Origin of the sequence: Paenibacillus polymyxa, assembly GCF_018614975.1 — a bacterium.
Lineage (GTDB): Bacteria > Bacillota > Bacilli > Paenibacillales > Paenibacillaceae > Paenibacillus > Paenibacillus polymyxa_E.
Genome location: NZ_JAGGNR010000038.1, coordinates 1 through 57,671, shown reverse-complemented (window position 1 = coordinate 57,671; position 57,671 = coordinate 1). Strand labels below are relative to the sequence as shown.

Sequence of the window (57,671 nt, the reverse complement as noted above, 5' to 3'; positions counted from 1 at the left end):
CGATCTCCGGATTCAGTGAATTGTTGTGTATGATTCAGTGCATTCATATCGACAAGTGCACCTGCATAGAACTGCTGGTTGATTCGCACCGTTTTCACCAGCGCATTCCACGTCCCGCCACGCACAATGCTCCATTCCGGCTTCTGGATATCCCCTTCCAATTGTTGCATTTGGACTGGCATACTCTCCTGCACAACCGACTTTTTGACATCATAATTGCCTGAAGTGGCGAGCAGCAGATCATCATTCACGGCATCATATAGAAAAAAAGAATCGATTAGATTATAAAAACCGATATCTGTCATGAATTTGTTCATAATTCGTTGCTTGGCAATAATATAATCCCCGCTGCCGTATTTCAGAAAAAACAGAGAGATAATATCGGGGTCCCTCTCGCCCAGACTATATAAATACCGATTCGTTTCCTGTAGTACACGTTCATTCTGCTCCACACTCTTGGCGAGATGATTCATATTGGTGAGAGATACTTTGTCACGTACAACTTTCATGGCGTAGACGTTGTTATAATAGAGCAGCATGAATAATGGCAGCATGATCAATGTAAGACCCACTATAAATTTAAAACGAAGTGAACGGATCAAGCTCATGGATTCCCGCCCTTTTAGAGGTAGTTCAAAAAGTCCGCTTTTGATTACGAATTATGCCTAGCGGCATCATCAGCTTCGAATATGAAATTCAGCCGAAATGTCCGTTTCTCACGTAGTTTCCCTACGCTCCGCTACTCCATTTCTAACTTCATTCCATCTTCTCGGTACTGAAAACCAGACTTTTTGAACACACACTTTATTTCAACATAGTTTTTTTCTATTTTCTTCCTTATGATGGCATGTTTATTGTAATCACCCCTGCTTGCCATTGTCTATGGGGTCCCGTGACCTTCACATATCAATTCTGGTGACTTTCATCCGCTCCAATTTCAAGAGTAACACGCTTCATGTTGTAATAAATTCTCCAGTTGTAAAAAAAATCCTTCATTTATAGCTCAGATATAGCTCAGAAGCTTCTCCCTAAAAATAAATGCTGCGGCAAGCCCCGTACTCCACGAACGCCCGATCTTGACATGCATACGATATATCACTCCTCGGGTTAGTCACCAGGATGCAGGGAGGCCTGTTCAATGAATGTTCAACTCACTGCCTTACACTATGTCTATCTGGCATTTATCGTCTTAATCATCGCCGTAATGATCCGGCGCAGGGACACCACCATCATCTGCGTCGCGGGTATTATGACCATTGGACTTCTGGCAACCGAAACCTTAAGCGGGTCAGTTTCTGGGATCTTCAGCAGTTTTATCTATGCAACAAAAGAATTGCTGAGTACGATCTTCATCATCTCGATTATTGTGGCGATGAGCCGTGTTCTAATCAGAACCGGCATTAATGAGGTCATGGTAACACCCGTCACCCGGTTTATCCGTTCTCCTCAGGTCGCGTATTGGGGTATCGGATTGATCATGATGGTAGTATCGCTATTTTTCTGGCCATCCCCGGCCGTAGCACTCGTCGGTGCTGTACTGCTTCCTGTAGCCGTACGCGTAGGCCTTCCTCCGATTGGAGCTGCCATTGCCATGAACCTGTTCGGACATGGAATTGCACTGTCGGGAGATTACATTATTCAGGGGGCTCCCAAACTTACGGCCGATGCAGCCGGTCTACCTGTTACTTCCGTCATGACAGCCAGTATACCTCTGGTCATTGTCATGGGAATGGTATCTACGCTTACAGCCTTCTGGATGCTGCGCAAAGAGATGAAATCAGGCTCACCTGCTCATTCCCTAAAGGTTATATCAGGTACCGTGAGCACGGAACCTTCTTCCTCATCAGAGGCTGTGCCCACCACCCTACCCGCTGATCAGCCTGTTGAACGTCAAGCCATGTCACCCCGTTTGCAAAAAGTATTCGCTTTGCTTATCCCTCTGTTATTCGCAGTTGATGTGATTCTGATGTTTGTATTGAAATTGCAAGGCGGCGACGCAACAGCTCTGATTGGCGGAACTGCTGTGGTCATACTGATCGCTGTCACCCTTGCTGCACATCGACATGCCGGACCAGAGGAAACGACCAATTATTTAATAGAAGGGTTTCAGTTCGGTTTCAAGGTGTTTGGACCGGTTATTCCCATAGCCGCATTTTTTTATCTGGGAGATGCTGCAATTACGGAGTTGTTCATCAACCCTCTTCCTGAAGGTTCACACGGGATCGTGAATGATCTTGGGGTCGCGCTTGCTGGACTGGTGCCATTAAATGATACGGTGGGTGCGGTTACAATGACGGTGACCGGAGCGGTCACAGGAATGGATGGTTCGGGGTTTTCGGGGATATCCCTGGTTGGCTCGATTGCGTCCATGTTTGCAGGATCGGCAGATTCCGCACCTGTACTGACAGCACTCGGTCAGGTTGCAGCCATATGGGTAGGTGGTGGAACCTTGATTCCATGGGCGTTAATTCCTGCTGCATCAATCTGCGGAGTCAATCCCTTTGAACTTGCAAGACGCAACCTGAAGCCTGTATTGCTGGGACTCACGGTAACGACAATTGTAGCCATCTTTCTGATCTGACCAAAGGTTATTTACACTGACACTACGATGACAGAAGCACCTTCTAATCGCTGTTATTCCCAGATTTTTTGATCCCCTTTCTCAAGGGGAAATCCGGTAATAAAGGCGAACGCTTCGCTTTTTCAGGTTTTTTCTGTCCTCTCCGTTATCGTGTAAATGATTAGTTCATCTCAAATAGACATTTTAAAAAGACGTGCGTGAACGTGCCCAGTTCCAGAGATCTTCACGTTTCATCTCTGCCAGATGCAGCATGTCCACATAGGGATCTCCCTGTAATCCAAGTACAGAAGCAAAAGCAGGCTCCGTCTTCCACCCTGCCTGTTTCAGTCTACGGATCTCACGGTGTCCTGCGTCTCCCCACAGTTGCAACAATCTCCACTCTACGATCATATGTAGGTATGCATTCTGCCTGTAAACTGGCACGGATTGGGCAAAAATCTCCACAGGCCAATGTCCCACTTGCAAATTACAAGTCACATAAGGACGTTGGTCCGGAAGATCCCCACCACGTGCACATTGAAACTCAGCAACGGCTCCGATTCGATTGTATATCTCGGCTTCAAACACATCCAGATCCTCCGCATAACACAGCAGATCCAGATCACTGCCCGGAATATCAATATCAATCGGTACCGTTCCTGCTGGATATGGGTGATAGTCAGCTAATATATCAAGTAATCCACTGCTCTGTAACACATGATATGCGTCCTGCTGACGTGCATTACCCGAAGCCAGGTGTGCCATTACTTCTGCGGTAGTACTCATCTCCCCGCCTTGGGCCACAGTTAGTTCGAGCCTCCTGTAATGACCTGTTTCACACGTCCCACTTGACCGCTCGTCAGACGTACTTTGATTCCGTGTGGATGTGTCGGTGACTTGGTTAACAGATCCTTCACAATGCCACGTGTCAGCTTACCTGTAGCTTGATCCTGCTTCAGCACAATGTCCACTTCCAGACCTGGCTTAATATTTACACGTTGTTGTCCATTCATTATGTTCGCTCTCCTCTATGTCGTAATTCATACCATGTATACTATATAACCCTTACATACAAAGCTCCATCTATTGTAGACGTTTTGGTTTCAAAACAAAAGGCACACGGCAATAACCTCCTAAGGCTGGTTCCACGGTTGATATGAAGACCAAGATAAAGAAACCGCAGTTCTCGTTATATCGAGCCCTGCGGTTTCTTCATTATATTGCAATATTCAGGGCTCCACGTGCTTCAACGAAGAAGAAGGTGACGTCCCGTCTTTCGCTGCTTCGCGTGCCTTCACAGCAAGCAGCTCAGACACCGTTACGAATCGATATCCCTGCTGCTGTAACTTGGGCAGGATTGTTTTGAGTGCAGCTACCGTATGGGACTTGCCTTCCACCTTATCGTGGAAAAGTACAATATCCCCATTACGTGCGTTCTTCAACACTTTGTTAACGATAGCCGATACACCTGGAGAAGCCCAGTCCCGTGTATCCTGATGCCAAGACCAGAGTACAACGGTATACCCTTTTTGTTTGGCAGCCTGAATGACCATGTCATTATAATAGCCGCCCGGTGGCCTGAACAACAGTGGACGCTCCGCACCTGCTTCAATGATGGAACTTTCCGCTTCGTTCATATCCTTCATATACTTGTTCGCACTAGTTGATCGAACTGCATACGTATGCGCATACGTATGATTGGCGATTTCATGCCCTTCGAGCTGTTCCTGCTTAATCATTTCAGGAAATTTATCTGCCCATTTACCAAGTACAAAAAAAGTTCCTTTAGCATGATACTGCTGTAACAAAGCCAGGATCTGCGGAGTCTGAATCGGATCTGGTCCATCATCAAAGGTAAGGGCGATGAGTTTATCCTGTGTGGGAACTTCCCACACAATCTCTCCTCGTTCCTCATAATACTGACGGTTCTTCTGTATAGGCTTCGCATAGGCAGAACTGCTACCTAGCAAAATAATTAGCGTGAACATTCCGATGACTCGGGCTGCCTTCAGGTTCATGTGGTGTCCTCACTTTGTCTTCATACGTAAACTCCCTGTTAGCATTTCCCGATTCACCAGAACTCATTAACGAAAGCTCTGATCCACGACTGCAATTTCTTCAGCAGTTAATTCCACATTTAATGTATGCAGATTGTTAATGACCTGCTCTGGTCGCTTGGCACCCGGAATCAATAAGTACAATTTAGTTGGACGTCTTTCTTTATCCATATCTGTTTAGCATATTTAAAATATCGGATTTATCGGATTAAGTGTTTTTCAGCGCAGTTGCTTCCACGTCGTTAATAAACCGTCGCAGTTTGGCAGCCACATCACGGGTTATTTCGCCGTTTTCATACAGTTGCTGAACCGTATTGCGCTGTTCCTGAATCGCCACCATCTGTAACTCCAATTTCTCCTGATTAAACGGATCTTCCGTTTTACCCTGGTTCCATGTGCGCAATTTGGCAATTACACGCTCATACTTGGCAATGACCGACAGTGCGACGACTCGATTCCCATCATTCATATGAGCACGAATGGCCTTAATTGCTGCTTCAGAGGTGCGCAGCTTCACCTGACGGAACAGTTCTGCATTTTCAAGCATGAATGGTTGATTCGGCTTCTGGGACCGGTTGGTGAACAGATGTCCTAACACACGCCCGATCTCGCTGATCGAGGTCATGAACTGAGTGTTTGCGCGATTCGCCAGCATCATTTCCTTTCGATCCAGCCAGCTGTCACATTTGAAGGCCGCATCAGAAGCAATTGCATTTTCGTCCAGCATTACTTCGACCTCTTTACGCTCCGCGCGGGTGGCAATCAGGTTAATAGCCGTTTCTTGTTTCTGAATATCTTTGCGTTTACCGGCGGTGAGCTGACCTGCAGCCTGCCTGATATATTTGGACAGGTCTGAGACGACCGCAAGTGCCGCAGCTTTATTCTCATCATTCATTTCGGATTTGACAGCTCGGATTGCCGCATTCAGCATAATGTCATGTGCTTTTCGTTCTGACTTCTGAGGTGTTTCTTCTGTTGATTTACCGTCATCCTTGGCCAGAACTGGAAGAAAGACGCTCGCAGCAATCAGGGAGAAGAGGATAACTCCTGCCGCGAGGAAAATAATCAGATCCCGTTCAGGGAAAGGTGATCCATCCTGAAGCACATAAGGAATGGAGAACGCACCCGCCAATGTTACAGCCCCCCGCACCCCAGAGAGGGAAATGATCGTAATATCCTTGAATCTGGGCCGGCCAATAGAGGATTTGGTACGCAGCAATTCATTCCCTTGCCAGAACAGATAGATCCAGAGAAAGCGCAGAACTAGCAATAACACTGAGATTAGGCCCACATAGCCCAACACCTGCAGATTATTAAACGAAACATTTTCAAAAATGGTACTCAACACATCCGGGACCTGTACACCCAGAATAACAAACACCAGACCATTTAGTATAAATAAAATGACTGACCATGTGCTCGCAGATACCACCTGCATTTTCAACTGAACCGATTCAGCGCGGTCACGCTCAATGGCGTGGATAATCCCGCCTGCCACTACCGCAAGAATGCCTGACACCCCCATTTCTTCACTCACCAGATAGATGATAAATGGCGTCAGGATTTGCAGCAGCATGTGAATTGTCACATCTTCCATGCCCAGTCTACGGATCCATACCCCTAGCCTGATTAATAGAAAAGATAACAATGCCCCGACGAGAAGTCCGCCAATTGCAATCAGAATAAAACTGAAGGTTGCCTGTGCCAGGGAAAATACACCTGTAACTGTGGCTGCAATCGCGAATTTGAAGGCGACCAAGCCGGATGCATCATTCATTAATGCTTCACCTTCAAGAAGCCTATGTATGCCTTTGGGCAAACGTACTCGCCCTGCCATGGCACCAACGGCAACGGCATCTGTCGGGGACAGTATGGCTGCAAGAGCAAAAGCAGCAGGTAACGGAATCGTAGGAATCAGCCAATGAATGGCATATCCCGCCACGACTACTGTCACGAATACAAGCCCTAGTGCAAGCAGAAGTATCGGTGCACGCAGATTCCATAATTCGTTTCTCGGCGTTCGCTTACCATCGTTGTATAACAAAGGTGCGATGAACAGTACAAAGAACAATTCCGGATTCAACGGCAGGTGAACACCTGCGGGAAGTAAAGCTATAGCTACACCAAGCACAATTTGAATGAGCGGAATGGGAATAAAAGGTACAAACCGGTTCAGGATGTTTGATAAACCGATCAGGACCAGTAACACAAGTACGGCAATAAATATTTCCATGATGACAATCCCTTTCCGCTAATAGAAGTAGTGAAACCTTTGTTGTATAGGTTTATTTTAACATAACCCAGACTTTATTATAAAAATATTGTCATATTCATATACCCATTCAACTGGCTTCAGACTAGTCTGAATGAAAGAATTCTGATGGATTCTGTATATAAGATGTTACAATATGCTCAGGACAATACCCGTTTGGAAAGGAACTTGCATCTATGGCATTTGGAATTAAACGACAGGAGCTTGCTGCGTGGAAGGAACAAGTGTCTCGTGGTGAGATTGCCTACCTCACTCATTTCTGGATTGACAACCGATTCCCTGGCATCACCAGTGTCACTAAAGTTGGCTGTGCAGATCTGGAACGTCTTGAGCGTTGGTGTAACGATCATGAGCTAGACCCGCGATACATTCATCGGCGGCAGCCATTTCCCCACTTTGACCTGATGGGCAGCAAACAAAAAGAAGTTTTGATCCAGGAAGGCTTAACGGATCATGTGGTTCGCTTTCATTTGTAAACCAACTCAAAAACGCCAGTCCTCAAGGTTCATCCCTCCGCAACTAGGGACGAACTCATGAGGACTGACGTCTTCAAGGAATCAAGTCATATATGGACTACCGGTGGATCTGCTCAAACGACTTCATGTTCTCCAGCAGTTTCAGTTCAATTTTCTTCAGCATGCCAAACATCTGCTGTTGCTCCTCTTCGGAAAGTGCTTGCAACAATTCCCACGTCATTCGGCCGCGATTCGCATTAAGTGTCTTGGCAAGCTGCGCACCTTCATCCGTTAAGGACAGCCAAACAATTCTCCGATCTTCTTCACTGCGCACCCGCTGGATCAACCCTTCTGTCTCCAGTTGATTCAGTACAATAGTGGTTGCGCCGGAAGACAAACTGAGTTGTCTGGCCACATCAACCGCCATGCAGCGTTTTTCACGTAAAATCATGCCCAATATATGACTTTTTGTCGGATTCAGTTTACAGTTGGTTTCGGTCTTCTGCTGCTGATCCAATACTTTGTTTTTATATCTGAAGAAGGCCTCCAACAATTGATCTACATTTGCCAATTGAGAGTTTCGCTCCGTATCCGGGCTCATAAACGTTCCTCCTGCCTTTCATCATAACCTACCTTATATTGTAACATATTTACACTATGATGTTTGTGAAAAATGCGCTTGTATCCGACACTCTATAGTTGACTGCAACACTCTTGTTTTATTTCGGGTTTCACCTATTGCATTATGGCAACGGGTTTGTTTATAATAACCTATATCTTAAAAGTTACTTTTAGTTACTTAATGATTTTAATAAATCTGTTGTTATAAAGTAAATAAATCGTCACCATTATAATGCAAGGGACTTATGCACATGAAACAGAATATACAATCTCAACATAAAACAGATGTTTGCATCGTCGGCGCAGGTCCTGGCGGTGCTTTGCTTTCTTATTTACTGAATCAAAAAGGGATCTCCACGATGCTCATTGAGCGGCAGCCCCACCTGCACAAGTCGTTTCGCGGGGAGTTGCTCAATGTGGATGGCGAAGCCATTTTGAATAAACACGGCCTCTATTCACTCATCCAGGAACGCGGAGCGCTGCTCTTGGAACAGATTCAGTATTGGGAAAATGGGCAGATTATTCATACGGTATCACCGGGCAATGGAGAATCTCATGTTGGTATTCATGTACCCCAAGATCATCTCCTGGAAGCGATCGTGTCGCATGCTCAGCAGCATAGTTCATATGAACAAGTACACTTCAATACGATTATGACCGGTTTGTTACGAGACAAGAACGGCCAGGTCGTGGGTATTAACATTCGGAAGAACGGCGTTCCTGCCTCCATTGAAGCATCTGTTATTGTGGGTGCTGATGGCAGATACTCAGCTGTACGCAAACATTCCGGTATGACCCCGGAGATTCGAAAGCACGGGTATGACCTGCTCTGGGCGCGCATTCCGGCACCCGTAGGTTGGGAACCCGCTGTTCGGATGGCCAGCATGGATGGTCAACAGCTCGCACTGTTCTCACAGTTCGGCGGTTATGTTCAGATTGGATGGAACATTCCCGAGGGAGGATACTCCAAGCTGCGAGAGCAGCCGATTGCTCCTTTTGTAGATAAACTTGTATCTGCTTTTCCTTGCCTGTCTGATTCTGTAGCTACCAACATTCAGAGCTGGAGTGATTTTGTTCTGTTATCTGTCGAAAGCAGCTATTGCCAGTCGTGGGCACAGGACAATGTTGTACTCATCGGTGATGCCGCTCATACCATGACCCCAACCGGTGCGTTTGGACTTAATGCTGCGCTCGAAGATGCGGATGTGCTCTCGGAGCTACTCATTCGGATGGCCTCAGAACAATTCCGTTCCACTACACATCTTCAGGAACTTCAGACGATTCGCGGTGCAAAGGTACAGCAGCAACTTGCACGACAATTGGAGATGGAGTCCTCTTTCCAACAGCGTTATGAATCCTTTCTCTAAACCCAGTTAATACGGATAAAATGCCTGTATGCCCAAACAGCCGATCACTTCCTCATGGAGAAGAATCGGCTGTTTGGCTTGTTGGTTTATCTTTTTTATGTAATTCCGTACCCTTGTTCATTTTCGTTTGCGTGGAGCAAACGTGTCTTCTCTGGGTGCCCCTTCTTGTACAGTATCAACATCCTTCGGATAAGATGAAATGTTATCTTTTTCATATACTGCTTTCTCCAGATTGCTTAAGCGGCGCAAAACTTGTTTGCTTTTACGAACGATATATACAATACCAATAATCAGCAGGATCAACATTAGAATGAATATAACCATCTCCGGATAAAAGACAAATGACATGAATCCACCTCCTTTTGAGAACGATTTTTCTATATCATTCTAACCTTAATGATCCAAGATGTGAACCCGATTGGATATTTCGCTTGTGGACTAAGGACAAAACCACCTGACACAAAGACAAGATCTCACCTGCTGCAAAAGCAAAAAAAGGTGGCATCCCTGATCAGGATGACCACCTTGAACCTCGAATAAGATTCGAAGTCTATTATTATTATTTTATCCTTCTCTGCCGTTCATCGCACTAACTCGAAGCTCCGTCAGTGGCAGAGACGTTTGCTCTGGATGACGAAGTCTTACCGTCCGACTCTCACCAGGGAGCAGATCGAAATAATTGTCACTGAATCGGACACGCCCAAGAGGGAGCTCCAGCTTCACCAATCGTGCAATCGCTCCACTGGCCGTAACCGTTACAGACTGCTCCTCTTCGTTCACATGTACGCTCAATTGAGACTTCGGCAATGCCATATCCTTAGGATCACGCAAGAAGTATCGATTGTTCGGTGCCGCAAATCCTTCAGATACCAGCTCAACCATTACTTCCTCCGCACGTCTGCCCTGTAACACCTCTGCTTCAGTTAATTCAGCAATACACAGTGAGGTTTGAGATGTTACTTCAACAGCATGTGAGCTGGAGTAGATCTTCTCTCCATTCAATGCATAGACATTGAGCCGCATCTGGCCTTTCAAGACGTCCCGTGTATCATTCACAACCCACAACGCAAGCGGCTCGCCCGGTTCATGCTCCAGTGACAACAGGACAGGATGAAAGAATATTTTCCCGTAATAAAAAGATGCCTTCGGCAGCAGTTCATAATCAATCATGGACCAGCTTGTTCCCGGCCAACTATCGTTCAATTGCCACACAAGCGCTCCGCTGTTACGGTGATTGATGAGCCGGAAATGTTCAATTCCATATCGCAGCCCTTCTGCTTGAGTAAGCATGGAGTAGTTCATATACTCTTCTATATCTTGCGGAATCCCCGTGTAACCCTCCATCAGCAGAATGCCTTTTTGATGATTGGTATCCTTGTTACGATAGGCCATGTCCGGACTGCCCCAGTAAAACTGCCCTGCGGGCATATTTTTCTCCAGCGTGTAACGATTGGCCGAGGCGTGCATACCGAATTCACTGCTGAACAACGCATGATCCTTTTTATAATTTTTGAACGTTACACCTTCAATGCTGTAGTCCAGCAGCGGTGGCTCTCCATGCTTCCTTGGATAGACCGAACCATGCCATACCTGCCAGTTGTGGCGATCCCCCACATCCGGGTCATTTGCATCCTGACCATTGCTGTCCCCGAACGGGGAAGAAGGCCAGTACGGACGAGACAGATCCAATCGCTCCAGCACCTCAGGGATCAACTCATGATAGATAAGTTCGCCGTAGAACGGGCTGGTAATATCTCCACTTGCCGACTTCATATCATAGAGCCAATCTATCTCATTATTCCCACACCAGAGGGCAAGCGAGGCACGGTTGCGCAGGCGCAGCACATTGTTTTCTACCTCTTGCCGTACATTATCCATGAAATCACGATTGAAATCCGGGAACAATGCGTTCGCGAATGCAAAATCCTGCCACACCAACACCCCTTGCCGATCACACTCATCGTAAAAGATATCCTTCTCATATATACCACCGGCCCAGACACGCAGCATGTTCATATGACCTTCCACCGACAGCTCCACAAGCTCACGATACCGGGAGTTCGGGATGGCACCAATCAGATGATCAGCCGGAATCCAGTTGGCACCCTTGGCGTATACTTTGACTCCGTTCAGAATAAAATTAAATGCATCTTCACCCCGTTCATTGTGAAGAGCCAGCTCAATCGTTCGTAACCCATAAGGCTCGCTATAACGATCCACCTCAACGCCATCTGCGTATAATGTAACCTCCAGCGTATACAGATACGGCTCACCTAGATCATGAGTCCACCATAACTGAGGTGATGTAACGTTTAATGTGGTATCCGCTTTGCCACCCTCTACGGGTAGTTCAGTGACACCTGCCACCTCGTGTCCGCTGCGATCTAACAGACGAATATTACAGGTCGCAACCACAGCCTGTTCACGTTTCTGTCTGCTACGGAAAGACAAGACGGATTTCACATCCGCCGTGACGCGTAAGACAGCCAGCTCTGTACTGACTGATTCCGTGCGAGCATACACATTTTCCAGCTTGGCTATTGTTCGTTTTTCCAGCCGTACAGCACCCCAGATCCCCACCGTAACCATACGTGGCCCCCAGTCCCAGCCAAAGTTCATCGCTGCTTTGCGCAACCATGGCCGTTCCTTCGTATACGAGGACCAGTCAAAGGTTTCTTTATCCCGGTGATGTAAGTGAAGCGGGTCAAACTTGACAGCAATCGCATTCCAGCCGCTGCGTACCAAAGATGTTACATTAAACGTATGTGACATGAGCATATTGGCCGTTTTCCCGACTTCATGGCCATTGATATATACCGTTGCAAACGTATCCAATCCTTCGAACACCAACTCAAAGTGCTCCTCGGCCTCTGCCTCTCTGACCAGATTGAAGGTTGTGCGGTACCACCATTCCTTTTGTTCAATCCAGCGACTTTTGGCATCATTATGTCCGTAATAGGGTGGATCAATGATACTGCGCTCAACCAGTGCAGCGTGTACATCGCCAGGCACTTCAGCCCCAATCCAGAAACGGTCATCCAGAGCAGCTGCTGCCACATCCATTGCCCGCTTCTCTCCAACTTCAAAATGCTGTATCTTCCATTGTCCCGATAAATCCTGACTTGAACTATGGGTCTTCATCAGTATGCCCTCACTCTCCAATAACCCTGAGTTTCACCATATCGAAAACGTTTGCAAAAAAGAAAGACATGCTTCCTGATCTGCTCATTTCTACAATCTTGAAGGCTTAAACGATATTGCCTCCTCGCGATATTCACTCGGGGTTTTGCCGGTATGTTTTTTGAACAGCCTGCTAAAATATTTCACGTCCTCGTAGCCGCTGATGGCAGCGACTTCACTGACCTTCGCTGGAGACACCGCGAGCATATCCATCGCTCTTCGTATACGCATATCGGTGACAAAATCTCCGAAGGTCACACCCATTTCTTTTTTAAACAGTTCACTGAGGTGACCCGGATGCAAATGAACATGTCCAGCTACCTGCTGCAGATTAATATCCTGCGCTAATGAAGATTCAATATAACCGATAGCCTTCTGTACATGGGCAGCCTGTCCCTGACCCATTCGGCTATGATAGACATGCATCAGACCATACAGATGATGGAACAGCATATCCCCGAGGTCTGCAGCTTCCGCATCCGGTTCCGGCAACCAGGGCTCGAACCTTGTGGGTTCTTCACGCCCTGTGGCTCGCATTGTGCGAGTCAGCCAGCGATGACCTGCAATGACGGCTGAGTGCAGACAAGCACTGAACGATTCTGGTGTGACCTCCTGTTCTGTAATCAGATTAGCCACTAGTTCTCGTGTCCATGTCGTTAACGTGACTGAATCATTATCCAGCAATATTGTACCAAGTCTGGTCTCCTCTTCGTGTGTAAGTACAGTTTTACCACCTTGGCGATCCCGAATGTGCTCATAATGCCATACTTTATCATCCATCAAACCATGATATCGGAATGCAGCTGAAGCAGTTCTGTAGCTCTCGTGCAGATCTGTATATCCACGCACAGGCAGACCTACCGCTACGCGCAGAGTGCACTTCAGTAATTGCTCCACCCGACGTAACGCACTCTCCAGCCTGAATGGATATTCCTGTTCCACCAGCGGCCATGAGACAACACAGATAATTTGCTGCTTCTCTACATGCGCAATGGCTCCTGGCAGCAGATCCTCCAGCGTGTTTTGCACCGCAAATCGTAATAGTGCATCTGAAAAACGATCCCAGCCCTCTGCTCGAAGAACCAAAACTTGTCTGAGAATCTGTTCGTCATTCAAACCATCAACCGCTTCCTTCTTTACACCAGACTGCAAGAACGATGGACAAGGACCAGAAGAGATATCACCATCAATGATCCATCCGGCAAACAACCGCTCCCGATTCTCCCGCATGAGCTGTCCCTCTCTGGACTTCTCTGCCCAACGTTCTGTTATTCGCTGTTTGGCCTGTAACACGGTCTTGATAATCTCTTCCGGCTTGCTTGTTTTGAGCAAATAATCGGTAACACCTTGGCGAATCGCCTGCTGGGCATAAGAAAAGTCATCATATCCGGATAAAATAATAACCTCCAGTTCAGGTAACAATCGCAGTCCCTCTTCTGCCAGTTCCAGACCCGATCTGCCTGTCATCCGGATATCCGTCATCAGGATATGTGGACGTTCCTCCGCCATGCGCATTAACGCCTCCTCTGCCGAGGCAGCAGGTTGAAGTAATTCAATCCCAAGTTCATGCCAAGCGATCACGCTGGCAAGTCCTGTACGAATAATGACTTCATCATCTACAATTAATAGTCTCAAGGCGAACCCTCCAAGATTGGAATGGAAAACGAAATCCGGGTACCTCCCCCAACCCTGCTGTCTACTTCAAGCTGTGCATTCACTCCATAATGGAGCAGTAGCCTCTCATTCACATTGCAGAGCCCATAACCGCCTTGGTTTAGCTGTTTTCCCGGCTGTTTTCCCTTCCATTCCCTAATGCTTATTCTTAATTGCTCCAGTCTGTCCGGCTCCATGCCAACACCATCATCCAGCACCAGCACATTCATCTGTTCATTATCCGGGTCCTTGCGAATCATTATGGTGATGGTGCCCACGCCTGCTTTGGGCTGAATGCCATGAATCATGGCATTCTCAACAAACGGTTGCAGCAATAGCTTCAGCATCATTCGCTTCTCAAGCGCTGGATCTACGATATAATGCAACACAAATTGATCCGGGAAACGAATCGACTGCACACGCACATAATGGCGAATATGAGCGATCTCCTGTTCGACAGGGCAGTAATCCTGACCATTATTCAAGCTGATACGCAGAAAATCACTCAGGCCCTCAACCATATCTGCAATCCGCTTCTCTTCAGACATCAAGGCAATCCAATGAATTGAAGAGAGCGTGTTATACAGAAAGTGCGGGTTAATCTGCGCCTGAAGCACACGAAGATCCGCTTCTTTTTTGCGAGCTTCACCTCGAATAACCTCTTCCTTCAATAACTGAATATGTGCACCGAGCAGATTGTAACTCTCCCCAAGCCTGCCAATCTCGTCATCACTTTCAGATCGAAACAAAGGAAGCGGACGTTCCGGATCAATTCGGGACAGATGCCGGGTAAGCACACGAAGCGGCCTCGTCACACGCCGCACCGTAAACCAGACCAAGCCAGCACTGATCGCAGCAGACATGGCAACGGCGCAGCCGGTTAGAATAAGAATGTACCGATTCTCCGACTTGTACTGGTCATAAGGAACCGTTCCAACCAAGGTCCACCCCGTCAATTCTTCCGGATAATAGAGCAACGTCCGTTTATCGTCACCACTGCCATACGTGGTGGTTCCGCTACCGCCATCCTGAATTAACGTCGTAATCCCTGGTTCGACACCTTCCAGCTTAAGTCCAAGCCGGGATTTGTCCATCGAAGACAGAATCTCTCCAGAACTGCCGATGAGCTCCAGTCTGCCTTGCCCTCTGCCTAATCCCAGAGCGGCCCATCCCTTGGATATGGCCTTCTCATCCAGACTAATGGCTAACCAGCCGATGGGTCGATAATCATGGATACTGCGAATCGGCCGAACCAATGTGATCACATTTTGTATACCCGAGTAATTCTGCACCGGGTATACCCCCGTCCATTGTTTGACTGCTTCACCGCTTGGAACAGAGGGATACGAAAGGTTGGTTTCATTGGATTCATACCAGGTAGCGGTCGACAACGTGGCATCGAAGCGGCTTGGACATATGGCGATGTTGGCGATATATTTCTTGGAAGCAGCCAGATTGGTCATCCTGCCCAGGATATCCACCCGGTCCAGCTCATGATCTTCATTGTGGCTAAGATACTGCTGGATGTCCCGTTCTCCAATCAGGAAAATCGATAGGTTCTCGGCATCTTGCAGCATATAACGAAGATTCGCTTCCACCTGTTTTAGCGTATCCATGCCGGACAGTTTTGTTTTTTGCTCTGTAATGCGGGAAGAGATCAGAAAGGCGAACAGACCCAAGGCCAGCAATGGCACAATCATTGAAGCCGTCACGACAACTGATAGCTTCCTTTGTAACGAAGATGTGAGCCAGCGTGCCAAACGTTTCTCCTCCTCTGGATGCGCTTTCGCTTATCCTTTGACAGCTCCGGCTGTCATGCCTTTCATAACCTGTTCCTGGAATATAAGATACAGAATAATGGTTGGAATGACCGACAGGGTCATGGCAGCCAGCGTTAACCCGTAATCCGTCTGATATCCATCCGCAAAATTCGCAATCGCCAGCGGTAGCGTTTTCAATCCGGTTTTGTTGATGAATACAAGCGCAAATGAAAAGTCATTCCACGCATGCAGGAAACTCAGGATCGTAACCGTTGACAACGCTGGGACAGACATCGGCAGCATAATTCGGGTAAACAGCCCCCACAGCCCTGTTCCATCAATAAAAGCCGCCTCTTCAATGTCACGTGGAACACTTGTCAGATAAGCTGTAAGCACGAAAATAGCCGTAGGTAATGCAAAGGCCGTATACGGTAAGATTAATGCCCAGTACGTATTTAGCAAGGACATCTGTTTCATTAGAATAAATAAGGGAACAAGCGTACTATGAATCGGAATGAGCATACCAACAACAAAGAAGGTCATAATTAACCCTTTCCAGCGAAACTGGAAACGAGCCAGGATGAATGAAGTCAGCGCTGCAATAAACAGGGTTAGAATAAGTGATCCCACCGATACGATTAGTGAATTGCCAAAAGCGGTCCCCAGCCTGGAGCTTTCCCATGCATTGCTGAAATTGGCAACATTCCAGTTTTCCGGCAGTCCAAAGGGCCTGCTATAGAAATCTTCATTTGTTTTAAATGCACTAATCACGAGCCAGTAGAACGGATACAATGTTAAAATACCATAGACCGTCAGCAGCGTCCAAACAATTCCGCTGCGGAGACGGCGAATCGGATGGCCCGAGCCGCTTCGTGGTGATGCCATGGATACAGGTGTCACGCGCATGTTAGTTCCTCCTCTCTATTGATTCTCTCTTCGTTTGCGACTGGTTACCCACTGGCTTGTTCCGATCAGCAGCAGGGAGATCAGTACGATGGTTGTTGAGATCGCACTACCAAAACCGTATCGGTATGTTGTAAAGGTTGAATTGTACATATATGTTGCAAGCAGTTCCGTCGCATGTGCCGGACCACCCTTGGTCATGATGTAGACCAGATCGAATGATTTCAGACTACCCGAAATACATAGAATGATCGCAACCTGAACCGTCCCCCAGATCATGGGCAAAGAAACCGATACCAGCTTCCGGATTCCTGAAGCACCGTCTATTTGGGCAGCATCATGAATCTCGCCTGGAATATTCTGCAGTGCGGAGATGAAGATAATCAGATACAACCCAACAAAACTCCAGAGCAGCGGCGGTACCAATGAGAAAATGGCAATCTTGTCATCGGAAAGCCATTGCAGCTTCCAACTCTCCAGTCCCAGTGCGTCCAGCAGAAAGTTCAATATCCCGATCTGCGGATGATAGATATACTGCCAGATCATACCGATCACTACAGTGGATAACACCATCGGCAGAAATACGGCTGAGCGCAGAAACCGCTGTAATGGATTGCTTTTGTGTAATATGACCGCGAGCATCAGTGCTAACGGAATTTGTCCAAATACCGATGCCAACACAAAAATGACGTTATTTTTCAGCGCCCGCCAAAATACAGGATCATGCCAGATCTCCACGTAATTATCCACACCAATATATTTGGATGCGCCGATGCCGGACCAGTTGAAGAAACCGTAGTACGCCGACCATACAACCGGTACAAATACAAACAATGCATAGATAATGACTGCCGGGGCTAGCCCCAGCATAATAAAACGCCGACTGCGCAGTACGTTCATCTGTTCACTTCCCCTCCATAAATGCCTTTACCAACTGGCAACTGACTGTCCCATTCATACTTAAGACCCCTCCCCTGCCGGGAAGGGGTTTTAACGAATGGTTACTGACTAACTGTATTGGCTTGAGCCGCCTGAATTTTGGCTGCAATGTCTTCAGCCTTGCCGCCCATGAGCAACTCTTGCAACGCATTATTAATAACCTCAACCGTAGCTGATCCCAGCTTGGAATCGTATACCGGCGTAATCTTCACTTCCTGCATCAGATCATATAATTCTACAAACAATGGATGTGCTTTGGTTTTGTCCAGATCAATCTTGTAACTCACCAATGTACTGCTATCCAATGTGGCCTTCTGACCATCAGGTCCTGCCAGTGCGTAGAACAGCTCCATCGCTGCCTCTTTTTGTGCACCGCTCAGCTTTTTACTTACACCCAACCCGGTCCCCACAACACCGGATGTTGTTCTTGGTTCACCCTGACCTCCGTCCACTGGAGGAAGAATCGTAATATGTGTGTTGTTCAACACCTCTTCAGGTGCATTGTTCACCAGATTTGCCAAGGCCCAGCCGCCGTTCATGACCATCGCTGCCTTACCTTGGAAATAAAGCTGCATCATCTGTGTCTCATCAATACTGTTGAACCCATCCTGGAATGCTTTGGTGTTGCCAAGCTCCTGCATCTTGTTCAAGGCTTCAATAAATTGCGGATCGGTAAAGCTTGCACCCTCTTGTGCTGCCGCTTTCAGGAACCAGTCCGTGCCGGTGATCCGGTCAGCCAGTGTACTGAATATCGTCGACTGTGCTACCCAGTTGGCCTTGTTGCCAAGTGCCATGGGAATGACTTTATTTTGATTAAATGTAGCAATCGCTTGTTCCAGTTCCGCCCACGTCTCAGGCACTTTTACGTTGTACTGTTTGAAAAGAGCTTCATTGTAATAAATGAAGGAACTCGGCGCCAGATTCATGGGCACGGAGTAGATATCCCCGTCTACGGTGTATCCGTCCAATGCATTGGGGATAAAGTTATCTTTCCACTCCGGCTTCGCGTCCAGCTCTGCATTAATGGGCTGTAACAGATCCCCTTTTACAAATTCCTTAGTCATGGCATCCGGCCACATCACGAACAGATCTGGCATCTCGTTGGCAGCTGCCACCGTGCGAAGCCGGGTTTTGAGACCATCTGTGGGCAGACCTTCATCCACAACTTCAATATCTGGATGCGCCGCGCGAAAATCTTCAATAATTTTGCGCATCGCAACCGCCTTTGCATCCTGTCCGGTCCAGTTGTGCCAGAGTGTGACGGTTACTTTGTCATTGCCGCTGCCTCCTTCTGAAGTGTCCCCGCCAGCACAGCCAGCCAGAATAATGGAGAACAATGTTATTGCCAGGAAACCCGAAAGCCATTTTTTCAACATCTCTATATTCCCCCTTGGCGATTTGAATACACTTATTTTAAATGTTAACGCTATCATACTGTAAGGTGACGATCCACGGATGCAGGGGTGAAAAATATCGGTTCCTCTGTTTGGAACTTACTTTGTTGACTTATTGTTGATTATTGTTCATAACAACAAGAAAGAGCCCTCACAATGAGAGAGCTCTTTCTTGTTGCAGCCTTTGGCAGCTTCAACCCAGGCTTTATATAATGAATAAGTGCTAAATTTTATTACATATGGATTGCGTATTATTGAATACTGTTCTTCACCAGTTCTGCAAAAGCTTCGGCCCCTTGCGTAGTGAGATGTACGCCGTCTTTTTCAAAATATTCGTCATGTCCCTCACTTGCACTGTTCCAGTCAATCAATGAGACATTGCTGTATTTGGATGCAGCCTCATTCAACGCCCTGTTCACCGTTCGCTCCCATGGGCGAGGTACGCGCACAGTAACCAGATATACCCGCTCCTCATCCTTCAGATAATCAAGCACAGCATTCAAGTTTTTGGAGTTAAAGGAACCATTCGTCCCGAGCTCCAGCACCACCTTGCTGCCCATTTGGTTGTTTTGCTTCAGACCTTCCAATACATCACCTGCCTGCCACATCTGACGGCCGACATGTCCGTCCACATACACTCCCGATATACTTTGCTCCAGATACGGTTTTGCATCCAAAATCACCGAATCTCCAATGACGGTATAATGAACCTTGCCATCCTGGGCAGGAGGAGCCGTTTCTTCTTTGTCCTGAGATGAATCAGGTGCATCATCCGTATCATTGGATTGATTCGCTCCAGCGTCATCCGATGTATCATTCTCGTTAGTCACGGAGTTATCAGCTGGCTTATCTTCAGACTGACCGTCCTTGCCAGGATTTACTGAATTGTCTTGGTCGTCAGGTTTTGAATCTGGAGCAGACTCTCCTGTCGGTTTCTCATTTTTCCCCGGATCATCTTTTGTTCCTGCTTCCGGTTTATGGCTATGCGCATCGTTCTTTTGCCCAGAGCCTGACGTTCCTGTAGTAGCTGGCAACACATCCTGTCCCTGTTCCTCCGCTACGGAATTCTCTCCATTCAATGTGTTGGACATCGATACCGAATGGGAGTCGGAGTTCGCTGCATGGGAGACCATCATCTGGGATACCGTATAGGACAACAGCAGAATCGTCATCAACATACCTGCCCGCTTCCACCATACGTTACGTATACCGATCGATGACCGCCCTCTTCCCCATAATCGGGACCAAGAATCACGGAATCCATTGTACCGAATGGGATTTTCAATATATTTAAGGGATAATGAAGCCAGTACAACCGTTGCAGCAACCTGTAAAATGATTCGTACAGGATGTGCTCCTCCCGTATCCACCGCGGGATTGGTTAACATAATGACAGGATAATGCCACAGATATAATCCGTAGGATCGCTCTCCGATCCAGCGTAATGGCTTCGCGCCAATGATACGTGCCAGGAAAGACGATGGGTGGGCCAACACCGCTACCAGCAACGTTGTTGCAATAGCCTGAAGCACCATGCCCCCTTGATATAGAAACGGATCATATTCACTGCTGTTCAGCATCATGTAGATTAATAAAGCGAGCGCAGCAAGTCCCGACACATCGAGCACAAGCCGGTTCATACCAGACAGAGAGCTCGACAGCTTGCGACTAGGCCACACCACGGCAAGAGCAGCACCAGCAAGCAGTGCAAATGCCCGCGTGTCTGTTCCATAATATACACGGCTCGGGTCCAGATCCGGATTATACATGATGGCCATTGCGCCAGCAGATAATTCAGCTGCAACGACAATGAAGACGACCAGCCATCCCTTTCTTTTGAACACTACGATTGCTGCGATCAGTAGAAGAGGCCATATAAGATAAAATTGCTCTTCCACAGCCAGTGACCAGAAATGTCCAAACGGTGATGGAGGGCCAAAACTTTCGAAATAGGAAACGTTGTGAAAGATATACCACCAATTGCTTATGTATAATACACCCGAAACGATATCACCACGAAGCGCAGCGAGCCGGGATGGGTCTGTACAGGCCAGCCAGATCATCACCACAGCTGTCATGGTCAGCATGCCTGGAAGCAGACGCCTTACCCGCCTTACCCAGAAATCACCGAGAGAAATGCGTCCATGTTCCTGCCACTGTGACACGAGAATATCTGTAATTAAATATCCCGAGAGAACAAAGAATATGCCTACACCGAGCAGTCCGCCCGGAATAAAATCCAAATTCAGATGATACGCGATTACCGCAAGTACAGCGATGGCTCGCAAGCCGTCAAGTCCGTTCATATGTCTCTTATGATTTAACGATTGTGACATGCATGCCCCTCCTTGTTACTGTGAGTCAACAACATCGGTGTTGGGGGCATAAAGGAACTCCTGATCGTTCTGGTTGTCATTAACATACGTATTGCACCTTCCATCTTTCATTTACAGCATACAGCATAAGAAAAGCTCCTGAGTCGAAGCGCTATCCGATGATGCTACACTTTTGATAAATTCTATAATCTTAAAGAAGACGTGTGGCCAGTCCATTAAGTTTTAATCATTACGATATTCTTTATATAGATTCGTGAGTTCACGTCTAGCATTATACGCCCGATATAAGCCTCATACTTTACAGGAATAGTTACAAACGATTAAACCGATGTAACCTTTCCTGCCAACTCATATAGCTGTAAAATCATACTCTAATTTTGTCGTTAAATATAGTACTTTTCATCGAGTGGCTAAAATTACCTGTCCCGCTTGCGCAAACCAGCATACCCACGCACACATCGATTGAATCAATTGAATACATAACAAAAGGCTGCCGACTTGCTCAGCAGCCAATATCCATTATAAACCTATGTCAGACCGGATTGAAAGTTTTGCTTATAATTGCTTCTTCTTGCCTAGGACCCTAGAGGTGGAACGGGTGAATCTTTTCTTCTGTCCTCGCATCCATGATCCGGTATGTTGAACGCCCTGTGTACATTGGGATTTGCAACTTCTCCAGATCAACCATTCCATTCTCCAGAAAGTACTTCTGATCCTGATATCGCTGCAACACTTCGCCTGCAATCCATTCATGGTCACCATATGTCGTGATCTCCATAACCTTGCATTCATAAGCAAAATAAGCATCTGTCAAAATGGGTACACTTACCTTGATTCCTTCCTCATACGGAATGCCGAATCTCGTAAATTTATCCGTATCTCTCCCACTGAACGTTCCTGCAGCTTGAATCCACTCTGATCGATGACCTGGCAGGAAATGAACACCGAATACGCCACTCTTCTCAATGAGTTCATAGGAGTATGTTTCCTTACGAAGCGAGATGCCATATACGCCTGGTGATGATCCGATGTATGTATGCCATCCGGACGCCATCACATTCTGGACTCCCTCATGACGTGAAGTCACCACCGCTACCATTCCAGGATAAGAATAAAATATGGGTTCTTCTATCGGCTGACGCATCTAATCCCCTCTCTTCTTCGTTATAAAGACAACTTTAATTATAAAGGAAAGAAACAGGTTGAAAAAGCGTTTTACAGAGGATTTCGCTATAAGCGACACATTCAGTATCATGTTATACTGAGATGGATCAATTTCTAAAAATACGATACTGGGAATGTGATAGGATATGGTCAAATCAGTCAAATATACCTCCTAAATGAAGGCATTATTCAAATTTAGGAGGTTATAACTTATGTTTAATTCAATCGTGTTAGATCAGTGGGATCGAAAGCCATACTTTGACCACTACTTGAATCAGGTCAGATGTACCTACAGCATAACTGCTAATCTGGATATCACTCTATTGATCAACGAACTGAAGCTTAAAGGATTGAAGTTCTATCCCGCTCTTCGAACCTGTTTTGATGCCAAACCCAATGAACCACCGAATATATTTCCCGTTTCCAGTATTCCCTGGGTGAACTTTATGGGATTTAATCTGAATATTTACAATGAGGGAACCTACTTGTTGCCTATCTTCACGATGGGAAAATATGTTCAACAGAACGATAAAGTTTATCTTCCCTTATCCATTCAGTTACATCACGCCGTGTGCGACGGCTACCATGCTGGTGTTTTATTTACTGAACTGCAATCACTTGCTGATCAATGTCATGATTGGTGTTAATAACTAAATGACGAAAAGGCATTCCTGACTTCAATGGAGTCATGGAATGCCTTTTCTCTTTTTCCTTTTTTCAAATACGATTTAATTACACTTACTATACCCACAGTTGCTGCATGTTTTGCACCCTTCCACATTCATCAAGGATGCAGAGCCGCATGAAGGACATAAATCTCTCGATTCGGTAAAGGTTTTCTGATCCACCACTTTTGGATACGTGCTCTCCACTCGGTTCAGTTCTTTTGATGCTCCAGTTTCGTTCTCCTGCACGTTGCTCTGTACATGACTTTCCAATGCTTTGGCAACCGCATCAGCAATCGATTCAACCCGGTTAGCTCCAAATCCAATTGCTCCCGAACCGCCGATTCCCTTAAGATGTTTAATCAGAAGTTGAACTTTGTGCCCATGGTCTCCGTATCGAAGGAACAGAGAGCATACTCGACCGAGTGCCTCAGCCATGGCGAACACATCCGATCCCGCTTTGCCCACGTTCAGGAAGATTTCTCCCGGGGTTCCCTCCAGATCGTTGATTGTGATGTAAGCCATACCGAATGGCGTATTGATTTTGTATGTCGCACCTCGCAGTACCTGAGGACGGCTTCTATATTGTTTATCCAGCACTGAAGAAGAGGAAGGGGCAACTGACACATCAGGAAGTGTCTCCAAGTTAGTATCTAACGTCGAATCTACATCTTCGGTCTTGGTCTCTTCCTTCTTCGACGTGGACAACACCTGTACATCCCTGCTGCCGTCGCGGTATATCGTTACTCCCTTGCAGCCAAGGTCGAAGGCCAGTTCATACAACTCAGCCGTATCCTCCACTGTAAAATCAGCCGGACAGTTGGCCGTCTTCGAGATTGAACTATCCACCCATTGCTGGATCGCAGCCTGCACACGGATATGATTCTCAGCCGACAGATCCATCGCCGTCACATAGTAGTCTGGTAAAACTTCACCCGGATGTTCATCCAGCCAATCTTGTGCAATCGGCACAAACTGTTCATCATAACCTAGACGGCTTTGACGGAAATACTTGAAGGCGAAATACGGCTCAATACCTGTTGATGTACCCACCATCGTACCAGTACTTCCCGTTGGCGCCTGTGTGATCAGTGTGACATTTCGAATGCCCTGTTTACGAATGGCCTCTCCCACTTCAGGGTACGTCGCAATCATGTTTTTCATGAATCCACTCTGTAAGTACGGTTCAGCTTCGAAAGCTGGGAAAGCCCCCTTCTCTGCTGCAATCTCTGCTGATGCCAGATAGGCCTCCTTTGCCATGAATCCATACAGTTTATCCAGAAATGCAAGGGATTCAGGACTGCCGTATCGTATACGCAGCTTAATCATCAGCTCTGCCAGTCCCATCGTGCCAAGCCCAACCCGGCGTTCACGCTGCTGATTCAGTCTGTTTTCCTCAAAATGATATGGTGTTGCATCGATGACATTGTCCAAAAATCTAGCCGAGATACGAGTGGTTTCCGCCAGTTCATCCCATGCCACATCATGATTTGTTTCATCGTAGAATTTGGACAGATTGATCGCAGACAGATTACATACACCCCAGGCAGGCAGGCCCTGTTCCGCGCAAGGATTAGTACAGATGATCGGATTGAAGTACCAACTGTTGGACATCTGGTTGTAGTACTCCATGAATACCACACCAGGCTCTGCCGATTTCCAGGCTGATTCAATAATAGTATGCCAGATTTCGCGAGCCTTCAGTGCACGATAGTGCACCACCGAATGACCTGCAGCTTTCCATTGCTGCATATCCCCGTTCCACGCAGTGTCATAGTCCGGATCGTTCGTATCGGGGAAAACCAACTCCCAATCTCCGTCCTGCTTGACAGCCTCCATAAATGCGTTGCTCACACATACAGACAGATTGGCATTGGTCACCTGACCCATCGTTTGTTTCACGGTAATAAAATCAAGCACATCCGGATGCCAGTCATTCATCATCAGCATGAGCGCACCCCGGCGGCTTCCACCCTGTTCAATCAGTCCAGTCGTATAACTGAACAATCCGCCCCACGATACGGAACCGCTGGATGATCCGTTGACACCTTTCACCACGGCTCGGCGGGGACGCAAAGAGGATAAATTAATGCCAACACCTCCCCCACGTGCCATAATCTCCGTCATCTCGGTCAAAGTTCTCATGATGCCACCCCGACTGTCTTGCGGAGACGGAATGACATAACAATTGAAGAGTGTCAACTCGTCGCTTGCCCCCGCACCCGCAGCAATGCGACCTCCGGGTACTAACTTCCAATCTTCCAACACGGAGCGGAACTTGGACTCCCACGTTGCCCGCTGATCGGCTGTGGATTCGACAGAAGCCATCGCTTTGGCAAGACGGTCCCACATCTCTTCCGGAGTTTTTTCTATGTTGAGTGTCAGTTTCTCCACGTTGGTCTCAATAATCTCTCCGCTTCGAGTCCTTACTTGTACAAGCTGACCCTTACGTTCTATGATTTCGCCCACTTCCTTGGTTGGGAACTTGGGATCATCCTTCGTTAATACCAATACCACATCTCCGACCTTGGCATGATCCGAATCAGCGTCCTTCCAGGCGTATCGGTCCAGAAATATTTTTTCACTGAGTCCTTCTAATTGGTACGATCGTTGGTTCGATTTCATCGCTACATTCAACCTCCCCGCGGTATAAAGCTACATTTTCATTATAAGAGTAAATTATGACGAAACACCACATATAGTGATATAAAACCAGTATATTACACCATATATTGATTTTCTATATGACTTTTATCACAGACTTTATTTTATAGACTCCTCTGCTCGGACAAACTTCTTCACACACCCTCATACGCATGAATACGACATCTGTGAATTTTTTGGCACAGAAAAAACATGTGCCTTTACTAAATTTCTGGGTTCAATATAAGTTAAACTAATCATTTGCACGTCAACGGAGAGGACAGAAAAAACCTGAAAAAGCGAAGCGTTCGCCTTTATCCCGGGATTTCCTCATCCAGAAAAGGGAATCAAAGAAATCTGGGGATAACAGCGATTGGAAGGTTGTTCTGTCATCGTAGTGTTCGTGCAAATAAACTGTAGTTCAACTTACATAGTTATGAACTGACTCTCATTCGTCCATACTATTACCTACGAATAAAACGTCATCACGTATGGCAGGGGAGGAAACACCATGAACCGGAAAAATCCGCATCACACGAATCAACCTGTAGCTGAGCTGCCCGTTCCGTTGGAATTTGATCGAAGCTGGATTAATCAATTGGAATCACGATTGGATAAAGGAGGCCCTTGGGGGGATTACCGACTCTTCCAACTCGGCATTCAAGCCGAAGAGACCAACCTGATTCCCAATTTTGACGAGATCCAGTGTTTGAAGCATCTACAAGGCCTTACTCCACTCCCTCACCAGATGGACACTGCTCGCAGAGTATTATTTGAAATGTCAGGCCGGGCCATTCTCGCCGATGAGGTGGGTCTTGGCAAAACCATTGAAGCCGGTCTCATTCTGAAAGAATATATGGTTCGGGGTCTCGTATCCAAAGTACTCATTCTCGTGCCAGCGTCTCTTGTGCTGCAATGGGTACGGGAGTTGAATTCGAAATTCGGCATCCCTGCCATTGCCCAGAAAAAGACCTATTCCTGGCAGAATGAAGTGGTTGTTGCTTCCATGGATACAGCCAAACGTGACCCGCATAAAGATATGCTGCTGAATACCGATTACGACATGATCATTATCGATGAGGCCCATAAGCTCAAAAACAAGAAAACAACCAACTATCAATTCATGCTGAAATTGCGCAAAAAGTATTGTCTGCTGCTCACAGCTACACCTGTGCAGAACGATATGAGTGAGCTGTTCAATCTCATCAACCTGCTGAAGCCCGGTCAACTGGGTCGCCAGGGTGATTTTGCAGCCAACTTTGTCGTCGACAAACGTGTTCCAAAAAATCAGGAACAGCTCAAGAACGAACTATCCAAAGTCATGATCCGCAATCGTCGCGGCGAAGGCCCCGTTCAATTTACCAAACGGAACGTATCCAATGTGAATCTGCAACTATCGCCCGAAGAACAAGCGCTTTATGATGGTGTGACTTCCTTTGTTAAAGACCAGTACCAGGAAGCTGGCGGCAATCTGAGCAGCATGCTCTCCCTTGTTACATTGCAGCGTGAAGTGTGCAGCAGTCGGGATGCTGTATTCGTGACACTGGTTAATCTGTCGAAGAAACTTCCGCTGGACTCTCCCCTTCGGGACAAGATTTGGGAACTCGTGGCCCATATTAAAGCGATCAAGGAAAATACCAAAGCCGAGAAAACAATGGAACTGATTCGGAACATGAATGAAAAAGTAATTATCTTCACCGAATACCGGGCCACGCAGGAGTATCTGCTAAACTATTTCCGCAACAACGGGCTTACGGCTGTCCCCTATCGGGGTGGCATGAATCGAGGCAAAAAAGACTGGATGATGGATCTCTTCCGCGGGCGTGTGCAGGCCATGATTGCAACCGAAGCGGGTGGTGAGGGCATTAATCTGCAATTTTGCCATCATATGATTAACTTCGATCTGCCTTGGAACCCCATGCGGGTAGAGCAGCGGATCGGTCGTGTACATCGGCTTGGACAGCAAAATGACGTGAACATCTTCAACCTATCCACGACTGGAACCATTGAGGAACATATTCTGAATCTGCTGCATGAGAAGATCAATATGTTTGAGATGGTGATTGGCGGGCTGGATGTCATTCTGGAACGGCTGGAGAAGAAGGAGTCTATTGAGAAAAGTTTGTACAAAATCTTGCTGGAATCACAAAATGATGAAGATATTCGCCGTAAAATGGATTCACTTGGACAATCGCTGAACTCCATTCAACGTGAGGTTGCCGATGAAGGCCCTGCCGTATCCGGGTTGTTAGATCTTCGCAAAGGAGGTAGCTAACTCATGACCATGTCTCCCCATGAAGTACAGGCTTATGTTCTCACCTATCTGGAAGCACTTGATTGTCAGATTATGGAGCGTTCCCCTGCCCATGTTACAGTCAAACTCTCGCCTGAGGCGGACAAAGCGTTGACCAATCGTCCCTATTATTGGGGGTTCGTGGAACGAACCGGAGCACCCGCTGAGACGATGTCCTTTACATTTATATTTGATCCTGACAGTTATCAGCAGGCCATTGAAGCAGCAGAAGCCAAAGTTGCGCAAGCATCACCTCCTGTTATACCTAACCCTGATGGATCGAATGGTATAATCAACGGCAGTCCTCAAGGGGAGCCACCAAAAGAAACTATTCTAGGCCGTTACTTCGGTATTACGCCATCGCTACCACAGCTGGGACCAGGACGAATATTGCGTGAAGTAGTGGTGTACGGCAGTCGCAGACTCCAGCAGATTTTCGGTGCTGCCCGTGAAGGCGGTGCCTTCGTGAACCTGTTCGAACAGGCTGCCAAACGGCAATTGCGCGCTACAGCGCCAGCCATATATGAGCCTTGGCTTGGTGTGTGTTTCAAGGTGGAATTCGCCTGTGATTTGAAACGGGAGGAATTGCATTTTCTCGGCATCTCCCTTCGCTCGGGTGAAATTATAGAAAAATTCGGCACCAAGCTGAACCGACGTGATCTCAGTCCGAGGCTTGCGGAGAACATGCATGTGCAGACAGCTAAAGTTTCGTTATTTGATGCCGGAGCTGCTTTGGAATCTCATTTGACAAACCGCTTGCTGGAACTCGATTATAGCTGGGCTGAGAAAGCCCAAGAGCGGCTTGATCTGGAGCTTGACGTCTTGGACACCTATTATGAAGCGGTACTCCGAGAAGATACGCCTGAGGTAGAATCACCAGGTAACATAACCTCAGACACGGAAAATGTCCATTCTACCCGCACGCCACCTGTACCACTGAAAAAAGTTCTGGATATAACTAACGCTAAACCCATTGGAGCAGATGTAGAACTGGCGGCAGAGGCCGCGGTACCGATTGACTCCGAGACAGATGCCGAAGAAGAGAAAGCAAAACAGGCGGTAATAGATCGTGAAGCTATGAAATTGCAGTATGAGACACGCCGGACCGAGATGATCTGGCAATATGAACCCAAAGTGAAAGTGACTGCCATTAGCAGCGGCATGTTTCACTTAAGATAGACGAAGACACTACTTTTCCTGCAAATGCTGGCAAAAGTAGTGTTTATTCATGATTGGCTGCCCGACAGGTTGCGGCAACCTTTGCAGAGCCTGTCCCCTAGAATGAAACTAGGACCCGCTCAGGTAACGGATAAATGAAAAGTAGGTGTGAATTTGAAGCGATTCTTTCATACGTGTTGGAACAATGCTCGGAAAACAACCTGTATGACCTTGGGCTTGCTCAGTTGTCTTGCCCTGTTCTCTTTCTTGTCGATAGCCAATGCAGAGGAACAAAAAACGTCTTCGCTATCCCGCGCATCATCAACAGAATATAGTCCCAAACATCATGCCATTCAGAATGAAAAGCTAGCTCCCGCTGCTGTACAACGGTTTGCAGAGCAACAAGCTGTTACACTTGGTACAGCTAACGGCGAAGCGCATTGGAAGAACGTCGATCTGGACTTCTACCCTCTGGGGCCGGGTACACATAGCTGGCTCGTGCAAGCTGAGTTTGAAGGCAAACCTATCGGATATATGATTATTACATCTACAGAACAGGGACAGATGAAGCTTAGTGAATATGGTCATGGAGAACAGTCACCATACAACAATGAACTGCTTGGACAAGCCTTGGATCGACAACATGTGAACCTTGAGGCATTACTTGCTGGCGGAGGAGAGCTTCATCTTGGTTATGCTCTTCCCCTGCTGGCTTATTGGAAAGTGGATCGACCAAATCAACCCGCACTTTATATGGATGCTACAAACGGAGATGTACTACCGTCAGAGTTTCTGAACCTGCTGGAGACTGATTCCAAACAGGCCTCTGCCAGCATAGCTGATTTATCCACAACGCCATCTTTATCAGTCGATCCACTTCATCTCCGACCCGTCTTCAATCCAGCTGACAATTTGTTGTGGATTACCTCCAAGCCTGTTACTGCCGACCTGGCACAAGATGTGATACAACACGGGGAGAATCAAGAGCTTGTTTTCTCAGCGGGTGATCATAACGTCATATACGGCGGTCCTCTACCCGTTAGCGGTTATCAGCTATGGCATACAGACCAGGAAGCCGAGTCCATTCTATATGTAGCGCTAGGTGGAAAATCATCCATTCAACGCTTTGTCCCTTTGAGCACATTGCAGCAAGATGGCCATTTTTACATCGTAAATCCTTGATCATCAGCTAACTCTACAGATCATTCAGATAACGTAAAAACTATAAACATCCACAACAAATAAGACGCCTTCCCATGAATTAAAGGGATTGCGTCTTTTGGTTTTACATTAGGGCGTGTCTTCAAACTCTCTGAGTGAAGTAGGTAAGCGATCGTTACCCTTTACCCGAAGAACTTCGTTTATGAGACTGTGTATCGAATTCTTTTTCCTTTTTCCCCACCCACAGCGATACAGCGAAAGGGATCATACCAAACCACTTCATCGCCCACGGCTCTTTCCTTTTGGTGCGACCTTTCCGCTCATCCTTCGGCGTATCGATATAATGAACAACACGCTGCGTAATGTATTTTACCAACTCATCACTTTTGGCCATAATTCTGCCTCCTTCGCTCCTGCACATTCGCGGAGCTTACAATAGTTCTATTGTGTGCAGGATGTGAACTGGTTAAACATTTTTTTATTGAAAGAAGTATGAAAACCCTCAGAATGCACAGTCTAATGCCAAAGGTATCCATCGAGTCATTAATCTGCATTCGATACCTATTTCATGAAGGAGTGTGTATTCCCATGTATAAGCTGCTGACCGCTACGGTAGCCTTGCTGATCAGCTTCCATTGCCTTCCCATGCTGCCCCAAGTCGCTCACGGAAAAGCAGCCCCGTCCCAGAACAGTCCATCCATGCTGCCGGTGACCGATGGAGATGCTTATCGCTCAAGTCATCATGCCTTTGCAGCACCCGTTATCCTGCTTGACGTAGGCCATGGCGGTATTGACGGTGGTACCTCAGCCCAAGGTGTGCTGGAAAAAGATATCAATCTTGCCATCAGCCAAAAGGTCTATCTCCTGCTTCGCAGCAAAGGGTATGCCGTCATCATCAATCGACTTGGTGATTATGCACTTAGCGATGAGAACCGCTGGCTGAACAGCCGCTCCCGTCACACCAGAGATCTTGCCCAACGTAAAAGTCTGAGCGAAGAAGTGAGTACAGATATCGTAGTTAGCATCCATGCGAACTGGAGTTCAAAATCGTCTACACATGGCCCGGTAGTACTACACCAGAAGGAAGGCAGAAGTTATTTGCTGGCCCAATCCATTCAGGATGCCTTGAACGAGTTATGCGGTACGGGGCGCGGAGTGGTGTGGGGCAAGCCCTTCTATATGTTGAATTATGTGAAGCAACCAGCCGTTATCGTGGAAACCGGATTTTTGAGCAATGCCGCAGATCGAGCCCGGATGAGTGATCCCGCTGAACAAAAACGAATTGCTCAATCCATTGCGAGCGGCATTATTTATTACCTGTCGGTAGTGTAGGAGTCGCATGCCAGTCCCACACTTCACGAACAAGATCACCAATGCCCACAAATTCAACCTGACCCTGAAGGCGGAAGACGGATTCACGAATTACTGCGGATGTATTCATTCCCGAATGACCGACATGACCAATGACAACACAGATATCCTTGTCGATCGCACGCTGCGCAGCCAGATCCATTTGCTTGCGAATGTGCTGCTTGGAGTTTTGATCATCCAGGAAAATATCATTACCTACAGGTGGCATATTTTTGGATACGGCCAGTTCCCCCACCACGGAGCGAAAGTTCGTACGACTGTCTACAAAGAAGAGGCCCCGCTCCTTGCATACATCGAGCACAATGGACATGATGCGTTTGTCCGAAGTGATTTTGGAACCCATATGATTGTTCATGCCAATGGCGTGGGGCACATCATCAATCGCTTTCTCCACGCGTGAGCGGACTTCTTCATCGGTTAGATTGGATGTGATTGCACCCGGGCCCAGCCATTCAGGTCGTCCTTTCTTGGGTTCCATGGGCATGTGTACAATCACATCCATCCCCTTTTCATGTGCAGCTATCGCATCTTTCTTCGTTGTTGGCAAAAAAGGCATGACCGCTACCGTTAGTTTAACTGGCATCGCCAGGATCTCTGCCGTACCCTTCATGTCATTACCAACATCATCGATGATAATCGCTAACCGTTTCTGATTCGATGTGGACTCTGAAGCTGCCGCTGTCCCTTCTGCCGATATGCCTGCGTAAATCACAATTAAAAATGCCATGATACCTGCAATTAATCGATAAATCTTTCTCTGCACCTTCATCATGATTCCCTCCCCGTAACTTCTGTGATCTCATTGTTTGATAATGAAGGGAGGAATATGTAAGCCAAAGCCTTCCTTAATAACAACATCCCCGCCAATGGAGACCTGCCTCTTGAGGGAATCTTGAGGGAACAACGCCATCATCCCCGTTTTCACCTTTACATTCAGACAAGAACTGGCATTGAACCATAGAGAAAAGAGATTAATTAGAAAAAATACTGTAATTTGTCAGGTTTTCAGTTAAGGAATTATTTAGTAGAATCAACAAATGAAAGAGGTTATGTGCTGCATTTCTTTCCTATGATTTATGGAAGGAGGTTTTGAAAGGGTTTACATAAAATAAATACCAGACAATCCGCTATTCTTGTTTGTTATCCCTGGTCGCGGTTTCTCATGTAACCATTTACCATTATCGAGGAGGATGAAAGTAGTGAAATTCAAACTAAAAAAGACGATCAATGTTCTTTTAGCCTGCTTAACAGCTCTGCCCCTCATGCTAAGTCCTACACAAGTTTCGGCGGCAAGTGATGCCAACATTAATTTGTCCTCGGAAAAACAGCTGATTAAGGGCTTTGGGGGCATTAACCTTCCTGCCTGGATTGGTGATCTGACTCCCGCTCAACGTGAAACTGCTTTTGGTAATGATCAGAATCAGTTAGGCTTTTCAATTCTCAGGATCTACGTCGATCCAGATTCTAATAACTGGTACCGTGAAGTTGCCACAGCCAAACGGGCTATTGAAAAGGGGGCTATCGTATTCGCATCCCCATGGAATCCTCCGAGTAGCATGGTTGAAACGTTCAACCGCAATGGGGACACCAATGCCAAACGTCTGAAATACGACAAATATGCTGCATATGCTCAACATCTGAACGACTTTGTAACCTACATGAAAAATAACGGCGTAAATCTGTATGCCATTTCTGTGCAAAATGAACCGGATTATGCTCATGACTGGACCTGGTGGACTCCACAAGAGATCCTTCGATTCATGAAAGAAAATGCCGGGTCCATTCAAGGTACCAAAGTCATGGCGCCTGAATCATTCCAGTACTTAAAGAACATATCCGACCCAATCCTGAATGATCCGCAGGCACTTGCCAACATGGACATTCTGGGAGCACATACGTATGGAACCCAGATTTCGAATTTCGCCTACCCTCTCTTTAAGCAAAAAGGAGCCGGTAAAGAACTGTGGATGACTGAGGTGTATGTTCCGAACAGTGACAACAACTCAGCAGACCGCTGGCCTGAAGCACTAGACGTTTCCTATCACATGCACAATGCCATGGTAGAAGGTGATTTCCAAGCCTATGTGTGGTGGTACATCCGCAGACAGTATGGTCCGATGAAAGAAGACGGTACCATAAGCAAACGCGGGTATAATATGGCTCATTTCTCTAAATTCGTGCGTCCAGGCTACCTGCGAGTCGATGCAACGAAAAATCCGGATACGAACACCTTTGTCTCAGCCTACAAAGGTGATAACAAAGTAGTCGTGGTGGCGATTAACCGTGGAACTTCAGCCACAAGCCAAAGATTCGTTCTGCAGAATGGTAATGCCTCCACTGTGTCCTCATGGATTACAGACAGCAGTCGCAACCTGGCAAGTGGAACCCCGCTTACCGTATCCAATGGAGCCTTCACGGCACAGCTCCCGCCTCAGAGCGTAACAACGTTTGTTGCCAACATTACTGGCGGAAATAGCGGCGGGAATACAGGCAGTGGCACTACGTATGAAGCCGAGACCGGAACGTCACTTACGGAAGCCGCCATTGAAACAATCTACCCCGGTTACACTGGCTCCGGGTATGTTAACTTCAATGCGATGACTGGTTCGGCCATTCAATGGAACGGCATTAATAACACTATAACAGGTACCAAAAACGTAAAGTTTCGTTATGCGCTGGAAAGCGGCACTCGGAACCTCGACATTTTTGTTAACGGAACCAAAGTCATCAGCAACGAGCCCTTTCCGGCTACGGGAAGCTGGTCCACTTGGGTTGAAAAAACAATACAGGTCCCCATGAACACAGGGACCAATACATTGAAAGTGGTCACCACTGGATCGGAAGGACCGAATATTGACAGCGTTAATGTTACCGCAGCACAATAAACGTTCCGTATGGCTGATGGAAGACATTTGCTGTACATGCAGCTAAGCACTAACCTCTTGGGTACTCAAGTCTAAAGTTAGTGTTATATCAAAAAATGCAAAAAAAGACTCCTTAAGCGTTAGCTTGAGGAGTCTTTTTATTAGATGCGGTCGAGAGGACTCGAACCTCCACGGGGGGTTAGCCCACACGGACCTGAACCGTGCGCGTCTGCCAATTCCGCCACGACCGCTTATTGTATCTCCGTCATCAATATCGGCGACAAGAAATAATATATCATGCGGAATCTATCATGTCAACACTGAAAATAATAACAATAAAGCCCGAACCAGACGTCCATGTCGATTCGGGCTTTATCTTTAACTACAAATTACAGCTTGGAAGGCCAGTTGCCATACCATGCATAACCGCCTCTTCTTTCTTTATCAATATCACTTAATTTGTATTTTACTACCCCGTCACGACCAATAAAGATTGGTTTATCCGTTCCTATCTCATAGAAGCGTGCCCATATTGGTGCAGCTTTGGAATCAGCGATAATTTTGCTATCTCCATTAGCTCTTTCATACTTGTAACCCGTAATTTTCACCTTGTTTAACCATGCCTCCGCTCCTTTAATGGATGCGGTAATTTTAGCGTTAGCAGGTCTGGTTTTCAGAAATTTAACAATCGTTACACTCTCTCCAGCTGTCAGAGATGGCACTTCGTAGATTCTTGCGCTCGCTGGTTTAAGGGAACTGGAATCATGTTGTTGTCCCCATGCTGTCAGCTTACCACCTGAAACGACCTGTGTATTCAGAATCGCCTCCACACCTTTGGCAACTGAATTTTTACTGCGATTAGCAAGTGTGCTGTCGATAAACGAGAAATCACCTTTGCGAGCTGCTACTTCATCCAGCATGATCATTACATTAATCATGGCATCATCATTGTAAGTGATGTGCTTGTGATATCCGGAGCTTTGGTAGACTTGTGGCCATCCGCCGTTTGAATACTGCATGTTGATCAAAAAGTTAATTCCTTTGATTGCAGCTGTGGAGTATCGCGGATCATTCGTCTTTTTAAATTCCTTCGCCAATCTTTTAATTTCTGAATATGTAGCCTTGTTGTCTATCGTGGACTTCGCCCACTCTCCACTTGTCTGTTTATAATCTTTTCTCCAACCTCCATCCGGCAGCTGGTTCTTCAAAATATAAGAAATACTCGCTGTAGTGCCCGATGCATCCGCAGCAGATACCGTCCCTACAGGGAGAACTGCCATTCCAACTGCTGAGAACACCATCGTACATGCCAGGACAAAAGTAATTATTTTCTTCGCTTTCAAATGTAACACTCTCCTATGTTCATTTTTATAAATCTTCCACTTCTACTTTACCTATGATACGCGTCCCTAAACCTCCTGTATTTGTATTTATCGCATAATAAAATAATTTCAATCCAATATATGGATTTGATAATCAGATAATATGCAAAAAATCTATTTTTGTCAATATATGCAACTTAATGAATATAATTTCTTTAATTCTACATAACGGGATAGTCCTTTTAACTCATGACAAACCTATTTATTTATCCAAATTCGTCTTAAACGAATCAATAATGACGTTTTTGTCATGAATGATACCCAAACTTGGTCCCTTCTTTCATATAAAAACCTTAATTCCGCTAACATTGAGGTATTACGAAGGGTTTTAAATGGGTTTGACATTTACGTATTTATGCAATATAGTTTCAAATAGTTACAAAAACTTAATTATTCATTGCCGAGTTTCATGTTTGAAAACGGGGGAACCAATTTGGGTGAATTATTCTTATACATAGGAAATATAGGGAACCTTCTACCGAACCCTTAGCTAACTCCGTAGGCATCGAAGGGAGAACATTGATTTTGAAAAAACTGATTATCTCCATTTTTGGAGCAGCTGTATTACTTACATCCGGGGCAACAAGCACAGAGGCAAGCAGTATCAACTCCGTAGTGAACAACATGACAGGTATTCCTTACAAATGGGGTGGCACGACTGTAGCCGGCTTCGACTGTTCCGGGTTTATGAGATATCTTTTCAACAAATACAGCATTGAATTGCCACGTACTTCACAGCAGCAATCCAAAGCAGGTACTCCCGTATCCAAAAGCAACATTCGCACAGGTGATCTGGTGTTCTTCAATACAACGGGCAAAGGCATTTCACATACAGGTGTATATATCGGCGGAGGACAATTCGCTCATGCTTCCAGCAGTAAAGGGGTAAGCGTCACAAAGTTATCGAATCCATACTTCAATGACCGCTACGTAACAGCACGTCGAGTAACTGGACAGTTTATGTACGATAAAATGTTGGGTAAAATGTAATTCACATACAAAAAGGCATCGGTTATAAAACCGGATGCCTTTTTTGTACTTAAAAATGTATGTTGCATTGCTTACTAATGCAGCGCCTTCTGCACTCGCATCGCGCCCTGAGACAGGGCATGTCCGCCTCCTACAGCTCCAGCCACCGCAACGGTCTCCATAATCTCCTGATCTGTTGCACCCTTGGCACGGGCTTCTTCTACATGGTAGAAGGTACATACCTCATTGTTGGCAAACAATCCAATACCGAGCGCAATTAGCTGTTTTGTCTTGGCATCAATCACGCCTGGCTGGAAACATTCTCCCGTAAATTCATGATACGACTTAACCACATCTGGCAGCACATCACTTAATGCTCCAATCTGATCCTTGTAGGCATGAACTTTATCATTCATCAATGTCATGGCTTTTAGCACACCCTCTCGGCTATAGTTACAGATCTTCCTCACTGTACCTATCTTCTCTCCCAAGTGAGTCAATTATGCCAAGAAATCATGGTAATTCCAAACATTTAAACGCTCAAAGTTCCTGCTCAATTATAAGCGATTGCTATTCACTAAGTGGACTCTGGCGCGGCTCGCTGAACAACTGATATCGGTAACTGCGATCAAGCTTAACGACACGTCGATTCTGACGCCGGATAAGTACCTGCTCGCCATCCCAGGCAACTACAATTCCTGTGACATCGTTAGATTCCAGCTCGTCCCTCACTACTCTTACTTTCTCACCTGACAGACGCAGAGCGTCCAGTTCTGTATCACTGATCATGTTCATGGCTCCTTATATTCCAAATTTATTCACAAAAAGAGACCTAAATGAAATGTCATTTAGGTCTCACGTGACTGTATTAGACTGTCATGTCATTCGAAATTATGTCCCGACTGAAAGTTACCGCTGCGCGTGCTCTTTGCTGTCGTTCTTCTCGAACCAAAAATCAAGCACTTTGGCGGACATCACACGTTCTTCAAGGTACTCCACTTGATGCGGTGTAAATTGTTCTTTCCAAGAGAAGGACAACTCTTCGCACAAGCCCACAATCGTCAGTAATTCTGACCAGGCAACATAGCGTTTGTACCAGAAAAATTGAGGATGTTCAAGCATATAGGGATAAAGGTCATCGAATTCCGTATGTTTACAATCCAGGGCACGTTCAAAATGAACTTTCGATTTCGCCAGCTTATCAATAAAAAATTGTTCTGTTGTCGGTTGGTTCCCCATGGTGTTGCCTCCTCTCCCTAACATAACCCCATTATAAATGAAATCCGCGGTCATGCAAAGGAATAGTTCAAAAAATAGGCCCTATTCCTTTAAAATGTCACATTTCGTTATCGTCAAATTGTACCGTTCCATCGTTCAGGGAACGGATGCGTACCAAGGCTTCCACCGGAATACCCTGTTCACGAATCGTGCGTGCCCCCGCCTGAAAACATTTCTCGACCACAACGCCGAATCCGACGAGTTCCGCACCGGAACGTTCAATAATTTTGATCACTCCACGAGCGGCATCTCCATTGGCAATGATATCATCAATGAACAAAATACGGTCATTCTCATGAATGAACTCGCGGGATACCATGATGTCTGTTACGATTCCTTTGGTAAAGGACGGTACACGTTCGCAGTAAGCATCAGGATCAGCCAGAAGCGTTTTTTTGCGACGGGCGAATACAAGCGGCACCCCAAGTTCATGGGCTGCTGCAAAAGCAACCGGAATTCCTGAGGATTCTACCGTAATTACCCGAGTCACTCCACTTTCACGAAAACGGGCAGCAAACTCCCTGCCCATCTCCATCGTTAATGCAGGATCAATCTGATGGTTCAAGAGACCATCCAGCTTTAATACCTGATCTGAGATGACGACACCTTCTTGTAAAATTCGTTGTTTCAACACTTCCATGATTTGACCTCCCAAGCCTATCCTATGAGGTAAAAGTATCATATATCTATCTATAAGTTCAAGCGAAATTGCCTGGGTACTATCGCTACGATGCAATTCAAAGCCAGAGCTTGCTATCCATTGTCATGACTTTCGTGGGTCAAGCATACCTTGTACTATGGTACCCGCATGTCCAAACTATACAGGGGCCTGAGAGGGGAAACACATGAAACAGGCATTTCGGGTGCTGCAGATCGCATTTACATACATTGGAACGGTGGTCGGAGCCGGCTTTGCAACAGGGCAGGAAATATTGCAGTTTTTTACCCAGTATGGCAAATGGGCCACCATCACTATAGGCTTATCCACCATGCTCTTTGTCTGGTTAGGTACCAAAATGATGCTGATCGCTCACGATACCGGGTCCCGCTCTTATGAGGATTTGAACAAACATTTATTTGGCTACAAAGCGGGCAAATGGATCACATGGGTGACCCTTCTCATTCTCATCGGCGTGAACAGTGTCATGCTTGCCGGAGCAGGTTCCGTTTTTGTTGAACATTTGGGTTTGCATTATCAGACAGGTCTGATCGTCACACTTATAGGTACATATCTGCTTCTTGGTCGTGGTATTCAAGCCATCCTTCAGATGAATAGCATCGTCGTGCCCATGATGCTCCTGTTATCTCTGCTCATGATAACTAGCACCCTGAATCATCCAGGTGCATCCCGATTCATAACGCTGACAACAGACTCAAACCCTTTTCAGGTGTGGTTATCTCCACTGCTGTATACTTCATTTAATCTGGTGTTGGCCCAAGCCGTTCTAGTACCCTTGGGTAACCAGATTCATAGTCGGAGTGTCCTTAAATGGGGCGGAGTAATTGGCGGAATTGGTGTAGGTTTCATGCTGATGGCAGCTCACTTCGCCATGTCAGCGCAGATGCCAGGCATCATCCAATTCGAGATCCCGATGGGCAGCATTGCCTTTCAACTCGGGTGGGCAGTGCAATCTGTATATGTATCCCTTATTTTTATGGAAATATTCAGTACATTTGTAGCTGACATCTATGGCATGACCCTGCAACTCAGACAACATATACGGGTGAATCCCCGTTTTATTACATTAACCATTATGCTGTTGTGTTACTCACTCAGTCAGTTTGGATTCAGTTCTCTGCTATCCATCCTTTACCCGATCTTCGGAAGTATGGCACTGATCTGGGCTGTCAAATTAATACTGAACCGCTGGGGCGCCTTTCGTGGACGCAACAATATATAAATCTCACGGTTAAGTACTTCATGAATATGAGCATCAATTGGTTCATGACCATAGCTCATTCTGCGTAATCTATCCTTAAAGATCACAAAAAGCCGCTGTTTCGCACAGCGGCTTGCACTTTTTGCTCTCTTTTTCTAGGCTTGACTGGGAAACTGCAGATACATCTTTTTCAGCTCATTCACCGATCTGCCGAGCGAGTAATGTGTCTTGGCTTTTTCACACGCCGAACGGGCAAGCTCATAACGGTAAGCCGGGTCCAGCATTACCTTTTCGAGCGCTTCAGCCAGTGCAGAAGGATCTTCTGCGGGTACGAGCAATCCATTGCTACCATTCTCGATCTGTTCGGATATACCCCCTACATCCGTGCCGACAAGAGCCAGACAACTCAGAGCCGCTTCTGCAAAGACAGAGCCAAATGCTTCTGCCCGTGAAGGCAATACAAAAATATCGAAGAATGGCATGAATTCCTCAGGATGAAGTGTATAACCATAGAAAATGGTCTCATTATAGATCCCCAATCGCTGCGCCAATTCTTCCAGATCAGGACGAATCGGTCCATCTCCAATAATATGTAACACGTAATCATGACCTCGGCCCTTCAGTTCCGCACAGGCTTTGAAAAGAATGTCCAACCCTTTCGCCGGAACAAGCCGACATACCGTCACCAGCTGTGGTATCGCATTATCATGAGGAATCGGCTTAAACCGCTTCTCATCAAATCCATTGGGAATCACACCGATGACATCAGGTTCCCTCACGTAGGGAGCCAGATAACGACGGAACGAATCCGACACCGTCAAGAGACGTTCTGCCTGATGTTCCAGCTCACCATATATCGCAAGCAGGAATCTGTGCTCCGGTCCATCCGTTTCAATGCGTCCATTAAGGATTAATTCTCGCTCATAACTAGAGTGAATCGTCTGGATGAGGGGTGTATCCGGGAAAACCGTTTTCATCGCAAGTCCTGCAATTGGGTGGTGGGCATGGATCAGATCATAGGGCTTCTGAATACGCAGTTTGGTCCACCATAGATAATCACGATAGGTTTGGATATATTTTTGGACAACAGGACTATCCTCATATTCTGTCCAATCAAACGTTTCGAACTGAACTTCCTCTCTGCCCTTGTTGCGAATTCGCTTCGGCAACGAGAACAGATCCATTTCCCACCTCGGGGTTGTAAATCTCTCTTGCATATACGGAATCATAGAGGATACACCTCCGGGCTGCTCCGGAGGAAAGAAAAGCGCCTGCAGCAATTTCACCGTTAGTTTCCCCCTTTCTAACTTACGTACTGCCCTACTATCCATTATGACATAGGGAAGCCGGAACATCTATATTACGTTAGATAGTGCAAACTTTTGGCTATTTAAACCGCTCAATCAAATCTAAACTGACCAAGCTTTTGTTCACCAACTCGTATACACAACATATTCATGACACGTTCCCCTCAGAAGCAAAAGCTTTAATTCAGCAGTCAATTGCTTGCGGTTGTCGTCAACATATTCATTGGATAACCAGATTTCAGCTCAGTAGCTCCACGGGCTTCTCATATGTACTGTAACCATCGGTCTCCCCCAAAAAAGTATACCCGTTCCGCGCGTAAAAGGAGTTCAACGTAGCATTGCTCGCTCCACAATCTAACCGAACCGTATGTTTGCCTTCAAATTGTATGCCGCTGCTGGACCATTGCAAAATGGATCGTCCTAGACCGCTCTGAGCATATTTTCTTCGAATCGCTAGCCGATGCAGATAAATTGCGCCATCCTCGACATGAGCTTTTGAACCCCAAAGTTGAATATCCCAAGGGCTTGGCTGAACCAAAAGGATGACCATCCCCGCTACGTCCGCTCCTTTTTTAAATACAAACACATCCCCACGCCGAATCGCCCCTGCCGTATCATGTGAATCTTCACCTTTAAGCAAAGCGTTCCATTGGGAAGAACCTCGGCTCTGTAACCATTCGGCTGTCTCCACAAGCAACGACATCACATCCTCCGTATCTTCCGGCTTCGCCTGAACCGCTTGAAAACCATCATTAATATATTCGCTACTGATCCTGAATGAGTGCATCATTGTTCTCCTCCGCTTCCTGATCTCTGTTAAACTAATGGTACTATACCGGGAAATGGATTTTTCGTCAAAATGAGAACAAAAAAAGGTAAAAGGCAGCTGCCTTTTACCCATCTATTCTGGCTTCATCAATAATCTGATTTCGATACAACATCGTAAGGTGCAGGGTATCAAACTCCATTTCCTTGTCCAATTCCTGCATCAACACTTCGACCAGGCTCTTTCGCTGCACGCTGGTTCCAGGAACCTCGTAATCAATGTATCCCGTCAGATCGGATTGAGAAGTGTCTATTGTTGCTGTTCCCACAGGCAATCCACCTCGTTCCTGAAGGAACAGCTCATATACCCGGAACTCCCGATCTTTACGCTTCAGCATGACATAACATGTTTCTTCAGCAGCTTCCAGCTCATCCAGATCAGTATCATCGGTATCCTCAAACTCCTCGGAGAAATCGCGATGTATCCACTCTAACGTCTCAAGTTCGTTGCCTTGATGCCACATGCGGATCGTAATCGTATCGATGATGTCCTCATCCAGCTCTCTGACCAGTAACTCTGCCGCAGCTTCCAATTGATTCTCTTCCGGCTCGTCGTACCAGTGTATTTCACCTTGTACATCAGCGCCATATTGTTTTAAGGAAGCTTCTGCAAGTTCCTCTCCTTCGACATCATTGAATATATAAGTCGATATGCTGCGTCCTGCGCTTACCATTTCCATCTCCAGAACCTGATCCCGATCTTCATATGTAAACGATTCAGCTTGTGAAACAGGGATTACCTTACTTTCACTGCTGTCTATATCGTCATAACTGCCTTCGTCATGGTTCATGTCTTCAGACGACCACATTGTCTCTGGCTCAGGCTTATGCAAAACCGAATGTAATAAGCCACAACTAACCAGCACTTCATAATATGCAGCTTCCAACGCATCTGCAAGAGATCGGACATAGGCATGCACTTTTTCCACGATACGTTGCTCTGTATCATCCCGAAGAGACTCCTGCTCGATCTGCAGACTACCTGATAAACGATCTCCTTCTCTGTACACAAGAAAAAGTGAGCCTGCATATTGACCATTGACCATCACGTCCTGTACTTCTCCACCTGATGTCCGCAGGTCTGCAACCAATTCCACATCATATTTCATCACGCGTCCTCCTCCATTCCTAACGTTATTCTCTTAGGATGCCCCTGAGGACGGTAGATTATGAGGGAAGCGTGCATTTCAAATATAAGATGTACGGTTAGACGGATAACACATATTTTTGGATTGCGTGTGCCACACCCTGCTCGTTATTGGAGAGTGTAACCTCGTCCGCAGCAGCTTTCACCTCGTCCGGTGAGTTATCCATGGCAATGCCTTTGCCCGCAAAGGTCAGCATCGTAATATCATTGAAATAGTTACCAATGGCCATGATCTCCGAAGGCAAGATTGCTTTGGATTCAGCAAGCCTTTTCAGTGCAGCGCCTTTGGACGCTTCGGGATGCATCAGATCAATAAAAAAGTCACCACTCCGTGTCATATAATAAGGCAGATTCCAGGTAGACCATTCCTGAAGTACTGCATCCATCTGTTCAATTGGACCAAATGCAGTAAACTTCGCCAGCGGTTCTGTCATGTCAACCCACTTGGGTAACTTTAGTGGCTCTGCCATGAAGTTGTAGTACATCTCACGCACCTGCAACCCCAAACCTTCCGGTTGATCCACATACAGACCAAATGCTGTATTGATGTCAAAATGTACTCCATTGGTTCGACAGTAGGATATGATCGGCTCCAGTCCCTGTCCATCTAATGCAAAATGATGAACAACCTCACGGGTATCCACTTGCGCGGTAACGGCGCCATTATGCGTAATCACATATCCATCCAGTCCCATCTGCTCCATAAAAGGAATCGTGTTAGCAGGACCTCTACCTGAACACAGGACAATCTCTGCTCCCTGACGGGAAGCTTGAATCAAGGTCTCCTGAGTCCATTCGGTAAGTTCATGATGATCATTCAGCAGTGTTCCATCTACATCAAGTGCAATTAATTTATAAGTCATCTGGCTTCATCCTCATCTCCTGTAGTAATCGCACCCACCCAAACCCTCCCTTCCGAGGGAGGGCCCCAGAGGGCTCTGCCCTCTGGACTCCCGTCTTGCTAACCGTGGTAGGTCGGGTCTTGCTATGTCACGGTGGTCGTCGGAACGCTTGTTGCTGGTCACACCGCTGGTCAGCGGCGGTCCCAGCCAAGCTTAACCGTGACCATTACGGGCAGGGCTTCGCTTTCTGCCCGACTCCCTGCTTCACTTCGTGAAGGTCGGGAGCTTTCTCGCCTGCGGCGGTTAGTATCGGAGCTTCGCTTCCCTCCACGACTCCCTGCTTCACTTCGTGAAGGTCGGGAGCTTTCTCGCCTGCGGCGATTACTATCGGGGCTTCGCTTCCCTCCACGACTCCCTGCTTCACTTCGTGAAGGTCGGGAGCTTTCTCGCCTGCGGCGGTTAGTATCGGGGCTTCGCTTCCCTCCACGACTCCCTGCTTCACTTCGTGAAGGTCGGGAGCTTTCTCGCCTGCGGCGGTTAGTATCGGGGCTTCGCTTCCCTCCACAACTCCCTGCTTCACTTCGTGAAGGTCGGGAGCTTTTACTTCCGCAGAAGGCTCAACTCATCTGCGGTTAGTTCACGATAGCTTCCGATAGCAAGATCGGAAGCTAGTTCAAGCTCACCCATGGCAACGCGTTTCAGATAGACCACTCGCTTGCCTACCGCCTGAAACATACGTTTTACCTGATGAAACTTTCCTTCGTGAATAATGAGCGAGATCGACGAGATCGTGCCTTCTTCCGTTTCTTCCTGACCAAGTATAGTCAGTTCAGCCGGCAGCGTCTCGTATCCGTCATCCAATTGAATGCCCGCCTTGAAACGTTGCACATCCGCTTCATCGACGTTTCCCAGTACACGGGCTTCATAGGTTTTGGGCACATGCTTGCGTGGAGATAACAGATCATGGGCAAGTGGACCGTCATTCGTGAGAATGAGCAGTCCCTCTGTATCCTTATCCAGTCGTCCCACAGGAAACGGATTGAAGACACGATCCTCTTTGCGCAGCAGATCCAGTACCGTCTTATCTCTGTTATCCTCCGTAGCAGACACAACACCCGGAGGTTTATGCAGCATCAGATAGATCATCTCCCGATACACAATCCGCTCGCCATCGGCTTCAATGACGTTGACCTCGGGATTCACCTGAACACCACTGTCTTTCACCGCTTTGCCGTCCACATGGATTCTGCCTTGCTTCACCATCTTTTTGAGTTCACTTCGTGTTCCCACACCCATATGACTTAATATTTTGTCCAGACGCAGCGTTTGTTTGCCTTTTCCACTCATACCGATGTCCACCTCCAGCCTGCCGGATATTCATTCTTCAGTACACCATCCAGCCATTTCCCCCAGCCAGCGGCATAACCATCTACACATACAAGAACGTACCCTTTGGCAAACGTATCCGCCTTGAGTACCACTCGTTCTTCTTCAATATTTAACGTTTCACCCTTGAGGTATCTCACGGCTTCGCCGTCAGCGGATGACAGATTTACGCTTCGCCGTGCCTCAGATGCATTTAGAGCACACGCAAGCGGGTGGGACGGAACAAATCGTCCATTCTTGATCGTGCCCATAAACCACCCTGGACGAATGACTTTCAGTCCCTCCAACCGTGCTGCACCAACCGATGATTGATACACCCGATCTCCATAACATACCATCTCTCCAGTTAACTCAATCTCCAATTGTTCTTTCATAAACTGAGTGTAGATCGCAACCGGATCTATACTTGCCGGATCAACTCCGCGTCCCTGACCCCGTTCCGATTTACGTCCACCGTAATCTTTACCTTTTTTGCTCTGTCTACCCGGATTCTTACCTCCCACTTGTCTGTCATGGGAATCTCGGGATTCGATTCGCAATAAACGTTCCTTTTTACGATCAGCCTTGGTCATAGCAATTGAAGAAGCAGCAATAGAGTGATCCTTGTTCCCCTCTACTTCAATCCTGGACACATCCACGACCTGTCCATACTCCATTGCTCCTTCTTTAACTACTCCAGGTTGATCTGTTTCTAATCCTTGCTCTGCACGATGCTGCAACACAGCGACATAATGTCCCTCTCCTTCCAAAAGGTGAGGCCACAACCTTGCGGTACCACGCGTTTGATCCAGCACAGCTTCTGTCTCTTCTGCCTTCTCCGGCATCATCTGACGTACCCATTCCGGACGTCCTGGAGCAAATCCTGTCTCTTCAGGAATGTCCATTACTACGAAATCATGGTTTACATTCAGGAACTCCGCAATCATCGCTTCGTTTTCCTCCGGTGCAAAGGTACATGTCGAATATACGATGGTTCCTCCCGGGGCCAGCAATCGTGCCGCAGTCTCCAAAATATCCCGCTGCATGAGCACACATTTTTCTACCGAATGATGTTCCCACGATTTCACCATGTCTTCATCCTTGCGGAACATACCTTCACCTGAACAAGGCGCATCAATTAATACTTTGTCAAAATAATGAGGAAATGCGTTCGCGATCCGCTCTGGCGACTCATTCAACACAACGGCGTTACGCACTCCGTACAATTCCACGTTCTTGGCTAGCGCTTTTGTGCGTTCAGCATGGATATCGTTCGTGACAAGTACACCCTTGCCTTGCAGCTTTGCAGCAATCTGTGTTGTTTTCCCTCCCGGGGCAGCACACAGATCAAGCACGCGATCTCCAGGCTCCACCTGCAATAATTCAACGGGAGCCATTGCACTTGGTTCCTGTATATAATACAGACCTGCATGATAATAAGGGTGCAGTCCCGGTTTAACACCATGAGGTACATAGAATCCTGTCTCACACCACGGAATAGGTCTTAGATGAAACGGAGCAATCTCATCGAATTGTTCCATCGATATTTTCAGCGTATTCACTCGCAGTCCCGCATGAGGAGACTGTTCATAAGATTTCATAAATAGTTCAAACTCATCACCCAGCAAACTTTTCATTCGCTCAGCAAATATCAAAGGTAACTTTACACCCATATTCCCACTCATCCTGTCTTGGTAAGATTGCAATATCGTTTTATTTTATCATATCCAAGCTTTGCTTTCCTATCATATCGTATCTATTCCACTACAGCGTGTAATGTAGTATAATGGCAAGTAGATTGATTCCTGAGCAAAAATTCGGGTGTTTATGCATATTATCCCAACCTTTATTTTTGCCCAAACTATATTTCGATATGATCGATGGGGGATGTCCAATGAAATCCAAGAAGAAAAAGAAAAGTGCTGCGATCCTTATATTCCTGGGTATTTTAATCATTATGATTGCAGCACTGGTTGTCGTAGACCAGCAATCCAAGAAACAGATGGATTCAGTGGAAAATGCTTATGGCATCGCTGCTTCCAAGCTTAATCCAGCTACAAGGGAGCTACTTAGTGATCCTAACTATCAACAAATTATTGTACCCACTGATCTCAAAGCCAAAATCGATAACAAAGATAGCTTTTTTGTTTATTTCTTCGCTTCCGACTGCTCCCATTGCCGTGCCACAACACCTCAGTTAATGCCGTTGGTTGACAGCGAAGGTATCGAGCTTCCGCAGTTCAATTTGCGCGAATTCGAAGCAGGTTGGACCGATTACAACATCGAGTTCACGCCTACACTTGTCTATTATGAGGCTGGTGTCGAGAAGGACCGTATGGTTGGCGGACTGCAAGAGAATGGCAGTGACCAGGGTTACACGCTGGATGATTACAAACAATTCTTCCAAAAATATAAAGGCAGTACCAATCCTTCGGCAAGCTAATTGATAGATCCGTTTCCACAAGTATCTACAAAATCAGGCATTTGTATCACCAGACACTGTTCTATAGAAGGACAAGCTGCGCCACGTGCAATCATCTGAGTATGACGCAACATTCAAAAACACCCCGATCATTCCCTTTACAGGAATCGTCGGGGTGTTTCATAACCATGAAACTTCATATCCATGGGATTCTCATTTGAATGTAAACGCTGATTACGCTTCAACTTTTACTCTGATCCATCGCCTTCATCTTCTCTTCGTATATTCGCCCTCTGGTAGGACTCCGGCGTTGCGGAATATTAGGTTTTAGCTCAAGCGATCTTCTAGATATCTCCTGTTCTAAGACTTCATCAACAATTTGTATGGACAAATCCCTGTAAGTCACAGACTGAACATCTGATTGGGACAGTTGCTTCACGATTTCCTGTACATCCCGTACCAAAGTCCCAAGGTCAATGCCCAGAATCGTAGCAGGATAAGGTTCCAGAAGATCAAGTGAGCTCTGTAACATCATCGTTCCTCCACGGAGGTTGCCATTCCTGAAGTGGTATAAACCAACCGCAATTTGCAACAACCCTTTATAGAGAGAATCCCGGTTCCGTTCAAGCCACAATTCTTCCAGCACCTCATGGCACTCGAAATAATCGTGATCCCGATTGAAGTAGATTAAATAGTCAATGTACAGTGGCTCAAAACTGATCATCCGGGTTTTCGCCCTTTCTGGCTGCATTCAGAAGTGCTTTCACATCATCCAGCAGATCTTTCAAGCCTTCCATATCATGACGCTCCCAGCAATCATTGAAACGTTTCTGCGCCTCAATTGCTTCGTTCACAAGATGGTAGAAATACAATTGATGTATGATGTTCAGTGTTCTTGACACGATATTGGAATCATCCTCGAAGGCCTTCTGTGCTTCCAGAATCTGCAGACGAATCGCAGACATCTCATTGTCCAGTATAAACGCGGCCTCAGCCGTTTTTTTCAGCCTGGTTCTCATGTCATCCGGTAACCCTTCCCGAAACTTGTAACTCAGAGAATGTTCAATGGTCGCCCAGAAGTTCATCGCGAGCGTACGGATCTGTATTTCGGCCAATACATTCTTTTGTCCCAGAGCCGTCTGAACGGGATATTCAATAATCATATGGAAGCTGCGATAGCCGCTCTCTTTGAAATTCGTAATATAATCTTTCTCAATTAATACCGTGAGATCCTTGCGGCCCCGAATATACTCAGCAACCCGACGAATATCATCCACGAACTGGCACATAATGCGGATACCTGCAATATCCTCAATGCCTGTTTCCACGTCATCAAGCGACACATTCAGTCGTCTGGATTTCTCCAGAATACTGGATATTTTTTTGACACGACCGGTAACGAATTCAATCGGGGCATACTCTTCCCTTTTTTTCAGCTCCGCCCGCATTGTCTTAAACTTGACTTTCAATTCCTCTACCGCTTGTTCATAAGGAAGTAAAAATGTACCCCAGTCTCTACCGTCCATGCTTATGCCTCCTGTCTCTATAGCTTCCCCTGTTCTATTCCATTATACATGATGTTTGGTGGGGGGAAGAGTCCCGAACCATTTTACGCTCTTCCATGCTTCTATATTTTCATTCCGGGGATTCACAATCCTTCTTAACGATGCTCCGCACCAACCGCTTCAGAGATATGACGATAACCGTCCTTGCGCAGTAACTCACGCAGTCCGGCATGAATACGCCGATTCACCTCAGGTCCTTCGTAGATCAATGCTGTATATATTTCGACCAGGCTTGCTCCGGCTTTAATTTTCTCGTATGCATCCTCACTTGTGAAAATGCCACCTGAACCGATAATCGGAAGTTTGCCTTCGGTCTGACGATAGATCTGGCGAATAATCTCCGTAGAACGCTCACGCAGAGGTTTGCCGCTCAGACCGCCAGTCTCCTTGGCATGTTGGTGGGAAAGTCCTGTACGACTGATGGTTGTGTTCGTTGCAATAATGCCAGCAACACCGCTGTCTGCAATTGTGCGAACCATATATTCAAGTTCCTGATCATTCACATCCGGTGCGATCTTCACCAGAACGGATTTTGTAGCTCCGCCCGCTCGTGCATGCTGCACGTTCATCTCGTTCATAACCGCTGCGAGCAGTTCCTTCAATTCATTCCCATGTTGCAGATTACGCAAATCCGGTGTATTTGGTGAACTGATATTAACCACGAACAGATCAGCAACATCGTATAGTGCCTGAATGCACTTCGAATAGTCCAAGTGAGCTTCCTCATTAGACGTCGCCTTATTCTTGCCGATGTTAACAGCCACTGGAATACGCCGATCCTGTAGACGTGAAAGTTCACCTGCCATTGCTTCCGCACCCAGATTGTTGAAGCCCATCCGGTTCACCAAAGCTTCATCTGGAGGCAAACGGAACAGCCGTGGCTGATCGTTACCTGGCTGTGCAAGTGGTGTCACGGTTCCCACTTCCATGAATCCAAATCCGATGGAAGAAAAACCCGTTACAGCCTGCCCGTTTTTGTCCAGACCCGCAGCCAGACCAACAGGTGTAGGGAAATGACACCCAAACATGTCAACAGCCAGATCAGACGTTTCACGAACGCCGTACATCACACGCAGTCCGGAAGGAACCGGACGGATGCTACCCATGCCACTAAGGCCGCCAATAATCAGATGATGGGCCTGTTCAGGGTCCATTTTGAACAACAAAGGTTTAGCAAGACTTCTGTATAACAAATCACTCACTCCGTTCTGGTCCGGTACGCCAAAAAGCCGTTTTCCGTCTTTTCATATGTAAAAAACACTCTACACACAAGTCTATCTGTTTCTTATTAAAAAGGAAAGTAGTTTGCGCATAGACAGCACAAATCGAATGATGCAAAATACTCACAAGAAATCCACCCGCCTACTGGAAATGACGAGTTGAATTCTTTACAATGAGAGCATGGTTACTCTACACCAGCTCTATTCCAAATAAGGAGGAATAACTCATGGCTCCCAAACGTAAACCACCTGCATTACAGCAAAAGAAAGAAGAAGTGAATCGCAAAGCCATTGCATGGACTGCAGCCAGTGTAGGCGGCTTGATTATCATCATTGGTGCTCTTATCATTATTGCCAACATGTAGATGATTCAGGCTGAATCCATCTGATTCTACATATCAAGCAGATCAATTCAGCCAGCGATACGTTTTGTTCGGATTATTTTGCTTTGGAACAAGCGTATGCTGATAACGCTGCTTTGCTTCTGGAACAAGCGTCAGATCTGGCAGTACATCTTCTCCAATGCGTACCGGAGTGCCTTGCGGAGCAAGAGCGAATAACTCTTCTACATCTCCTGTACGCATTCTCACACATCCAAGGGACTCATCCAGTCCGATGCTGTCTGGCTCGTTGGTCCCATGGATGGCATAATTTGTGTTGGATAACTGCATACCTCTGCTTCCAAATTCACCGTTCGAGCGTCCATTCGGATTGACCACTTTATCTGTAATGACAAATGAACCCTCCGGTGTTCGATCACCGCCAAGTCCCACATCATACATACGAACAATGGTATCCCCACTGATTAATGCAAGTTTATGTTTATCCTTATCAATGACAATCTCCAGCGGTTCCAGCAAAAAAGGCTGACCTCCCAGCGTATCTGCAAAAGCGGCATTTTTACCTTGAGACGAATTCGAAGATGTTGAACCATTCTCTTGACCACTCGAATCGCTCTTTCCTTCCCGTGCCTTTCCTTGATGCAAGGCTAGCAGCTTCGGAAACATCTCGGTCATACCTGGCGCAGTCTCTCCCAGAATATTGTTAGGAAATGGCTGGGCCATTTGCGTTATACTCTTGGGCCAAGCGTCATTTTTTTTACGATAGGCAACGATTGCACTTGATAATGATGCAGCGGCTTCCTGCTTGGCGGTCCACGCCAAGGCCATCTTTTTGATTTTCGGTGTAACTTCAGGAGGTTCACAGTTACATTGCTTGGCATCATAACTCTGTGCCGTTAATTTGCCGCTTGTACTGATTTGTACTATGTATTTCACAGGCATATTTCGCTTCCATAAAGACCAGTCATCCGAGGTTTGCATCCCCAGTACAGCAGAGGTCTCTACTTTTGGGCCAGACCCGGACCAGGCAGCTGCGAGCGCAGCCTCACCATAGTTGCCTCCACCAAATGCCGCAGCGGTGAACACATTACTTGATGGAATGGATGCAGTTCCAGCCTGTTGATCCGCTCCTACAGGGTCAGGGATCTCATCCGTGGACTCCAGTGCTGCTGACAGTGCGTCGGCCGCTTCACGACTGAAACCTGGAGCGTCCGCAGGTGGCAGACCTGCCAGCACAAGCAGCATGAACAACGTAAGCCACATTTTGCGCCTACGTTGTTTTTTCTCCTTTTGCTCAGACATTTCCACCAGCTTCTCCTGATAGTCCACCCAGATGTCAGCAGGAGCTTTACTGCGTTCAAATGCCTCGTAAACCTCGCCCGCTTGCTGAAAACAATAATTGGCTTTGGCCTCCTGTCCTTCGCCCAAGTACTCCTTTCCAAGCAAGTACCACGCCATTTTATTGTCTGGATGTTTCTTGACATATGTTCTTAGATGAGTATTTTGCATCCGATCCTCCACTATTTTCCCTTTTTCCGTATATCAATATATATCGGCATAATCAGGCTCCGAATCCATAGGACTTGAGTACCCGGTGGGAAAAAGGCATTTCGACAATGTTCGTCCTTGATCCACAGTCAGATAATCACAGTTAAATAAAAAAAAGCACTTTCCCTTGTCGTTAAGACAAAAGAAAGTGCTCTGTGTTCATGTGAGAAAACCTTAGCCTTCTTTATTGAAAGGCTCGTCCGCTACTTTGATTGAATCTGTAGGGCAGCCGTCGCATGCATCCTGCATATCGTCAAACAAGTCGTCTGGAATAGCTTTGACACCATGGTTAGCATCGCCATCAAAGATCACTTCTGCCAAACCTTCATCATCGTAATCGTAGATGTCTGGAGCCGTTGCTCCACAAGCGCCACATGCGATGCATGTGTCTTTTTCAACCCAAGTATATTTACTCATTTACATTCTCTCCTCCTAAAATTCGAAACGTACAGTGTTTTTATCTAGGAAACATATTAAACCAAAGTAAGGATAATTACAAATCATTTTGCAACCACAAGTCTCTATTATCCCTTATTTAATCAAGACTTTGCAAGTTATCTTTTTGCAGGGAAGTACCGCGCACTTTATGATTACGAAGTAGCACGGAAGGATCATCTCCAAGCATGCCTGCGGTCACAACAGCATTCTCACCGAACTTATCACGTAACTGATCCATAATCCGAATCAGATTGTCCTTCTTGGGCTTCTGTTCATATTCGAACAAGTCCATCTGTACAGCGGATTCCTCTCTTGGAATCAGGTTTTGAAGTGTCACACCCAGCATGCGTACAGGCTTGCCACTACCCCAATGCTTCTCAAATAGTTTACAGGCCTCACGGTATATGACCGTTGCATCCTCCGTAGGTACTTCCATTAGACGTGACCGGGTGATTGTCTTCATATCCGGTGTGCGGATCGTAATCTGAATCCCCTGGCTGAACATTTCGTGCTTGCGCAATCTTCTGGCTACCTGGTCACTTATATTGAGGAAAACCCGGTGAATCTCATTCATATCCGATACATCCGCCGGTAAAGTGGTTGTATGCCCAATGGATTTATTGGCCTCACGTTCCGCGTGAACTGCGGAATGGTTAATGCCATTCGCAGAATTTTTGAGCCATGCTCCATTAACTCCGAATAGTTCGGTCAACATGTTCTCATCTGACTTGGCCAATTGACCAATCGTTTCAATGCCCAGTTTTTTCAGCTTTTCAGCCGTTTTTTTGCCAATGCCAAACATCTCGTTACATGGTCTGTGCCAAAGAATCCGGGGTACGTCTCTCATACGTAAAATGGAGATACCGTTCGGTTTTTTCAGATCCGAAGCCATTTTCGCCAATAATTTGTTGGGTGCAATACCAATGGAACAAGGAAGTCCCAATTCATCCTTGATTCTGCGCTGAATGCTCTCCGCAATCTCCATCGGATTCCCGAATTGCCTTGAGCCTGTAATATCAAGATAACACTCATCAATGGATGTAGCCTCAAGTTGAGGGGTATAACTATACGCAATCTGCATGAACGCTCTTGAATATTGACGATATAAATGAAAATCAGGACGAATCACAATGAGATCAGGGCACTTTTTCATGGCTTGGTGGACAACCATACCTGTTGAGATGCCTCGATTACGAGCGGCGTATGAGCAGGTTACAATTACACCCTTTCGCAGTTCACTGCTGCCCGCAACGGCCGTTGCTTTTCCTCTATATAAATCTGGTTCCTCGGCTTCATGTACAGAGCAGTAAAAAGCATTCATATCCACATGCAGAATCACCCGTCCGGCTGTAGGGTAGTATTGATCCACATTTGCTGGAGGATTGCCGTCTGAAGACATCATGAACCCCCGCCCTTTCATGCACACTAATTAATGAAAACTAAATTACTTTCTTCTATAGTATATCAAACCCGTTATGTTAATTCAGTCACGAGCATTTATTTTCTGCGAGATCGGATCAGAGACCGAATGATCAACCAGCCTACACTCACAAAAAATATCAAAGTGATCAGGGCAATAACTGTATTTTCCCATACAAAACTCAAAATCACCCCTCCTTTTCTTCCATATATTCCAATTGAAAATCAATAATAGATTATAACATACATTCGGATTATGATTACCATCCTTCTTTTTTCTCTAAAATCCGTTAATTGTTACATGAAACTGCGATTTCTATGTAGCATTTGGCTATAATGGTGCTATAATAATTAATTATACAAATCGACGACTTTAGGACAAATCAGCGCACCCAGTTTAACACAGTGTAGCGTTGCCGAATCGAAGGATTCGTCAACTTCTAAAAGAGCGCTTCATCTCAAAGGAGGATCTTCATGTCAAAGGCCATTTCCATCTTCGATACGACTTTACGTGACGGCACACAAGGGGAGGGTGTCAGCTTATCGGCAGACGACAAACTCAAAATTGCCAAGAAGCTTGATGACCTGGGTGTCCATTATATTGAAGGCGGAATTCCCGGCAGCAATACCAAGGACATTGAGTTTTTCAAAAGAGTCAAGGAATTAAACCTGAACGCAAAGGTTGTTGCTTTTGGCAGTACCCGCCGAAAAGGCAGCGTTGCTAGTGAAGACGCCAACCTGAAGCGCATGATCGAATCTGGTGCCCAGGCTGCAACCCTGGTCGGTAAATCATGGGACTTCCATGTGCATACCGCTTTGCAGACTACATTGGAAGAAAACTTATCCATGATCTTTGATTCCATCGCCTATCTTAAACAAAATGGTATGGAAGTGATCTTTGATGCAGAACACTTCTTTGACGGATTCAAACATAATCCGGAGTATGCTCAAGCGGTCTTAACCAAAGCTCACGAAGCTGGAGCGGACTGGCTCGTTATGTGTGATACGAACGGTGGGACGATGCCAAACGAGGTGCACGAGATCGTATCCACACTGCATAGAAGCCTGCCTCATGCACATCTCGGCATCCATACACATAATGATTGTGAACTGGCTGTGGCCAACACACTCAGCGCTGTACAAGCCGGAGCCCGTCAGGTGCAAGGGACGATGAACGGTTATGGAGAGCGTTGCGGTAACGCCAATCTCGCATCCATTATCCCGAACCTGCAACTGAAGCTCGGCTATGAATGTGTTACTGAGGATTCCATGAGACAACTTACAAACGTGGCTCGTTATGTTAGCGAGATTGCCAATGTGAATATGCCGATTAATCAGCCTTATGTCGGCAATGCTGCTTTTGCTCACAAAGGTGGGATTCACGTCTCTGCCATCCTGCGGGATTCACGTACCTATGAACACATTGCGCCTGAACTGGTCGGTAACAAGCAACGTGTGCTGGTCTCGGAACTTGCCGGACAAAGTAATATTGTATCCAAAGCGCAGGAACTGGGGCTTGAGTTCGATCCAAGCAGTGCCAATTCACGTCAGATTATTGAGAAGATCAAAGACCTGGAGCATCAGGGTTATCAGTTCGAAGGTGCTGATGCCTCGCTCGAATTGTTGATTCGTGAAGCGAACGGTGACATGAAAGAATTGTTCACTTTTGAATCATTCAAAATGCTTGTGGAGAAAACGGCGGGCAAATCCGTTGTTTCTGAAGCTTTTGTCAAACTTAATGTAGCTGGAACAAGTGTTTATACCGCCGCTGAAGGTAACGGTCCGGTGAACGCACTCGATAACGCGCTTCGGAAAGCACTGGTACAATACTTCCCTTCACTCGCCAATATGCATCTGTCAGACTACAAAGTGCGTGTACTGGATGAGAAGGATGCCACAGCCGCTAAAGTTCGTGTATTGATCGAATCCAAAAATACGGAAAACACATGGAACACTGTCGGTGTATCCGAGAACGTCATTGAAGCAAGTTGGGAAGCGCTCGTTCACAGTTTCCGCTATGCTTTGCTTCAAGAAAAATTGCAGGATGAGCCGGACACACTCCCAATTCCTGCTCACGGGATAAGCAACCACTAATAAAGCTTATTTCCCGGTAAATAAAAAGGAAGCCTTCGTATCCATGAATCATGGGTAAAGGAGGCTTCCTTTTTTACTGAAAATTAATTTGCGACAAGCTTTTTAATCTTACGTTCCAACTCTTTCTCGGGCAATATGCCCAGAACAATCTCCTGTATAACTCCTCTGGAGTCAATCAGAATGTTCGTTGGAAAAGCCACCCCATTGTATTGAGCATACACAGTTCCCTTCTCATCCAAGGGAATAGGGAATGTCAGTTGGTATTCATCCACAAAAGCTTTGGCATCCTTGAGTTTATCGTATGACGTTACATTTACCCCATACATGTCAAGCTTATCCTTGTATTTCGCAGCCATTCTGTTCAGCTCTGGAGCTTCCTGTTTACATGGCTCACACCAGGATGCCCAGAAACTGACGAACGTGGCCTTATCTCTGGTCCCGCCCACACTGTACGTTTTCCCATCCATTGCTGTCAGAGAAAATGCAGGTGCCAGAAGACCCGCACGCGGCCCCGTTTCAGTAGGCATGGGTTCTTCCTGCTTAAATACGGCGGCAATGCCGTCACCCGCATTCTGGGCCACTGCAATACCAACCAGCAAGACAACACCAAGGAGTATGTATATATTTCGTTTCATAAACCCGCCACCCTTTTATATAATTAGCATATTGAAACTGAAACCGTAACCTGTACATGCTAAGTGTTTATCACGCTCTATGACGTTCATCAGAACTGATTCCCAAATGTTCTCTTTATTATTGTACCCTTTTCCTGTGAACTACACACCACCTAATAGGTGGGGTGCTTCTTGGTCA

The 57,671-nt window shown here is 46.5% G+C and carries 51 protein-coding genes, 1 tRNA gene and 1 riboswitch (1 of these 53 running past the window's edge); of the genes, 15 read left to right on the top strand and 37 right to left on the bottom strand.

Annotated features, from left to right (window positions below):
- Positions 1-608: the start of a sensor histidine kinase gene (locus J7E78_RS24020; RefSeq protein WP_215078665.1), read on the bottom strand. The gene continues 1,192 nt to the left of window position 1, outside the view; only the first 608 of its 1,800 coding nucleotides appear in the window; its start codon is at positions 606-608; the stop codon falls past the left edge of the window.
- Positions 609-1,138: 530 nt separating this feature from the next.
- On the opposite strand from J7E78_RS24020, the gene J7E78_RS24015 reads away from it, so the two are divergent.
- Positions 1,139-2,581 (top strand): hypothetical protein, encoded by a 1,443-nt coding sequence (locus tag J7E78_RS24015; RefSeq protein WP_215078663.1) that lies wholly within the window; start codon positions 1,139-1,141, stop codon positions 2,579-2,581.
- A 183-nt stretch (positions 2,582-2,764) separates the two neighbouring features.
- Here J7E78_RS24015 and J7E78_RS24010 read toward each other — a convergent pair whose 3' ends face one another.
- The 4 genes from J7E78_RS24010 to J7E78_RS23990 form a co-directional block, all read right to left on the bottom strand.
- Entirely contained in the window at positions 2,765-3,346 is a 582-nt protein-coding gene (locus J7E78_RS24010) for a DUF4269 domain-containing protein (protein WP_215078661.1), read from the bottom strand.
- A gap of 20 nt (positions 3,347-3,366) precedes the next feature.
- A complete protein-coding gene (locus J7E78_RS24005) occupies positions 3,367-3,573 on the bottom strand; it encodes a YwbE family protein (RefSeq protein WP_026081155.1) in 207 nt (68 codons plus the stop codon).
- Positions 3,574-3,789: 216 nt separating this feature from the next.
- The gene (locus J7E78_RS24000; RefSeq protein ID WP_215078659.1) at positions 3,790-4,578 is read right to left on the bottom strand and encodes a polysaccharide deacetylase family protein; all 789 of its coding nucleotides are present in this window, start codon (positions 4,576-4,578) and stop codon (positions 3,790-3,792) included.
- Positions 4,579-4,825: 247 nt separating this feature from the next.
- Positions 4,826-6,850 (bottom strand): Na+/H+ antiporter, encoded by a 2,025-nt coding sequence (locus tag J7E78_RS23990; RefSeq protein ID WP_215078657.1) that lies wholly within the window; start codon positions 6,848-6,850, stop codon positions 4,826-4,828.
- A 215-nt stretch (positions 6,851-7,065) separates the two neighbouring features.
- Here J7E78_RS23990 and J7E78_RS23985 point away from each other — a divergent pair, with 215 nt between their 5' ends.
- Positions 7,066-7,365 (top strand): hypothetical protein, encoded by a 300-nt coding sequence (locus J7E78_RS23985; protein ID WP_215078655.1) that lies wholly within the window; start codon positions 7,066-7,068, stop codon positions 7,363-7,365.
- Between the two features lie 97 nt (positions 7,366-7,462).
- Here J7E78_RS23985 and J7E78_RS23980 read toward each other — a convergent pair whose 3' ends face one another.
- Complete coding sequence (locus J7E78_RS23980) at positions 7,463-7,945, bottom strand: MarR family winged helix-turn-helix transcriptional regulator (protein WP_036609579.1); 483 nt, start codon at positions 7,943-7,945, stop codon at positions 7,463-7,465.
- A 271-nt stretch (positions 7,946-8,216) separates the two neighbouring features.
- Between J7E78_RS23980 and J7E78_RS23975 the strand changes: the two genes are divergently transcribed.
- Complete coding sequence (locus tag J7E78_RS23975; RefSeq protein ID WP_215078653.1) at positions 8,217-9,332, top strand: FAD-dependent monooxygenase; 1,116 nt, start codon at positions 8,217-8,219, stop codon at positions 9,330-9,332.
- A gap of 117 nt (positions 9,333-9,449) precedes the next feature.
- Here the strand turns inward: J7E78_RS23975 and J7E78_RS23970 are convergent, their stop codons facing one another.
- From J7E78_RS23970 to J7E78_RS23930, 9 genes are all read right to left on the bottom strand, one after another.
- Entirely contained in the window at positions 9,450-9,680 is a 231-nt protein-coding gene (locus J7E78_RS23970) for a hypothetical protein (RefSeq protein ID WP_076208990.1), read from the bottom strand.
- A gap of 216 nt (positions 9,681-9,896) precedes the next feature.
- Positions 9,897-12,473 (bottom strand): beta-mannosidase, encoded by a 2,577-nt coding sequence (locus J7E78_RS23965; RefSeq protein ID WP_215078651.1) that lies wholly within the window; start codon positions 12,471-12,473, stop codon positions 9,897-9,899.
- A 90-nt stretch (positions 12,474-12,563) separates the two neighbouring features.
- Positions 12,564-14,147 carry a helix-turn-helix domain-containing protein gene (locus J7E78_RS23960; protein ID WP_215078649.1) on the bottom strand — a complete coding sequence of 528 codons (1,584 nt, stop codon included), beginning with the start codon at positions 14,145-14,147 and terminating at the stop codon, positions 12,564-12,566.
- Positions 14,144-15,925 (bottom strand): cache domain-containing sensor histidine kinase, encoded by a 1,782-nt coding sequence (locus J7E78_RS23955; RefSeq protein ID WP_215078647.1) that lies wholly within the window; start codon positions 15,923-15,925, stop codon positions 14,144-14,146. The genes J7E78_RS23960 and J7E78_RS23955 overlap by 4 nt, the downstream gene beginning before the upstream one ends.
- A gap of 30 nt (positions 15,926-15,955) precedes the next feature.
- Positions 15,956-16,810: a carbohydrate ABC transporter permease gene (locus J7E78_RS23950; protein ID WP_251035229.1), complete on the bottom strand. Its 855-nt coding sequence runs from the start codon at positions 16,808-16,810 to the stop codon at positions 15,956-15,958.
- Between the two features lie 36 nt (positions 16,811-16,846).
- On the bottom strand, positions 16,847-17,728 hold the full coding sequence (locus J7E78_RS23945) for a carbohydrate ABC transporter permease (RefSeq protein ID WP_215078643.1): 882 nt from the start codon (positions 17,726-17,728) through the stop codon (positions 16,847-16,849).
- Positions 17,729-17,829: 101 nt separating this feature from the next.
- Positions 17,830-19,143: an extracellular solute-binding protein gene (locus J7E78_RS23940; protein ID WP_215078641.1), complete on the bottom strand. Its 1,314-nt coding sequence runs from the start codon at positions 19,141-19,143 to the stop codon at positions 17,830-17,832.
- 269 nt (positions 19,144-19,412) lie between these two features.
- On the bottom strand, positions 19,413-21,497 hold the full coding sequence (locus tag J7E78_RS23935) for an acyltransferase family protein (RefSeq protein ID WP_215078639.1): 2,085 nt from the start codon (positions 21,495-21,497) through the stop codon (positions 19,413-19,415).
- A gap of 583 nt (positions 21,498-22,080) precedes the next feature.
- The gene (locus J7E78_RS23930) at positions 22,081-22,641 is read right to left on the bottom strand and encodes a flavin reductase family protein (RefSeq protein ID WP_100529326.1); all 561 of its coding nucleotides are present in this window, start codon (positions 22,639-22,641) and stop codon (positions 22,081-22,083) included.
- A gap of 232 nt (positions 22,642-22,873) precedes the next feature.
- On the opposite strand from J7E78_RS23930, the gene J7E78_RS23925 reads away from it, so the two are divergent.
- Complete coding sequence (locus J7E78_RS23925; protein ID WP_215078637.1) at positions 22,874-23,308, top strand: CatA-like O-acetyltransferase; 435 nt, start codon at positions 22,874-22,876, stop codon at positions 23,306-23,308.
- An 81-nt stretch (positions 23,309-23,389) separates the two neighbouring features.
- Here J7E78_RS23925 and J7E78_RS23920 read toward each other — a convergent pair whose 3' ends face one another.
- Positions 23,390-25,951, bottom strand: coding sequence for an adenosylcobalamin-dependent ribonucleoside-diphosphate reductase (locus J7E78_RS23920; RefSeq protein ID WP_215078635.1), 2,562 nt, complete (start codon positions 25,949-25,951; stop codon positions 23,390-23,392).
- Positions 25,952-26,480: 529 nt separating this feature from the next.
- Between J7E78_RS23920 and J7E78_RS23915 the strand changes: the two genes are divergently transcribed.
- From J7E78_RS23915 to J7E78_RS23905, 3 genes are all read left to right on the top strand, one after another.
- A complete protein-coding gene (locus tag J7E78_RS23915) occupies positions 26,481-28,244 on the top strand; it encodes a DEAD/DEAH box helicase (RefSeq protein WP_215078633.1) in 1,764 nt (587 codons plus the stop codon).
- A gap of 3 nt (positions 28,245-28,247) precedes the next feature.
- Positions 28,248-29,441: a YqhG family protein gene (locus tag J7E78_RS23910; protein WP_251035228.1), complete on the top strand. Its 1,194-nt coding sequence runs from the start codon at positions 28,248-28,250 to the stop codon at positions 29,439-29,441.
- A 204-nt stretch (positions 29,442-29,645) separates the two neighbouring features.
- Complete coding sequence (locus J7E78_RS23905; RefSeq protein WP_215078631.1) at positions 29,646-30,602, top strand: hypothetical protein; 957 nt, start codon at positions 29,646-29,648, stop codon at positions 30,600-30,602.
- A 154-nt stretch (positions 30,603-30,756) separates the two neighbouring features.
- Here the strand turns inward: J7E78_RS23905 and J7E78_RS23900 are convergent, their stop codons facing one another.
- Positions 30,757-30,975, bottom strand: coding sequence for a YqzE family protein (locus tag J7E78_RS23900; RefSeq protein WP_036609606.1), 219 nt, complete (start codon positions 30,973-30,975; stop codon positions 30,757-30,759).
- A gap of 194 nt (positions 30,976-31,169) precedes the next feature.
- On the opposite strand from J7E78_RS23900, the gene J7E78_RS23895 reads away from it, so the two are divergent.
- Positions 31,170-31,913: an N-acetylmuramoyl-L-alanine amidase family protein gene (locus J7E78_RS23895; protein WP_215078629.1), complete on the top strand. Its 744-nt coding sequence runs from the start codon at positions 31,170-31,172 to the stop codon at positions 31,911-31,913.
- Here J7E78_RS23895 and J7E78_RS23890 read toward each other — a convergent pair.
- Complete coding sequence (locus J7E78_RS23890) at positions 31,888-32,679, bottom strand: divergent polysaccharide deacetylase family protein (RefSeq protein WP_397330613.1); 792 nt, start codon at positions 32,677-32,679, stop codon at positions 31,888-31,890. The two genes, J7E78_RS23895 and J7E78_RS23890, sit on opposite strands and share 26 nt — an antisense overlap.
- 463 nt (positions 32,680-33,142) lie before the next feature.
- Between J7E78_RS23890 and xynC the strand changes: the two genes are divergently transcribed.
- Complete coding sequence (gene xynC, locus J7E78_RS23885; protein ID WP_285229463.1) at positions 33,143-34,837, top strand: glucuronoarabinoxylan endo-1,4-beta-xylanase XynC; 1,695 nt, start codon at positions 33,143-33,145, stop codon at positions 34,835-34,837.
- Positions 34,838-34,982: 145 nt separating this feature from the next.
- On the opposite strand, the gene J7E78_RS23880 is transcribed toward xynC, so the two are convergent.
- Positions 34,983-35,067 (bottom strand) — tRNA-Leu (locus J7E78_RS23880).
- 138 nt (positions 35,068-35,205) lie between these two features.
- On the bottom strand, positions 35,206-36,168 hold the full coding sequence (gene pelA, locus J7E78_RS23875) for a pectate lyase (protein ID WP_311517938.1): 963 nt from the start codon (positions 36,166-36,168) through the stop codon (positions 35,206-35,208).
- 418 nt (positions 36,169-36,586) lie between these two features.
- A riboswitch (cyclic di-AMP (ydaO/yuaA leader) is annotated at positions 36,587-36,718 on the top strand.
- Between the two features lie 5 nt (positions 36,719-36,723).
- Between pelA and J7E78_RS23870 the strand changes: the two genes are divergently transcribed.
- Positions 36,724-37,188: a C40 family peptidase gene (locus J7E78_RS23870; protein ID WP_215078622.1), complete on the top strand. Its 465-nt coding sequence runs from the start codon at positions 36,724-36,726 to the stop codon at positions 37,186-37,188.
- Between the two features lie 74 nt (positions 37,189-37,262).
- Here J7E78_RS23870 and J7E78_RS23865 read toward each other — a convergent pair whose 3' ends face one another.
- The 4 genes from J7E78_RS23865 to J7E78_RS23850 all read right to left on the bottom strand — a co-directional run bounded on the left by J7E78_RS23865 (position 37,263) and on the right by J7E78_RS23850 (position 39,085).
- Positions 37,263-37,592, bottom strand: a complete 330-nt coding sequence (locus J7E78_RS23865; protein ID WP_215078620.1) for a carboxymuconolactone decarboxylase family protein — start codon at positions 37,590-37,592, stop codon at positions 37,263-37,265.
- Between the two features lie 145 nt (positions 37,593-37,737).
- A complete protein-coding gene (locus J7E78_RS23860; protein WP_056700334.1) occupies positions 37,738-37,956 on the bottom strand; it encodes a hypothetical protein in 219 nt (72 codons plus the stop codon).
- Between the two features lie 120 nt (positions 37,957-38,076).
- On the bottom strand, positions 38,077-38,406 hold the full coding sequence (locus tag J7E78_RS23855; protein WP_215078618.1) for a hypothetical protein: 330 nt from the start codon (positions 38,404-38,406) through the stop codon (positions 38,077-38,079).
- Positions 38,407-38,503: 97 nt separating this feature from the next.
- Entirely contained in the window at positions 38,504-39,085 is a 582-nt protein-coding gene (locus J7E78_RS23850) for a xanthine phosphoribosyltransferase (protein ID WP_145319258.1), read from the bottom strand.
- A gap of 205 nt (positions 39,086-39,290) precedes the next feature.
- On the opposite strand from J7E78_RS23850, the gene J7E78_RS23845 reads away from it, so the two are divergent.
- Positions 39,291-40,346 carry a YkvI family membrane protein gene (locus tag J7E78_RS23845; RefSeq protein WP_215078616.1) on the top strand — a complete coding sequence of 352 codons (1,056 nt, stop codon included), beginning with the start codon at positions 39,291-39,293 and terminating at the stop codon, positions 40,344-40,346.
- A gap of 134 nt (positions 40,347-40,480) precedes the next feature.
- On the opposite strand, the gene J7E78_RS23840 is transcribed toward J7E78_RS23845, so the two are convergent.
- The 4 genes from J7E78_RS23840 to J7E78_RS23825 all read right to left on the bottom strand — a co-directional run bounded on the left by J7E78_RS23840 (position 40,481) and on the right by J7E78_RS23825 (position 44,467).
- Positions 40,481-41,611: a glycosyltransferase family 4 protein gene (locus tag J7E78_RS23840; protein ID WP_215078614.1), complete on the bottom strand. Its 1,131-nt coding sequence runs from the start codon at positions 41,609-41,611 to the stop codon at positions 40,481-40,483.
- Positions 41,612-41,870: 259 nt separating this feature from the next.
- On the bottom strand, positions 41,871-42,419 hold the full coding sequence (locus J7E78_RS23835) for a GNAT family N-acetyltransferase (protein WP_215078685.1): 549 nt from the start codon (positions 42,417-42,419) through the stop codon (positions 41,871-41,873).
- A 106-nt stretch (positions 42,420-42,525) separates the two neighbouring features.
- The gene (locus J7E78_RS23830; RefSeq protein ID WP_215078611.1) at positions 42,526-43,566 is read right to left on the bottom strand and encodes a hypothetical protein; all 1,041 of its coding nucleotides are present in this window, start codon (positions 43,564-43,566) and stop codon (positions 42,526-42,528) included.
- A 97-nt stretch (positions 43,567-43,663) separates the two neighbouring features.
- Complete coding sequence (locus tag J7E78_RS23825; protein WP_215078609.1) at positions 43,664-44,467, bottom strand: Cof-type HAD-IIB family hydrolase; 804 nt, start codon at positions 44,465-44,467, stop codon at positions 43,664-43,666.
- 132 nt (positions 44,468-44,599) lie between these two features.
- Between J7E78_RS23825 and J7E78_RS23820 the strand changes: the two genes are divergently transcribed.
- Positions 44,600-45,082 (top strand): hypothetical protein, encoded by a 483-nt coding sequence (locus J7E78_RS23820; RefSeq protein WP_215078607.1) that lies wholly within the window; start codon positions 44,600-44,602, stop codon positions 45,080-45,082.
- Here J7E78_RS23820 and J7E78_RS23815 read toward each other — a convergent pair.
- Both J7E78_RS23815 and J7E78_RS23810 read right to left on the bottom strand, forming a co-directional pair.
- Entirely contained in the window at positions 45,047-45,793 is a 747-nt protein-coding gene (locus J7E78_RS23815) for a pseudouridine synthase (protein ID WP_036670158.1), read from the bottom strand. The two genes, J7E78_RS23820 and J7E78_RS23815, sit on opposite strands and share 36 nt — an antisense overlap.
- Positions 45,790-47,484 carry an RsmB/NOP family class I SAM-dependent RNA methyltransferase gene (locus J7E78_RS23810; protein WP_215078604.1) on the bottom strand — a complete coding sequence of 565 codons (1,695 nt, stop codon included), beginning with the start codon at positions 47,482-47,484 and terminating at the stop codon, positions 45,790-45,792. Before J7E78_RS23810 ends, J7E78_RS23815 begins: the two co-directional genes overlap by 4 nt.
- A 221-nt stretch (positions 47,485-47,705) precedes the next feature.
- Between J7E78_RS23810 and J7E78_RS23805 the strand changes: the two genes are divergently transcribed.
- On the top strand, positions 47,706-48,254 hold the full coding sequence (locus J7E78_RS23805) for a thioredoxin family protein (RefSeq protein WP_215078602.1): 549 nt from the start codon (positions 47,706-47,708) through the stop codon (positions 48,252-48,254).
- 220 nt (positions 48,255-48,474) lie between these two features.
- On the opposite strand, the gene J7E78_RS23800 is transcribed toward J7E78_RS23805, so the two are convergent.
- From J7E78_RS23800 to J7E78_RS23790, 3 genes are all read right to left on the bottom strand, one after another.
- Complete coding sequence (locus J7E78_RS23800) at positions 48,475-48,957, bottom strand: DUF309 domain-containing protein (RefSeq protein ID WP_215078600.1); 483 nt, start codon at positions 48,955-48,957, stop codon at positions 48,475-48,477.
- Positions 48,944-49,759 carry a GTP diphosphokinase gene (yjbM, locus tag J7E78_RS23795; RefSeq protein ID WP_215078598.1) on the bottom strand — a complete coding sequence of 272 codons (816 nt, stop codon included), beginning with the start codon at positions 49,757-49,759 and terminating at the stop codon, positions 48,944-48,946. Before yjbM ends, J7E78_RS23800 begins: the two co-directional genes overlap by 14 nt.
- 134 nt (positions 49,760-49,893) lie before the next feature.
- A complete protein-coding gene (locus J7E78_RS23790) occupies positions 49,894-50,991 on the bottom strand; it encodes a quinone-dependent dihydroorotate dehydrogenase (protein ID WP_215078596.1) in 1,098 nt (365 codons plus the stop codon).
- Between the two features lie 254 nt (positions 50,992-51,245).
- Here J7E78_RS23790 and J7E78_RS23785 point away from each other — a divergent pair, with 254 nt between their 5' ends.
- Positions 51,246-51,383, top strand: a complete 138-nt coding sequence (locus J7E78_RS23785; RefSeq protein WP_017689367.1) for a hypothetical protein — start codon at positions 51,246-51,248, stop codon at positions 51,381-51,383.
- A gap of 42 nt (positions 51,384-51,425) precedes the next feature.
- On the opposite strand, the gene J7E78_RS23780 is transcribed toward J7E78_RS23785, so the two are convergent.
- From J7E78_RS23780 to J7E78_RS23770, 3 genes are all read right to left on the bottom strand, one after another.
- Positions 51,426-52,868: a L,D-transpeptidase family protein gene (locus J7E78_RS23780; RefSeq protein WP_215078594.1), complete on the bottom strand. Its 1,443-nt coding sequence runs from the start codon at positions 52,866-52,868 to the stop codon at positions 51,426-51,428.
- Positions 52,869-53,081: 213 nt separating this feature from the next.
- Positions 53,082-53,324 (bottom strand): ferredoxin, encoded by a 243-nt coding sequence (locus J7E78_RS23775; RefSeq protein ID WP_017689369.1) that lies wholly within the window; start codon positions 53,322-53,324, stop codon positions 53,082-53,084.
- A 118-nt stretch (positions 53,325-53,442) separates the two neighbouring features.
- Entirely contained in the window at positions 53,443-54,744 is a 1,302-nt protein-coding gene (locus J7E78_RS23770; protein ID WP_036670145.1) for a DNA polymerase IV, read from the bottom strand.
- Positions 54,745-55,238: 494 nt separating this feature from the next.
- On the opposite strand from J7E78_RS23770, the gene cimA reads away from it, so the two are divergent.
- Positions 55,239-56,858 carry a citramalate synthase gene (cimA, locus tag J7E78_RS23765; protein ID WP_215078592.1) on the top strand — a complete coding sequence of 540 codons (1,620 nt, stop codon included), beginning with the start codon at positions 55,239-55,241 and terminating at the stop codon, positions 56,856-56,858.
- A gap of 83 nt (positions 56,859-56,941) precedes the next feature.
- On the opposite strand, the gene J7E78_RS23760 is transcribed toward cimA, so the two are convergent.
- Positions 56,942-57,493, bottom strand: coding sequence for a TlpA family protein disulfide reductase (locus J7E78_RS23760; protein WP_215078590.1), 552 nt, complete (start codon positions 57,491-57,493; stop codon positions 56,942-56,944).
- Positions 57,494-57,671 lie beyond the last annotated feature (178 nt).

Bases quoted from the DNA above. Each gene is read 5' to 3' on its own strand.
- J7E78_RS24015 (WP_215078663.1), top strand. From the start codon at position 1,139: ATGAATGTTCAACTCACTGCCTTACACTATGTCTATCTGGCATTTATC.
- J7E78_RS24010 (WP_215078661.1), bottom strand. From the start codon at position 3,346: ATGAGTACTACCGCAGAAGTAATGGCACACCTGGCTTCGGGTAATGCA.
- J7E78_RS24005 (WP_026081155.1), bottom strand. From the start codon at position 3,573: ATGAATGGACAACAACGTGTAAATATTAAGCCAGGTCTGGAAGTGGAC.
- J7E78_RS24000 (WP_215078659.1), bottom strand. From the start codon at position 4,578: ATGAACCTGAAGGCAGCCCGAGTCATCGGAATGTTCACGCTAATTATT.
- J7E78_RS23990 (WP_215078657.1), bottom strand. From the start codon at position 6,850: ATGGAAATATTTATTGCCGTACTTGTGTTACTGGTCCTGATCGGTTTA.
- J7E78_RS23985 (WP_215078655.1), top strand. From the start codon at position 7,066: ATGGCATTTGGAATTAAACGACAGGAGCTTGCTGCGTGGAAGGAACAA.
- J7E78_RS23980 (WP_036609579.1), bottom strand. From the start codon at position 7,945: ATGAGCCCGGATACGGAGCGAAACTCTCAATTGGCAAATGTAGATCAA.
- J7E78_RS23975 (WP_215078653.1), top strand. From the start codon at position 8,217: ATGAAACAGAATATACAATCTCAACATAAAACAGATGTTTGCATCGTC.
- J7E78_RS23970 (WP_076208990.1), bottom strand. From the start codon at position 9,680: ATGTCATTTGTCTTTTATCCGGAGATGGTTATATTCATTCTAATGTTG.
- J7E78_RS23965 (WP_215078651.1), bottom strand. From the start codon at position 12,473: ATGAAGACCCATAGTTCAAGTCAGGATTTATCGGGACAATGGAAGATA.
- J7E78_RS23950 (WP_251035229.1), bottom strand. From the start codon at position 16,810: ATGGCATCACCACGAAGCGGCTCGGGCCATCCGATTCGCCGTCTCCGC.
- J7E78_RS23945 (WP_215078643.1), bottom strand. From the start codon at position 17,728: ATGAACGTACTGCGCAGTCGGCGTTTTATTATGCTGGGGCTAGCCCCG.
- J7E78_RS23940 (WP_215078641.1), bottom strand. From the start codon at position 19,143: ATGTTGAAAAAATGGCTTTCGGGTTTCCTGGCAATAACATTGTTCTCC.
- J7E78_RS23935 (WP_215078639.1), bottom strand. From the start codon at position 21,497: ATGTCACAATCGTTAAATCATAAGAGACATATGAACGGACTTGACGGC.
- J7E78_RS23930 (WP_100529326.1), bottom strand. From the start codon at position 22,641: ATGCGTCAGCCGATAGAAGAACCCATATTTTATTCTTATCCTGGAATG.
- J7E78_RS23925 (WP_215078637.1), top strand. From the start codon at position 22,874: ATGTTTAATTCAATCGTGTTAGATCAGTGGGATCGAAAGCCATACTTT.
- J7E78_RS23920 (WP_215078635.1), bottom strand. From the start codon at position 25,951: ATGAAATCGAACCAACGATCGTACCAATTAGAAGGACTCAGTGAAAAA.
- J7E78_RS23915 (WP_215078633.1), top strand. From the start codon at position 26,481: ATGAACCGGAAAAATCCGCATCACACGAATCAACCTGTAGCTGAGCTG.
- J7E78_RS23910 (WP_251035228.1), top strand. From the start codon at position 28,248: ATGACCATGTCTCCCCATGAAGTACAGGCTTATGTTCTCACCTATCTG.
- J7E78_RS23905 (WP_215078631.1), top strand. From the start codon at position 29,646: ATGACCTTGGGCTTGCTCAGTTGTCTTGCCCTGTTCTCTTTCTTGTCG.
- J7E78_RS23900 (WP_036609606.1), bottom strand. From the start codon at position 30,975: ATGGCCAAAAGTGATGAGTTGGTAAAATACATTACGCAGCGTGTTGTT.
- J7E78_RS23895 (WP_215078629.1), top strand. From the start codon at position 31,170: ATGTATAAGCTGCTGACCGCTACGGTAGCCTTGCTGATCAGCTTCCAT.
- J7E78_RS23890 (WP_397330613.1), bottom strand. From the start codon at position 32,679: ATGGCATTTTTAATTGTGATTTACGCAGGCATATCGGCAGAAGGGACA.
- xynC (WP_285229463.1), top strand. From the start codon at position 33,143: ATGAAAGTAGTGAAATTCAAACTAAAAAAGACGATCAATGTTCTTTTA.
- J7E78_RS23865 (WP_215078620.1), bottom strand. From the start codon at position 37,592: ATGACATTGATGAATGATAAAGTTCATGCCTACAAGGATCAGATTGGA.
- J7E78_RS23860 (WP_056700334.1), bottom strand. From the start codon at position 37,956: ATGATCAGTGATACAGAACTGGACGCTCTGCGTCTGTCAGGTGAGAAA.
- J7E78_RS23855 (WP_215078618.1), bottom strand. From the start codon at position 38,406: ATGGGGAACCAACCGACAACAGAACAATTTTTTATTGATAAGCTGGCG.
- J7E78_RS23850 (WP_145319258.1), bottom strand. From the start codon at position 39,085: ATGGAAGTGTTGAAACAACGAATTTTACAAGAAGGTGTCGTCATCTCA.
- J7E78_RS23845 (WP_215078616.1), top strand. From the start codon at position 39,291: ATGAAACAGGCATTTCGGGTGCTGCAGATCGCATTTACATACATTGGA.
- J7E78_RS23835 (WP_215078685.1), bottom strand. From the start codon at position 42,419: ATGCACTCATTCAGGATCAGTAGCGAATATATTAATGATGGTTTTCAA.
- J7E78_RS23830 (WP_215078611.1), bottom strand. From the start codon at position 43,566: ATGAAATATGATGTGGAATTGGTTGCAGACCTGCGGACATCAGGTGGA.
- J7E78_RS23825 (WP_215078609.1), bottom strand. From the start codon at position 44,467: ATGACTTATAAATTAATTGCACTTGATGTAGATGGAACACTGCTGAAT.
- J7E78_RS23815 (WP_036670158.1), bottom strand. From the start codon at position 45,793: ATGAGTGGAAAAGGCAAACAAACGCTGCGTCTGGACAAAATATTAAGT.
- J7E78_RS23810 (WP_215078604.1), bottom strand. From the start codon at position 47,484: ATGGGTGTAAAGTTACCTTTGATATTTGCTGAGCGAATGAAAAGTTTG.
- J7E78_RS23805 (WP_215078602.1), top strand. From the start codon at position 47,706: ATGAAATCCAAGAAGAAAAAGAAAAGTGCTGCGATCCTTATATTCCTG.
- J7E78_RS23800 (WP_215078600.1), bottom strand. From the start codon at position 48,957: ATGATCAGTTTTGAGCCACTGTACATTGACTATTTAATCTACTTCAAT.
- yjbM (WP_215078598.1), bottom strand. From the start codon at position 49,759: ATGGACGGTAGAGACTGGGGTACATTTTTACTTCCTTATGAACAAGCG.
- J7E78_RS23785 (WP_017689367.1), top strand. From the start codon at position 51,246: ATGGCTCCCAAACGTAAACCACCTGCATTACAGCAAAAGAAAGAAGAA.
- J7E78_RS23780 (WP_215078594.1), bottom strand. From the start codon at position 52,868: ATGCAAAATACTCATCTAAGAACATATGTCAAGAAACATCCAGACAAT.
- J7E78_RS23775 (WP_017689369.1), bottom strand. From the start codon at position 53,324: ATGAGTAAATATACTTGGGTTGAAAAAGACACATGCATCGCATGTGGC.
- J7E78_RS23770 (WP_036670145.1), bottom strand. From the start codon at position 54,744: ATGTCTTCAGACGGCAATCCTCCAGCAAATGTGGATCAATACTACCCT.
- cimA (WP_215078592.1), top strand. From the start codon at position 55,239: ATGTCAAAGGCCATTTCCATCTTCGATACGACTTTACGTGACGGCACA.
- J7E78_RS23760 (WP_215078590.1), bottom strand. From the start codon at position 57,493: ATGAAACGAAATATATACATACTCCTTGGTGTTGTCTTGCTGGTTGGT.